This window comes from Rhodococcus sp. ARC_M5, from assembly GCF_022810405.1.
In the GTDB taxonomy this organism is placed as follows: Bacteria; Actinomycetota; Actinomycetes; order Mycobacteriales; family Mycobacteriaceae; genus Rhodococcoides; species Rhodococcoides navarretei.
In genome coordinates this window covers 172,316-229,986 of the sequence record NZ_JALGQE010000007.1, presented here as the reverse complement: position 1 = coordinate 229,986, position 57,671 = coordinate 172,316, and the positions used below count along the sequence as shown (strand labels likewise).

50 protein-coding genes and 2 tRNA genes (2 of these 52 running past the window's edge) are annotated in these 57,671 nt (G+C 64.3%); 21 read left to right on the top strand and 31 right to left on the bottom strand.

The genetic code is table 11. From position 1 onward, the window contains the following. The 7 genes from MTX34_RS13615 to MTX34_RS13585 all read left to right on the top strand — a co-directional run. Positions 1–433, top strand: the 3' portion of a protein-coding gene (locus MTX34_RS13615) for an FBP domain-containing protein (protein ID WP_243594142.1). The gene continues 56 nt to the left of window position 1, outside the view; only the last 433 of its 489 coding nucleotides appear in the window; the start codon falls outside the window, past its left edge; it ends in the stop codon at positions 431–433. Positions 434–894: 461 nt separating this feature from the next. Further along, positions 895–2,367: an MFS transporter gene (locus MTX34_RS13610; protein ID WP_243594141.1), complete on the top strand. Its 1,473-nt coding sequence runs from the start codon at positions 895–897 to the stop codon at positions 2,365–2,367. A gap of 170 nt (positions 2,368–2,537) precedes the next feature. Further along, positions 2,538–2,870, top strand: coding sequence for a putative quinol monooxygenase (locus MTX34_RS13605; protein ID WP_243594140.1), 333 nt, complete (start codon positions 2,538–2,540; stop codon positions 2,868–2,870). 82 nt (positions 2,871–2,952) lie between these two features. Beyond that, the gene (locus tag MTX34_RS13600) at positions 2,953–4,134 is read left to right on the top strand and encodes a lipase family protein (RefSeq protein ID WP_243594139.1); all 1,182 of its coding nucleotides are present in this window, start codon (positions 2,953–2,955) and stop codon (positions 4,132–4,134) included. A gap of 343 nt (positions 4,135–4,477) precedes the next feature. Then, a complete protein-coding gene (locus tag MTX34_RS13595) occupies positions 4,478–4,648 on the top strand; it encodes a hypothetical protein (protein WP_243594138.1) in 171 nt (56 codons plus the stop codon). Between the two features lie 86 nt (positions 4,649–4,734). Continuing rightward, a complete protein-coding gene (locus MTX34_RS13590) occupies positions 4,735–5,763 on the top strand; it encodes an LLM class flavin-dependent oxidoreductase (RefSeq protein ID WP_279393220.1) in 1,029 nt (342 codons plus the stop codon). 113 nt (positions 5,764–5,876) lie between these two features. Then, the gene (locus MTX34_RS13585) at positions 5,877–6,770 is read left to right on the top strand and encodes a universal stress protein (RefSeq protein WP_243594136.1); all 894 of its coding nucleotides are present in this window, start codon (positions 5,877–5,879) and stop codon (positions 6,768–6,770) included. A gap of 9 nt (positions 6,771–6,779) precedes the next feature. On the opposite strand, the gene MTX34_RS13580 is transcribed toward MTX34_RS13585, so the two are convergent. Both MTX34_RS13580 and MTX34_RS13575 read right to left on the bottom strand, forming a co-directional pair. Next, positions 6,780–7,487 (bottom strand): enoyl-CoA hydratase/isomerase family protein, encoded by a 708-nt coding sequence (locus MTX34_RS13580; RefSeq protein ID WP_243594135.1) that lies wholly within the window; start codon positions 7,485–7,487, stop codon positions 6,780–6,782. A 60-nt stretch (positions 7,488–7,547) separates the two neighbouring features. Then, complete coding sequence (locus MTX34_RS13575; protein WP_243594134.1) at positions 7,548–8,666, bottom strand: hypothetical protein; 1,119 nt, start codon at positions 8,664–8,666, stop codon at positions 7,548–7,550. 122 nt (positions 8,667–8,788) lie between these two features. Between MTX34_RS13575 and MTX34_RS13570 the strand changes: the two genes are divergently transcribed. After that, on the top strand, positions 8,789–9,070 hold the full coding sequence (locus tag MTX34_RS13570) for a Rho termination factor N-terminal domain-containing protein (RefSeq protein WP_243594133.1): 282 nt from the start codon (positions 8,789–8,791) through the stop codon (positions 9,068–9,070). A gap of 1 nt (position 9,071) precedes the next feature. On the opposite strand, the gene MTX34_RS13565 is transcribed toward MTX34_RS13570, so the two are convergent. From MTX34_RS13565 to MTX34_RS13555, 3 genes are all read right to left on the bottom strand, one after another. Further along, positions 9,072–9,560: an SRPBCC domain-containing protein gene (locus MTX34_RS13565; protein WP_243594132.1), complete on the bottom strand. Its 489-nt coding sequence runs from the start codon at positions 9,558–9,560 to the stop codon at positions 9,072–9,074. 65 nt (positions 9,561–9,625) lie between these two features. Then, the gene (locus MTX34_RS13560) at positions 9,626–10,579 is read right to left on the bottom strand and encodes an ABC transporter substrate-binding protein (RefSeq protein ID WP_243609743.1); all 954 of its coding nucleotides are present in this window, start codon (positions 10,577–10,579) and stop codon (positions 9,626–9,628) included. A gap of 41 nt (positions 10,580–10,620) precedes the next feature. Then, positions 10,621–12,309, bottom strand: coding sequence for a nitroreductase family deazaflavin-dependent oxidoreductase (locus MTX34_RS13555; protein WP_243609742.1), 1,689 nt, complete (start codon positions 12,307–12,309; stop codon positions 10,621–10,623). A gap of 119 nt (positions 12,310–12,428) precedes the next feature. Here MTX34_RS13555 and MTX34_RS13550 point away from each other — a divergent pair, with 119 nt between their 5' ends. Further along, positions 12,429–13,016 (top strand): TetR/AcrR family transcriptional regulator, encoded by a 588-nt coding sequence (locus tag MTX34_RS13550; RefSeq protein WP_243594129.1) that lies wholly within the window; start codon positions 12,429–12,431, stop codon positions 13,014–13,016. Between the two features lie 99 nt (positions 13,017–13,115). Beyond that, positions 13,116–14,735 (top strand): MFS transporter, encoded by a 1,620-nt coding sequence (locus MTX34_RS13545; RefSeq protein ID WP_243594128.1) that lies wholly within the window; start codon positions 13,116–13,118, stop codon positions 14,733–14,735. Here the strand turns inward: MTX34_RS13545 and MTX34_RS13540 are convergent. The 13 genes from MTX34_RS13540 to MTX34_RS13480 form a co-directional block, all read right to left on the bottom strand. Beyond that, positions 14,728–15,624, bottom strand: a complete 897-nt coding sequence (locus tag MTX34_RS13540) for an SDR family oxidoreductase (protein ID WP_243594127.1) — start codon at positions 15,622–15,624, stop codon at positions 14,728–14,730. The genes MTX34_RS13545 and MTX34_RS13540 overlap by 8 nt on opposite strands. Positions 15,625–15,779: 155 nt before the next feature. After that, positions 15,780–16,142, bottom strand: a complete 363-nt coding sequence (locus MTX34_RS13535; protein ID WP_243594126.1) for an STAS domain-containing protein — start codon at positions 16,140–16,142, stop codon at positions 15,780–15,782. 193 nt (positions 16,143–16,335) lie between these two features. Then, a complete protein-coding gene (locus tag MTX34_RS13530) occupies positions 16,336–17,265 on the bottom strand; it encodes an aldo/keto reductase family oxidoreductase (RefSeq protein ID WP_243594125.1) in 930 nt (309 codons plus the stop codon). Between the two features lie 159 nt (positions 17,266–17,424). Then, positions 17,425–18,009 (bottom strand): giguanylate cyclase, encoded by a 585-nt coding sequence (locus tag MTX34_RS13525; RefSeq protein ID WP_243594124.1) that lies wholly within the window; start codon positions 18,007–18,009, stop codon positions 17,425–17,427. 94 nt (positions 18,010–18,103) lie between these two features. After that, positions 18,104–19,189 carry a glycosyltransferase family 4 protein gene (locus tag MTX34_RS13520; RefSeq protein WP_243594123.1) on the bottom strand — a complete coding sequence of 362 codons (1,086 nt, stop codon included), beginning with the start codon at positions 19,187–19,189 and terminating at the stop codon, positions 18,104–18,106. 39 nt (positions 19,190–19,228) lie between these two features. Beyond that, positions 19,229–20,491: a hypothetical protein gene (locus MTX34_RS13515; protein WP_243594122.1), complete on the bottom strand. Its 1,263-nt coding sequence runs from the start codon at positions 20,489–20,491 to the stop codon at positions 19,229–19,231. Then, a complete protein-coding gene (locus tag MTX34_RS13510) occupies positions 20,478–21,587 on the bottom strand; it encodes a glycosyltransferase (protein ID WP_243594121.1) in 1,110 nt (369 codons plus the stop codon). Before MTX34_RS13510 ends, MTX34_RS13515 begins: the two co-directional genes overlap by 14 nt. Then, the gene (locus tag MTX34_RS13505) at positions 21,577–22,842 is read right to left on the bottom strand and encodes a hypothetical protein (protein WP_243594120.1); all 1,266 of its coding nucleotides are present in this window, start codon (positions 22,840–22,842) and stop codon (positions 21,577–21,579) included. Before MTX34_RS13505 ends, MTX34_RS13510 begins: the two co-directional genes overlap by 11 nt. 243 nt (positions 22,843–23,085) lie before the next feature. After that, the gene (locus MTX34_RS13500; protein WP_243594119.1) at positions 23,086–24,612 is read right to left on the bottom strand and encodes a flippase; all 1,527 of its coding nucleotides are present in this window, start codon (positions 24,610–24,612) and stop codon (positions 23,086–23,088) included. Continuing rightward, positions 24,612–25,664: a glycosyltransferase family 1 protein gene (locus MTX34_RS13495; protein ID WP_243594118.1), complete on the bottom strand. Its 1,053-nt coding sequence runs from the start codon at positions 25,662–25,664 to the stop codon at positions 24,612–24,614. The genes MTX34_RS13500 and MTX34_RS13495 overlap by 1 nt, the downstream gene beginning before the upstream one ends. Continuing rightward, positions 25,574–26,947 (bottom strand): O-antigen ligase, encoded by a 1,374-nt coding sequence (locus MTX34_RS13490; RefSeq protein WP_243594117.1) that lies wholly within the window; start codon positions 26,945–26,947, stop codon positions 25,574–25,576. The genes MTX34_RS13495 and MTX34_RS13490 overlap by 91 nt, the downstream gene beginning before the upstream one ends. A 40-nt stretch (positions 26,948–26,987) precedes the next feature. Then, entirely contained in the window at positions 26,988–28,466 is a 1,479-nt protein-coding gene (locus MTX34_RS13485; RefSeq protein WP_243594116.1) for a sugar transferase, read from the bottom strand. A 152-nt stretch (positions 28,467–28,618) separates the two neighbouring features. Then, positions 28,619–29,326, bottom strand: coding sequence for a GAF domain-containing protein (locus MTX34_RS13480; RefSeq protein ID WP_243594115.1), 708 nt, complete (start codon positions 29,324–29,326; stop codon positions 28,619–28,621). Between the two features lie 167 nt (positions 29,327–29,493). On the opposite strand from MTX34_RS13480, the gene MTX34_RS13475 reads away from it, so the two are divergent. Both MTX34_RS13475 and MTX34_RS13470 read left to right on the top strand, forming a co-directional pair. Further along, positions 29,494–30,612: an endo-1,4-beta-xylanase gene (locus tag MTX34_RS13475; protein WP_243609741.1), complete on the top strand. Its 1,119-nt coding sequence runs from the start codon at positions 29,494–29,496 to the stop codon at positions 30,610–30,612. A 43-nt stretch (positions 30,613–30,655) separates the two neighbouring features. Further along, entirely contained in the window at positions 30,656–31,576 is a 921-nt protein-coding gene (locus tag MTX34_RS13470; protein ID WP_243594113.1) for an alpha/beta hydrolase, read from the top strand. Here MTX34_RS13470 and MTX34_RS13465 read toward each other — a convergent pair. After that, complete coding sequence (locus tag MTX34_RS13465; RefSeq protein WP_243609740.1) at positions 31,570–35,703, bottom strand: bifunctional nitrate reductase/sulfite reductase flavoprotein subunit alpha; 4,134 nt, start codon at positions 35,701–35,703, stop codon at positions 31,570–31,572. The genes MTX34_RS13470 and MTX34_RS13465 overlap by 7 nt on opposite strands. A 259-nt stretch (positions 35,704–35,962) precedes the next feature. On the opposite strand from MTX34_RS13465, the gene MTX34_RS13460 reads away from it, so the two are divergent. Then, positions 35,963–37,156, top strand: a complete 1,194-nt coding sequence (locus tag MTX34_RS13460) for an Ig-like domain-containing protein (protein WP_243594111.1) — start codon at positions 35,963–35,965, stop codon at positions 37,154–37,156. 19 nt (positions 37,157–37,175) lie between these two features. Here the strand turns inward: MTX34_RS13460 and MTX34_RS13455 are convergent, their stop codons facing one another. The 3 genes from MTX34_RS13455 to orn form a co-directional block, all read right to left on the bottom strand. Continuing rightward, on the bottom strand, positions 37,176–37,889 hold the full coding sequence (locus MTX34_RS13455; RefSeq protein ID WP_243609739.1) for a M23 family metallopeptidase: 714 nt from the start codon (positions 37,887–37,889) through the stop codon (positions 37,176–37,178). 354 nt (positions 37,890–38,243) lie between these two features. Beyond that, a tRNA-His gene (locus MTX34_RS13450) sits at positions 38,244–38,319 on the bottom strand. A gap of 78 nt (positions 38,320–38,397) precedes the next feature. Then, positions 38,398–39,009, bottom strand: a complete 612-nt coding sequence (gene orn / locus MTX34_RS13445) for an oligoribonuclease (RefSeq protein ID WP_080730668.1) — start codon at positions 39,007–39,009, stop codon at positions 38,398–38,400. A gap of 93 nt (positions 39,010–39,102) precedes the next feature. On the opposite strand from orn, the gene MTX34_RS13440 reads away from it, so the two are divergent. Then, a complete protein-coding gene (locus MTX34_RS13440; protein WP_243594109.1) occupies positions 39,103–40,827 on the top strand; it encodes a helicase HerA-like domain-containing protein in 1,725 nt (574 codons plus the stop codon). Here MTX34_RS13440 and cmrA read toward each other — a convergent pair. From cmrA to MTX34_RS13425, 3 genes are read right to left on the bottom strand one after another with little or no spacing between them, the layout of a single operon-like run. Next, a complete protein-coding gene (gene cmrA, locus MTX34_RS13435; RefSeq protein ID WP_243594108.1) occupies positions 40,824–41,627 on the bottom strand; it encodes a mycolate reductase in 804 nt (267 codons plus the stop codon). The two genes, MTX34_RS13440 and cmrA, sit on opposite strands and share 4 nt — an antisense overlap. A gap of 23 nt (positions 41,628–41,650) precedes the next feature. After that, the gene (locus MTX34_RS13430) at positions 41,651–43,696 is read right to left on the bottom strand and encodes a 2,4-dienoyl-CoA reductase FMN-binding domain-containing protein (protein WP_243594107.1); all 2,046 of its coding nucleotides are present in this window, start codon (positions 43,694–43,696) and stop codon (positions 41,651–41,653) included. Continuing rightward, positions 43,693–44,220, bottom strand: coding sequence for a PadR family transcriptional regulator (locus MTX34_RS13425; RefSeq protein ID WP_243594106.1), 528 nt, complete (start codon positions 44,218–44,220; stop codon positions 43,693–43,695). Before MTX34_RS13425 ends, MTX34_RS13430 begins: the two co-directional genes overlap by 4 nt. Positions 44,221–44,303: 83 nt before the next feature. On the opposite strand from MTX34_RS13425, the gene MTX34_RS13420 reads away from it, so the two are divergent. Further along, positions 44,304–45,626 (top strand): MFS transporter, encoded by a 1,323-nt coding sequence (locus MTX34_RS13420; protein ID WP_243594105.1) that lies wholly within the window; start codon positions 44,304–44,306, stop codon positions 45,624–45,626. Here the strand turns inward: MTX34_RS13420 and MTX34_RS13415 are convergent. Beyond that, positions 45,623–46,441 (bottom strand): alpha/beta fold hydrolase, encoded by an 819-nt coding sequence (locus MTX34_RS13415; RefSeq protein ID WP_243594104.1) that lies wholly within the window; start codon positions 46,439–46,441, stop codon positions 45,623–45,625. The two genes, MTX34_RS13420 and MTX34_RS13415, sit on opposite strands and share 4 nt — an antisense overlap. 35 nt (positions 46,442–46,476) lie before the next feature. Beyond that, positions 46,477–47,127 (bottom strand): TetR family transcriptional regulator, encoded by a 651-nt coding sequence (locus tag MTX34_RS13410; protein ID WP_243594103.1) that lies wholly within the window; start codon positions 47,125–47,127, stop codon positions 46,477–46,479. A 171-nt stretch (positions 47,128–47,298) separates the two neighbouring features. On the opposite strand from MTX34_RS13410, the gene MTX34_RS13405 reads away from it, so the two are divergent. From MTX34_RS13405 to MTX34_RS13395, 3 genes are all read left to right on the top strand, one after another. Continuing rightward, on the top strand, positions 47,299–48,411 hold the full coding sequence (locus MTX34_RS13405) for a ferredoxin reductase (protein ID WP_243594102.1): 1,113 nt from the start codon (positions 47,299–47,301) through the stop codon (positions 48,409–48,411). 63 nt (positions 48,412–48,474) lie between these two features. Continuing rightward, positions 48,475–49,659, top strand: a complete 1,185-nt coding sequence (locus MTX34_RS13400; RefSeq protein WP_243594101.1) for an acyl-CoA desaturase — start codon at positions 48,475–48,477, stop codon at positions 49,657–49,659. Between the two features lie 23 nt (positions 49,660–49,682). After that, positions 49,683–49,916, top strand: a complete 234-nt coding sequence (locus MTX34_RS13395) for a hypothetical protein (RefSeq protein WP_094612967.1) — start codon at positions 49,683–49,685, stop codon at positions 49,914–49,916. 88 nt (positions 49,917–50,004) lie between these two features. On the opposite strand, the gene MTX34_RS13390 is transcribed toward MTX34_RS13395, so the two are convergent. From MTX34_RS13390 to MTX34_RS13380, 3 genes are all read right to left on the bottom strand, one after another. After that, positions 50,005–51,132, bottom strand: coding sequence for a class I SAM-dependent methyltransferase (locus tag MTX34_RS13390; RefSeq protein ID WP_243594100.1), 1,128 nt, complete (start codon positions 51,130–51,132; stop codon positions 50,005–50,007). After that, positions 51,129–52,271 (bottom strand): N(5)-(carboxyethyl)ornithine synthase, encoded by a 1,143-nt coding sequence (locus tag MTX34_RS13385; RefSeq protein WP_243594099.1) that lies wholly within the window; start codon positions 52,269–52,271, stop codon positions 51,129–51,131. The genes MTX34_RS13390 and MTX34_RS13385 overlap by 4 nt, the downstream gene beginning before the upstream one ends. A 70-nt stretch (positions 52,272–52,341) precedes the next feature. After that, positions 52,342–52,414: transfer RNA gene (locus tag MTX34_RS13380), tRNA-Arg, on the bottom strand. A 144-nt stretch (positions 52,415–52,558) separates the two neighbouring features. On the opposite strand from MTX34_RS13380, the gene MTX34_RS13375 reads away from it, so the two are divergent. Continuing rightward, the gene (locus MTX34_RS13375) at positions 52,559–53,716 is read left to right on the top strand and encodes an XdhC family protein (protein ID WP_243594098.1); all 1,158 of its coding nucleotides are present in this window, start codon (positions 52,559–52,561) and stop codon (positions 53,714–53,716) included. Positions 53,717–53,760: 44 nt separating this feature from the next. After that, entirely contained in the window at positions 53,761–55,839 is a 2,079-nt protein-coding gene (locus tag MTX34_RS13370) for a cytochrome c oxidase assembly protein (RefSeq protein WP_243609738.1), read from the top strand. A gap of 12 nt (positions 55,840–55,851) precedes the next feature. On the opposite strand, the gene MTX34_RS13365 is transcribed toward MTX34_RS13370, so the two are convergent. Beyond that, positions 55,852–56,277, bottom strand: a complete 426-nt coding sequence (locus MTX34_RS13365; protein ID WP_243594096.1) for a MarR family winged helix-turn-helix transcriptional regulator — start codon at positions 56,275–56,277, stop codon at positions 55,852–55,854. Between the two features lie 83 nt (positions 56,278–56,360). Here MTX34_RS13365 and MTX34_RS13360 point away from each other — a divergent pair, with 83 nt between their 5' ends. Then, a protein-coding gene (locus tag MTX34_RS13360; protein WP_243594095.1) for an ABC transporter ATP-binding protein crosses the window boundary here: on the top strand, positions 56,361–57,671 show its 5' portion. 486 nt of this gene lie beyond the right edge of the window; 1,311 of the gene's 1,797 nt are visible here — the first part of the coding sequence; the start codon lies at positions 56,361–56,363; its stop codon lies beyond the right edge, outside the window.

Below are 57,671 nucleotides of genomic sequence, written 5' to 3'. Positions count from 1 at the left end.
CGACGCCACCCGGCTCACTCTCCCTGCCGCACTCGAGTCGGTTCCGTGGGACGATATGGATTTCCTCGGCTGGATCGACCCCAAGCTATTGGGCAAATCCTATCTTGTTGTACCGCAAAAAGATCGGCTGCTCGGTATAGCGATGCGCTTCAAGGCCGGTGGTCCACGTAAGGCGCAGATGTGCAGCATCTGCCTCACCACACACGCCAACGGCGGAGTATCCCTGATGGCCGCAGCGAAAGCCGGGGAATCAGGGCGGCGCGGCAACTCCGTCGGGACGTACATCTGCTCGGATCTCGCCTGCTCGCTCTATGCACGTAAAAAGAAGACCCCCGCGCTGGGGCGACAGTTCAAGGAAGACTTCGACGTCGAGAGCCGCACCGCGACGCTCCGAGACAACGTCGACGCATTCGTAGGCCGCGTTCTGAGCTGATGGCACGTGCCGTCGCCACGAGCGGCCCTCGCCGCACTCGCAGAGTCCATCGGTCCGCCAACAGGTTTCGATCCATGGTCCTTGCCGCCACAAAGGTCGATAGTCGATGCGCTCAACTTTCCCCCTTCGGTTGGTACACACGGCGAGTGTTGTGCGGAGTTGGCGGCACGGCCGCTCACCGACCGACAGATTCGCTGGTCGAGGTGGGTCCGCTGCCGGTCCACTTCGACAACGCTCCTGAACACCTCGGTGTGAAACCAATTCAGGTTCTCGATACCTGAATCAGTGAGGTCGCAGACCATCCCTCTGTTCGACGTCCACCGGACGTCGAACAGAGGCCGCGAAGCGATAGCGGCTCGAACCCGCACTGTCACGTCGAGCGCCGGATGGTCTCTTATCTGCGTGCACACGGCGCGCACCCTTCACCCATTTCCGCAACAAGCCCTATGGAGGACCACAGCATGTCGACACCAACATCCGAGGCCAGCCGTACACGGACAGTCGATACCAGCCTGGTGGTCGCCGTGCTTGCCCTCACCGGAATCGTCGTCTCGTTGATGCAGACGTTGATCATTCCGCTGATTCCGCAACTTCCTGCCCTGCTCGACGCGTCAGCTGCTGACACCGCATGGTCCGTCACCGCTACCCTCCTCGCCGGTGCCGTTGCGGTGCCCGTCGTCGGCCGACTCGGCGACATGTTCGGCAAACGTCTGATGCTTCTCATCAGCCTCGCACTCTTGATCGCTGGATCGATTACCGGTGCTCTCAGCGAATCACTGATCCCTCTGATCATCGGCCGCGCCCTACAAGGCCTAGCAGCAGGTGTCATTCCCCTGGGGCTCAGCATCATTCGCGACGTTCTCCCGCGTGAGAAAGTCGCGGGTGCAACCGCCACCATGGGTGCATCACTCGGGGTAGGTGGTGCACTCGGCTTGCCCGCTGCCGCTCTGATCGCCCAATACGCCGACTGGCACATCCTCTTCTGGATCTCGGCGGGGCTCGGGCTCGTAGTGGCCGGCTTGGTCGTTGTCACGGTTCCAGAATCCGAGGTGCGAACAGGGGGAGTGTTCGACGCGGTCGGAGCTGTCGGCCTCGCTGTCGCGCTCGTCGCGTTGCTACTCGCCATCTCCAAGGGATCTGTGTGGGGCTGGAGCAGTTCGACAACGCTGGGATTGATAGCCCTTGCAGGGGTTTCGCTTTTCTTCTGGGGTTGGTGGGAACTGCGCACCAGACAGCCACTCGTCGACCTGCGTGTGTCCTCCCGTCGTCAGGTCTTGTTGACCAACCTCGCCTCGGTCGTGTTCGGATTCTCGATGTTCGCAATGACTTTGGTGTTCCCGCAGGTCCTTCAGATGCCGACCGAGACAGGTTTCGGTCTCGGCCGGTCGATGCTGGTCACCGGGCTGGTGATGGCACCGTCGGGAATCGTCATGATGTTGATCGCACCGCTGTCGTCGCGAATTACGACCACCCGCGGTCCCAAGACGACGCTGATGATCGCCGCGGTTGTCGTCGCGGCCGGGTACATCTTCGGCGTCGTCACGATGAGCGCTGTCTGGCATCTCGTCGCGATCTCGTGCATCATCGGCGCCGGAATAGGAATGGCGTACGGCGCGATGCCCGCCCTGATCATGGGAGCCGTACCGCCGTCGGAGTCCGCTGCCGCGAACGGCCTCAATGCTTTGATGCGTTCGCTCGGCACCTCGATGGCCAGCGCTGTCGCAGGCGTGATACTCGCGCAGATGACCATCACGCTCGAATCGACCGAATTGCCTGCACAGGAGGGGTTCCGGGTCATCATGGCTCTGGCCGCGCTTGCAGCGATCATTGCACTGGCGCTCGCGGCGTTCCTTCCGCCTTCTGTAGCTACCGGATCGACTGTCGCCACTGGGCAGGGGATGAAGAAGAAGGATCCGGCACCGCAGCGCAATTGATTCGAGAAGCAAGGGAATCCGCCGACGTTGTCGAAGTATGCGTCGATCTCGCGTTGGCTACGTCTGCGAGGAGGCCGTCCAGTCACCGTCGTGGTAGTCGACCGTCGAATGTCCGAACCGTGGTGCATGATCGGCGGACATCGGATGCTTCGGTCGAAAGGACTTACGTCATGCCAGTTGGACCAGAGGCGGTACCCGGCGTCACCGTCGTCGTCTCGCACAAGACCCTGCCGAATCAACGCGACGCCGTTCGGGCTCTGTGGGAAAAGCGCATGGCACCGGCCGTACTCGACAATTCCGGGCATCTCGCCTACTACTACGGCCTCGATTCCGACGATCCGGATGGCATCACAGCGTTTCAGCACTACAGAACCGCCGAGGACGCGCTCGAGTTTCTCCGGCATCCCACTTATCTTGCGTACGAACGCGAAGTGGCTCCACTGCTGGCCGCCGCACCTGAGGTACGCAGGCTCATTCCGACGTGGATCAAGAAGGAGTCATAGGGGGCGATCGGCGTCGCACAGCCGCCGTATCGGCCGTGGCGTGATGCGGATCGTCACCCGGAGCCGCATACTTGCTCGCGAGATGAGATTCCCTTCCGTCACCTTGGCCATGTCCGTGCTTGTCGCGTCCTGCGCGCTGACGGTCGCACCCGCCTCGGCCGCTCCCGGCAGCGCAGATTTCTACACTGCTCCTGTCGCCGACCTCGAGGCCTTCGTGCCCGGGGACATCCTGCGTCGAGAGCCTGTGCGACAGCTCGACGTTCTGGGCTCACGCACCGAGCGCATCCTGTACCGATCGGCCGACCCCCGGGAGCGGGCTGTTGCCGTGTCGGGCCTTCTGATCACACCCGCCCTCGCGTGGCGGGGTCCTGGGACACGGCCCGTGATCGCTTATGCGCCGGGCAGCTACGGGACAGCCGATCGCTGCTCGGGTTCGTCCGAGCTGGGGCTGACAACCACGATGCCGGCATTACTGCCGCTACTGGCACAGGGCTATCAGGTGGTCACGACGGATTACCAGGGGCTAGGAACCCCCGGCGAATACGAGTTCCTGGGTAGAGTCGCCAGCGCGCGTGCACTGCTGGACTCGGCTCGGGCCGCGGCGAGCCGAACCGACGCGCCGATCGTGCTCTACGGATACTCGGCCGGCGGGGTCGCGTCGGCCGCCGCTGCGGAGCTCGCCTCCACGTACGCGCCCGACTTGTCGGTGGTCGGTGCCTTCGTCGGTGCCGCGCCGACCGATCCGGTGGTCCGCGTCGATGGCCAGGACGGTTCCGCGTGGGCCGCGACGATGCTGTACACGATCGACGGCATGATCGGAGCGCACCCCGAGCGGGCCGACCGGATCCGCGCCCTGTTCAACGAACGCGGTCGGGCAGCTCTGGATGCGGCGCAGGATTTCTGTACGACCGACGCGCTTGCGTACGGATCATTTCGATCCGAGGACTTGACTGCCGACGGCGAGTCGCTGGGCGCATCGATGACGGGTCCCGTGCTGGGGTCTCTGACGGCCGCGAACACCATCGGCTTCACGGCACCCGATCTGCCCGTGATGATCGTGCACGGCGTGAACGACAGCTCCGTCGACATCGAGCAGAGTCGACTCCTGGCGCAGCGTTGGCGCGCTGCAGGTGCCGTGGACATCACCGTCCGCGAGTTCGATTTCGGAACCGATCTGATACCTGCGTTCGACCACACGGCCTCGAACGTCGCTGCCTATCCAGAGTCGCTCGAGTGGATCGACCGACTGGTCGCGCGGGCGTAACTCGATGCCCGGCACATTGCCAGTGATGTAGATCACGCGTGACCGATGTGTGTTTGCTCCTGCTCGATTCGACTCATAAGGCGCAGCTAGCAGGTACACGTTCGTACCGAAATGCCCTGCTGCCTACGAGAAAGGATCAAGCCAATATGAACAGCGCTGAGAACGAGGTCACCGCATGAGCGGCCGCAGGAGTCTTTCCAGCCGACTCTTCGAGGGTCTGGGCCGCATCACATGGGGTTACGGCAAGCGAAAGCTGGAGGAACGGCGCGCAAACAAGCGCGGACGGCGATAAGCCGAACGGTGGGCGTCCGATTTCGGCACCCTCGATCGGTACGGTGCAGGGATGGACGGATTCGAGGTAGGCGACGGAGTCACACCGCTGAGCGGGCCCATGGCAGGTATGTACGGAACCGTGGTCTGGTTCTACGAGGAGAAGCAGCAGTTGCTCGTTCGTTTCGGCGCGTCGCAGCAGATGTACTACGCGGCCGGCGAGTTGAAGCGCTGGGGGGAGTAGCCCGCGCCCTGTGTCCCGTGCATCGGAATAATCGAATCTTCATCGATGCTGATGGAGGCGACCATCCCGAATCGAAAGGCCCCACCATGCATCTGGGCGTAGACAGCTTCGTCTCTTCCGTGACCGATCCGACCGACAACCGGGTGATCGCTCCCGAGGAGCGAATGGGCCATCTGCTGGAGGAGATCGCCCTCGCGGATCAGGTCGGGCTGTACTCGTTCGGCATCGGCGAGCATCATCGCAGCGAGTACTACGACTCGGCCCCGTCGATAATTTTGGCCGCCGCAGCCGCGCGCACCGAGAACATCCGACTCGGCAGCGCGGTCAAGGTACTCAGCGCAGACGATCCGGTCCGGGTGTTCCAAGAGTTCGCCACCCTCGATCTGATCTCCAAGGGCCGGATCGACCTGGTCGTGGGCCGCGGATCGTTCACCGAGTCGTTCCCACTGTTCGGCCTGGATCTGGCCGATTACGACTCGCTCTTCGCCGAGAAACTCGACCTTCTGCTCCAGATCCGCGACAACGTCGAGGTCACCTGGTCGGGTCGACACCGCCCGGCACTGAACCGTCAGGGTATCTACCCGCGTCCGCTGCAGGATCCGTTGCCGATCTGGGTCGGCGTCGGTGGGACGCCCGAATCCTTCGCTCGCGCAGGGCTTCTGGGGCTGCCCCTGATGATTGCCATCATCGGCGGAGAGCCGCGCCAGTTCGCCCCGCTCGTCGATCTGTACCGTCGCGCCGGAGCGCAGGCGGGACATCCGCCGGAGCAGCTGAAGGTGGGCCTGCACGTGTTCGGCTTCGTCGCCGAGACCACCACGGCCGCAGCAGACACTATCTACCCCGGCTGGAACGAGATGTTCACCAAGATCTCTCGGGAGCGTGGCTTCGCTCGGCCCAGCCGCCAGCAGTTCGACGCCACCTCCGGTCCCAACGGTGCGTTCTTCATGGGAGATCCGAAGACGGTGGCCGACAAGATTATGCGAGTGAGCGAACAACTGGGCGGCGTGGACCGATTGTCGCTGCAGATGACCAATCCGCGGCTCGCCCACAGCGACCTGCTGCGCGGGATCGAACTCCTCGGCACCGAAGTTGCACCTCTGGTGGCTCGGGCGTAGTTCACAAGCCCGAACTACCCGTCACACCGGTGGCCAAATGCCCTAGTGGTGTGCCGAGGAAGCGGCGATCGTAGAAGACGACGCAGAAACCGTCTTCGGCCAACGGAGGAACGATGGACCACACGATCGCGGCAACCACATTCGACGGACCGCTAGCGGTCGTGGTCGACGGTTCACCCACGGACAAGGGGGTGGCCGAGTGGGCGGCGCACTTCGCTCGAGCGGCATCGACATCGGTGCACCTCGTTCACGGTGCACCGAAAGACGAGTGGAGTACAGCGGTCGCCGCCGAGCTCGACACCACCGACTTCCCGACGCGGCTGCGGCAGGAGAGCGAAGGCGTACTCGCCCGCGCCGTAGACGTCGTGCACGGGGTCGATCCCCAGGTGACAGTGGAATCGGAGGTGTCCGAGCTGTCGGCTGCGCGGATGGCGAAGGCGCTGTCTGCGGACTCGGCGATGCTCGTCGTGGGCGCGTGCGAGTCGGGTCCGTTGCGCGACATCGTCTTCGGGTACTCGACGACGGCAATTGTCAATGCCGCGACCTGCCCCGTGCTCGTGTGGCACGAACGTGGCGATTCCGGGGGCGTGCCGGCCCCCGTCGCGGTGGGGGTGGATGGATCCGAACCGTCGAAGCGCGCACTGTCGGCAGCATTCGAACTGGCGAAAATTCTCGGTGCAGAGCTACTCGCCGTCCACGTGGGTGCCGTGCACGAAACCGACCAACTCGACTACGGCACGCCGGTCGACTGGCAGCACCTTCGTGAGGCAGAACGACAGTGGTTGCAGGCCAACGTTGATACCTACCGGGACAAGTATCCGTCGGTGCCGGTTCGGGCAGTGTCCGTCGGTGCTTCGGCGGCACACGAACTCCGGTCGATCTCCGCGACGTCCCGGGTGTTGGTAGTGGGCAGTCGCGGTCGAAACCGTTTCACCGCAGCGATTTTGGGATCGGTGAGCCAGAACCTGGTGCATCACGCCGAATGTCCGGTCCTGGTGGTGCACTGACAGCACCGCCTAGTTCGAGACCCATTCCATCTCGTCGACGCCTGCGACAGGCGTCAGCAGCGAGCGAATCTCACTCGCGTACATGGTGCGTTTGATGTCGCCCAGAACATCACCGCGCGTACCGACCAACGCGGCTGCGCGGGCGAGGGCGTCGTCGCGCAGACGCTCCGCAGTCGACACCGCGTCCACCAGTCCGAGCGCCATGGCGTCGCCACCGCCGTAGCGACGCCCGGTCGTCAGCGCCTCGTGGAAGGCATGCGGAGCCAATCTCGCCCGCACCATGTCGACGGTTCCCGGGCTGTAGGTCGCGCCGATGTTGACGCCGGGGAAGCACAGGAATCCGCGATCCGATCGCATGATGCGGTGGTCGTGTGCCATCACGAAGAATGCAGCACCGCCGTAGGTGTGCCCCTGCATGGCTGCGACGGTCTGCATCGGGAAGGTCAGAAAGCGCACCAACAGCTCCTGTACCGTGCCGATGAACCGGTTGATCTGATCGAGGTTCTCGGCCCCCCACGACAGGTCGACGCCCGTGGAGAAGTACTTGCCCGTTGCGGTGGTCACCAATGCGGCCGGTCCTGAGGACGCCTCGACCTCGTCCAGAAGCGCGTTCATTTCGGCAATCCAGTTCGGACCGATGCGGTTCTCGGTGTCGTCGACCCCTCGATTGCCGAGACTCAACACGAATACGTCGTCAACGCGATCCAGATATGGCATGTACCGAACGTACCCAGCTTTTCTTGTTCTCACTCACAACGGGAGAGGTCCGAAGGAGCGTCACGACGACGACGTGGCCGACTGCCGACGAATCAGTTCACGGTGACCGTAGGTGGCATCGAGTATGTCCTCACGATCGGCGACCGACGAACCCACCGCGCCGGCAACCGTACCGAGCGACGCGGCCAGCCAGGCGAGGGAGAAGTAGTCGCCCATCGACGCCGGACGACCGATCTGCTCGGTCAGGAACTCCGGTGAAATCACGACCGCCGCCGAGCCGAGTACCACCGCGAACAGCAGCGCGTACATGCACAGCGCGCCGGTGATGACCGTTCCCACGGTGGCTGCGTTGTACATCCAACGATCGACCGTGGAGCGGCGGAACGTCCGCTTCTCCCACAGGCCGTTGGGAAGAATCACCCACACCGTCATGGCGATCACAGCCGTGACTCCGATCATCGCCAGTCGACCCAGACTCATCGATGCCGCCATCTGCCAGATGCTCGCGTAGAACACGCCGAAGGCGGAGGCGGCACTGGCTGCAGCAAGCGCACTCGACAGAGTCGGCACCAATCGCCACGGTCGATTACATCGAATCATCCCCGACACCAACCTGGTTCGGCCGAAGATGCTCGACGTCAGCAGCACTTCGTCACCCTCGCCGGAGTCACTGGACGCCCAACGGGACTTGAAGTACCTCCTCGGAAGACGAGACGAGTCGTCGGCTTCGATCAACTCGTGCAGTACGGCCAACGCAGCCGCGACAGCGCGTCGCCGCACCGCCAGGGTGCCGAAGGAGGGTACGTACAGCGCTCCGGTCGTGCCGTCCCGGGTCTCGGCGATCACCGGGCGTGAACCCTGGCGGCGAGGTACCTCCGACACACACAACACGATGTCGTAATTGGCATCTGCTTTCACGGATGCAAGCCACTGTCCCAGCGGGGCCGCACCTGTCGCGGTAGGCGGAAGTGGAACCGATGCCCCTGATACGCGTATCTCGCGGCGCTCCCCGTCGATCATCGCGTGATCGGGCAACTTGGCGACGATGGCAGACGCGACCGTCGACGCAAATCCGTCATCGCTGACCACACCGACCGAGAGCGGCTCACCTTCCGCCTCGGTGTTGTCGCGGTCGTCGGGTGCATCCCGGTCCGCTGGTTGCGATCGATCGGATTTCATCCCGGTCGCATACCCGATGACGCTCGATGCACACCAACTCGCGTGCCTCGGGAGCGAGATTAGTCGTCGCGCAGACCGGGTAGCGCTCACAACATCGAAGTAGTCCAGCTATGGGAGTTCCGATGCCGTCGAAGAAGAACGAGACCGAGGACCAGCCGCAGTTGAAGGACCAGGGCTTGTACGAGAAGCTCCGCGAGGAAGGCAACTCCAAGGAGAAGGCTGCTCGCATCTCCAACGCGGCCGCGAACAAGGGGAGGGGGCAGGTCGGAAAGAAGGGCGGAGAGTCCGGATCCTACGAGGACTGGACGGTCGACGAATTGACAGACCGAGCCAAAGAATTGGGCCTCGAGGGCTACTCGAAGCTGAAGAAGGACGAGCTGATCGACGAGCTTCGCAACCACTGACTCAATTCGGGCGCAGTGATGCGTAGTACTGCTGTTGTGATGGGTAGTAGTCGTCGAAGCTCGGCAACGGAGTGCCGTCTCTGGACGCGACGAGCATGTCCAGGTAGTACTCCCACCCCGGGCCGATATCGCCCAGGCCTTGGGTGCTCTCGCAATTGTGTACCAGGATCAGGACCGTCGACCCATCCTTCTCGTCGAGGCGAACCTCGAGCTGCCACTGCATCTCGTCGATCGTTCGCACGGCCAGTCGGCTGGGCCGCTCGCATGCTTCGACGGCCATGTCCGAGGCCGGCTCGCCCTCCTCGAAGCGCATCGTGACGCGAACGGTGTTGTCCGAGATACGCTCCCACGGCCCGAACCACAGCGCCGTTCGAGGCGATTCGGTGAGGCTGGCCCACACGTCCTCGCGCGGAGCGGCGATGGTCCTGGTCAATTCCAGAGCGAAGCCGCTGTCGCTGCTGCGCAGCGTGCCCGTGGGTGTCGGTTCCATCGACTGATTATGCGACTCCGGCGTGGCTGCCGTCGAGTAGGACTTTGTTCGTCGAAGGTCGGTGATCAACTCGGGTCGTAGAGCTTCTCCACCAACTCGAGGGTCCACAGCGCGGTCAGTGGTCCGCCGTCGTTGGTGAACTTGTCCGTCCTGACGATGCGGTCGTTGCGCACAGCCGGTAATCCGGTCCAGAGCGGATTGGCGTTCATCGCCTGCAGATCCTCCACCGACGTGATTGCGGCAATAATCGCCACGGCGTCGGATGCGGCGGTGACGTTCTCCGGTCCGTAGTCGATTTCCGGAGTGGCGGCGGTCCAGGCGGATCCGAAGCGGGCTCCCACATCCTCGAGCGCGATGGACGTCACCCGGTCACGTCCGATCGAGATCCCGCCGTTCTCCGATGTGCTGACCGGCAGGACGGCGGTATCGGCAATCTCAGCGGCGTACTGCGTCGTGAGTTCATCCACGCGCGTGGTGTATTCGTCGACTATTGCTCGTGCTTCGTCCTGGCGATTCAGTGCTGCACCGATCGATGCGACATCCTGCTGCCAGCTGACCCCGGTGCCGGTGGAGCCGACCGGCAACACCGGCGCGATCGCACTCAGCTGGTCGTAGATTTCTTCGACCACCTCGTCGCGGCCGATGATCAGGTCAGGATCGACGCGTGCAATGGCTTCGAGGTCGACGGTGTTCCGCGGATACAGCTCGGGCACTCCGGCTGCGAGCAGGATCCCCGTGGGCTCGGTCAGCGGGCCGGGAATTTCGGGCGGGGCCTCGGTTTCCACCGGAATCCCGACGATGGGCAAATCGAACGCGAGGGCGATGTCGAGGTCGCGTCGGCCGTCGATCACGACGACCGACTCGATTCGATCGGGTACCGCGACGGTGCCGAACTGCGTGGTGACCGAATGCGTCGCCGAGTTCGTCGCCGCCGGTTCTGTGCCGGCACCGCAGGACGAGACCAGGGTTGCGACAAGGACCGCGCCGAGGGTGACCGACAAGTGGGGGAGCGTCTTCACAACTTAAGTAAAGCAAACCTAATTTTTGGGCAACATCCAGGTCAGACGTCGAACTCCACCCGAACCGAGATCGGGTCGGTCTGCAACGCGCGGAAGCCGGCTTCGATCAAACGTCCGAGAACCGGATTGTTCGAGAAGGTTCGCGCTCGGAGGGCGACGTCGTCGTCGGGCACGAAAGTCGCTGTGCCGGTTAGCCATCGGGTGCCCGCACGTAGTCGGATCCTGGGTTCGTCGGTGATGTTCGCTCCCCAGCCGGATCGGGTTCCGTGCTGGGAGATCAGCCAGGCTCCGGTGTCGTCGAACACTGCCGACACCGGTACCTGCCGACGTAGGCCGGACTTGCGGCCGACGGTCTCGATATCGGTGACCAGAGAGGTTCGGACACCGATCGATGTGAGTCCATTGACGATCGGATTCGCAATGTGCTTGCCGATCCAGCGCTCGCGGCGGAATTTTGCCACTGCAGCGGAGGTGTCGGTCCGAGCGGCGCTTCGGCGGTTGCGGAACGCGTCCCAGCCGTTGCGCTGCATCATCGTTGCCGCAGTCTTCCATGCCGGACGGCTCGAATTCGGTTGCTGCCCAGCTCCGATGAGCTGCAGTTGGTCGGTGTGCCATTGCAGATCGAGAGCGCCGTTGATCTGCTTGAACGCGCCGGCCATCGACGGGACGCGCAGGGCCACGCGAGGAGATTCGACCCGATCCAGCGTGCCGTCGACCAGCGAGCTCGCGACGGCCGGGGCGAGGGCAGTCGGACGGCCCAGGCCGACCATGTCGCACTCGCCCGATCGCACTGCCGAACTCATCACCGAGCGGGTGCGGAAGCCCCCGGTGACCGCAAGTGGCACCGCTCCAGCCGCGTCGCGCACCGTTCGCGCGTACTCCAGGAAGTACGCCTCACGATCGCGGGTGCTCGCGGTACCCATCATTGCGGGTGATTCGTAACTGCCACCGCTTATTTCGATCAGATCGATCGATTCTCGAACGAGATGCTCGACGGTGATGCGCGATTCTTCCTCGCTGAACCCGCCGCGCTGGAAGTCCGCCGAATTCAGTTTGATTCCCACCGCAAAACTCGGAGACACCGCTGCTCTGATTGCGCGGACCACTTCGAGGACGAATCGCATCCGTCCGTCTAGGTCGCCGCCCCAGGTGTCGTCGCGCCGATTGGACAGAGGCGACAGGAACTGCGACACCAGGTAGCCGTGCGCCCCGTGAATCTGGACGCCGTCGAAGCCGGCCGTCTCGGCCACGGCCGCTGCGGTGGCGAATCGTCCGATGATCTCGTGAATCTCGTTCTCGCTCAATGCCCGAGGTGCAGGAATTCCCGGGATATTGGGGGCGATGGCAGACGGTGCAACGGGCTTGGAGCGGGTGACGAGCGGGTTGGCCTGCCGACCGGGGTGATTGAGCTGCATCCAGATGGGGGCACCGCCGTCGGATGTTGCCTTCGCCCAACGGGCCAGCGCATCGCGGTCGCGGTCGTCCTCGATGACGACATTGCCCGGTTCGCCGAGATGGGACCGGTCGACCATCACGTTGCCGGTCACCACCAGGCCGTAGCCGCCCGCGCCCCACTGGCGGTACAGCGTTTCCAGGCGGGAGTCCGGGCCGTGCTCGGCGGTGGACAGTCCTTCGCTGAGAGCGGCCTTCATCACCCGATTCGGCAGGATCTGCCCGCAGGCGAGAGTGAGCGGGCTGTGCAGATCGATCACGTCGGTGTCGAGGGACATGGCGTTTCTCCGGTCTCGGGACTGCTGTTCCAGCTATGCTCAACAGCATAGCTACAGGGTGACTGTAGATGTAACGCGACGTCACGTCAACGATAGTGATGTTCTCACGGGAGGTTCGGATGGCGAGTCGAAGCAGCGCTCGGGACGACATGCTGCGCAGCGCTGCGTATCTGTTTCGCAGACGCGGCGTGGAAGCGACGTCGCTGGCCGACGTCATCGATCACGCGGGCGCGCCCCGTGGCTCGATCTACCACCACTTTCCGCGCGGCAAGCCCCAGCTCGTGGAAGAGGCGACGCGCACTGCGGGAGCCACCATGGGTGCGATGATCTCGGCCGGCCTCACCGCGGCAGGCCCCGCTGCCACCGTCCGGGCCATCATCGAAGGGTTTCGCGGAGAATTGCTGGCCACCGACTTCGTAGCGGGGTGTCCGGTCGCTCCCGCCGCGCTCGAGGGGCTCAATGCTCCCGGTGCCGTGACGGCGGCGGGTGAGTCGTTCTCCTCCTGGGAAGACACCATCGCAGCGTCGCTGTGGCAGCGTGGTGTCGCCCGCGAGCGATCTCACGCGTTGGCCACCTTTGCGATCGCGGCCATCGAAGGCGCGTTGATCGTGGCCAAGGCGCAGCGATCGATCACCGCACTCGATCGGACGGAGCAGGAGCTGCTGGCCCTGCTCGAGGCGGTCGTGGAGGTGTCGGCCGGCCGCTGACGCAGGCAGTGATGCGGCCATTGGTATTGCTATAACTACGAGTAACAGCTAACTTCCTCATCGGAACTATGCCGAACGTCATAGCCGAAGGGGAGTGTCATGTCGTCACTTACTACCTCGCGTCATCGAACAGGCAAGCCGCAGTTTCGTCGGCGATACCTCGCACTGCTCGTGATCTGTGTGGCCGAGTTGCTCGTCGTGCTGGACAACACCGTCGTCAACGTTGCACTGCCTTCCATGGGACTGCAGCTCCGTGCCGACATCAGCGGGCTTCAATGGGTGGTCGACGCCTACACGCTGACGTTCGCGGGGCTGCTGCTGGCATTCGGGCACCTCGGTGATCGCTACGGCCGCAAGAAGGTCATGGTCGTCGGGCTTGCCGGTATCGCGGTGATGTCGATCGGCGGTGCTGTCGCTGCCGATCTGGGGCAGGTGGTCGCGGCCCGAGCGGCAATGGGCGTGTGTGCGGCTGCGGTCTTCCCGGCGACCCTTGCCCTGATCATCAACATCTTCACCGACGCCAAGGAGCGGGCGCTGGCCATCGCGGCCTGGACGGCCATGGCCGGGTTCGCCATCGCCATCGGCCCCACCGCGGGCGGATTTCTGCTCGAGCACTTCTCGTGGCACTCGGTGTTCTGGATCAATGTTCCTGTGGCACTGCTCGTTCTGGTGGCCGCACTGGCCTGTGTTCCGGAATCGAAAGCGGAGCATGTCGGCAAGTACGACCCCGTCGGTATCGCATTGTCGCTGGCCGGCATCACCGTGCTGGTCTGGGCGATCATCGAAGCGCCGCACAACGGTTGGCTGTCTGCCATCAGCATCGGTGCGTACGCGGCCGGCTCGGCAGCCGTCGTTGCATTCGTCTGGTGGGAGCTGCGAACACCGTCTCCGGTGTTGGACCTGAATCTGTTCCGAAACCGGAGATTCTCACTGCCCGCATTGGCCATTGCTGTGGCGTACTTCAGTATGTTCGGCTTCCTCTTCATGATCACCCAGTACTTCCAGGGAGTGATGGAGCTGACTCCGCTGCAGTTCGGGGTGCACTCGCTGCCTTTCGCGATATCCATCGCAATCGGTGCACCGCTGGCCACGATCATCGCGCAACGCATCGGAACCACGGCCGTGATCGTCTTCGGGCTCGTGGTGATGAGTATCGGCATGTTCATCGCAGGTCAGGTGAAGGTCGAAACGCCTTATCTGGGGCCGGTTCTCGTGTCGATGATTCTGATGGGCCTCGGCCTGGCGATCGTGCAGGGCCCTGCCACCGAGTCGATCATGTCCTCGGTGACGCTCGACGAAGCAGGGGCGGGCTCGGCGGTGAACGACACCACCCGCGAGGTCGGCGGAACCCTCGGAGTTGCGGTGCTCGGATCGATCGTCGCGTCGATCTACACCGCGCAGGTCGGTCCGAAGATCGACGCGATACCCGACGCGATCATGGAGCCGTACCAAAAAGCGTTTGCTCGCGAAACTGTCGTCAGCGTCATCGAGATCGTGAAAGCGCCCACCAATCCGATCTTCGCGTCGCAGAAGGCCGACCTCGTCTACGCGATGAAGGCGGCCTCACTCGAAGGCTTTCAGCTCGCGTCGTTCGTCACCGTCGGGGCCGCTATGGCATGTGCGCTGACCGTCGCGCTGTTTCTGCCGTGGCGACGCCCCGAAGGAGACGGCGTGCTTCTCGCGTGGCGCGGATCGGAGAACGGCGACACGATCAGTTGAATGGCGTTCCGCCGGTGACGGCGATGGTCTCGCCGGTGATGTAGCTCGATTCGTTCGATGCCAGGAACACATAGGACGGAGCCAACTCCGCCGGCTGGCCGGCTCGTCCGAGCGGAACGGTCTCACCGAACTTCTCGTACTTCTCGGCTGGCATCGTCGCGGGAATGAGCGGCGTCCAGATCGGGCCGGGTGCAACAGCATTGACGCGAATGCCGCGCTCTGCAAGATCGCCGGCGAGGCCCTTGGTGAAGGCGACGATTCCCGCTTTGGTGGTCGCGTAGTCCATCAATTCCGGAGACGGATTCGACGCCTGAATCGAAGTCGTGTTGATGATCGTCGATCCTGCGTCCATGATTTCGGCGGCGCGTTTCGAGATCCAGAACAAGGCGTACAGGTTGGTCTTGAGCACCCGATCGAACTGCTCGGTGGTGATGTCGGCGATCCCGCCCATCTGAGCCATCTGGAATGCGGCGTTGTTGACGACGATGTCGAGACCGCCGAGTACCTCGGATGCGGTGTCGACCAGCTTCACGCACTGTGACTCGTCGGTGAGATCGCAGGCGATGGCTCTACCCGCGCGGCCTGCTCCCTCGATGAGGTCGACGGTGGCCTGCGCGTCGGGACCTTCGGATTCGAGGTGTGCGATGACGACGTCGGCACCCTCGCGGGCGAACGCAAGTGCAACAGCACGGCCGATGCCCGAATCGCCGCCGGTGATCAATGCCTTGCGGCCGTGCAGTCGATCCGATCCGCGGTATGAATTCTCGCCGTGATCGGGTGCAGTGACCATGTCGCGTGTCAGGCCCGGGTGGACGAGGCGACCCTGCTCGGCCCGATCTGGCAGTGGAAAAGCGGTGGTCGGGTCGGCTTTGCTGAACTGGTCGGACATTGTCGATCCTTGCCTCGGTGTGCGTGAGATGCTCCACGCGGCAAGTCGAACGAGCCGCTTCGGTCCAGTGGAGGCGGCTCGCGGCAGAACTTGCCGTCGGGAGTCGCTGTCCATCCGGGGTTTTCCGAATCGGGCGGCCCGTAAACCTCTAGCGGTCAGGCAGCGCGCGGATCCGCCACGATGGTGGCCGCGCCCAAGGCCTCTAGCACGCGACGAGCGGGCCGCGTCGGCGCGAAGACCTCGAGACGTCCTGCACTGTGCGCGGCTGCGTCGAGAACCACGTACCCAGCGCCCGAGTACATGAAGGTGACATCCGACAAGTCAAGCAGCACAACCGTTTTCGTGGCCAGGGCGTCGTCGAGCACCTGCGCGAGAACGGAGCGAGACCTCAGATCGAGATCACCCGTGACGCGGACGACGGTCAGGTGAGGTGAGTAGAGCTCGGTGGACATCGAGTAGTGAGCGTTGCCGCGCCCGACGGGTGCGAAGCGGGAATCGAGGTGGTCGGTGACAGTCACGATGCGAACCTCTCAGTTCGGATGGCCTAACGACCGACATGCACTGGGTAGAACCCGAGGGCTACAGGTTCCGTTGCATGCCGTGCGGTAATCCTGACAGCGCAACGTCACCGTATCGAGGCCTGTTCATCACGGAGTGATAGCTAGTCGATAACGATGAGGTAACGGCAGATGTGACGCGCCTGAGCATCGTTCACGGCAGTGTGTGGCCGGCAGTCCGGAACAGTCGGTACCACTCCTGCCTGGTCAGGCGGATCTCCGAACCGCGGGCGGCGTCGGCCACACGATCGGGATTCGTGGTGCCGAGCACTACCTGGATGTTCGCCGGGTGTCGGGTGATCCACGCCGTCGCCACCGCGGACGGGGTGGTGCCGTGTGCATCGGCGATCTCGTCCAACGCGACATTGAGGTCGGCGTAATTCTCGCGGTCACCGACGAAGACGCCGGAGGACGTACCGCTCTGGAACGGCGACCACGCCTGCAGGGTGATGCCGTGCGTTCTCGCGTAGTCCAGCAACCCGTTGTCGCGGTCGATCGATTGGTCCTCGGTGCTCATGTTGGCGGTCAGGCCGGCCGCGATCAAGGGCGAATGCACGATGCTCAGCTGTACTTGATCGAAGAGAACAGGTTGAGTGACAGCAGTTTTCAGCAATTCGATCTGGCCAGGAGTGTGATTGGAAACGCCGAAGCCCAGCACCTTGCCCGACGCGTGCAACCGGTCGAAGGCCGCCGCGACTTCCTCCGGTTCGACAAGGGTGTCCGGGCGGTGCAGAAGAAGTGTGTCCAGGTGATCGATACCGAGTGCGCGGAGTGACCCTTCGACCGTCGTGACGATGTGATCCTCGGAGAAGTCGAACCAGCCCTCGCGAATACCGACCTTGCTCTGAATGGCGATGCTCTCGCGCTGCGACGGGGTCAGTGTCACTGCGTCACCGAATCGCTTCTCGCACGTATGCGGGGCTCCGCCGTAGATGTCCGCATGGTCGAACACCGTGACGCCGACGTCGAGGGCGGTGTACACCAACCGCCGTATCCGGTCGTCGTCGAGATCGGTGATGCGCATGAACCCCAGCACGATGCTCGAGACGTCCGTCCCGATGTGGGGGAGGGGAAATGTGCGCACGGTGAATCTCCTGTTCGTCCGCCGACGGTTCGCTCGATGTTGCACCCGTCATCACAGCGGACTACCCAGTCGTGCAGGCGCTCGATGCGTTCGCACTCGTCGCCGATGCGTCCCGGTCGAGCAAAGTCCTGCTGACGTTCTGACGGAACCTGTTGGGTACTACTCGAATTCCGTTCGAATCGACTGTGTCGTCAGTTGCAACATCAACACGAAACCGGTCAGTGTCACGACGATCGGGGCCCACAGAACCACCGCGACGAAGGTGTCGACGTCCCGCTCCAGCACTATGTACACCGCGACGATGGACGTTCCCAGCAGGCACGCGGCGATGTGAGCAGCCAGTCGCCACTTGTCGAAGAAGAATCCGGCCAGCATTCCCATCGGGATGAGAAAAGTGCACTTGCCGAGGGTGACTTCCGGCGCGAAGTTCGCGGTGATGGTGGCACCGAAAATCGCCAGATCGGCGATGATGACGAAGGCGAACGCTTGCCCCAGCGTCGGCCACGGACCGAACCACCAGAACGCGCCCATGATGTAGGCGGCGATCATGCAGGTCCACTGGACGATCGAGGGGATGGGTGTGGTCGCGCCGTAACCGAACGCGAGCTCGAGGGTGACCACGACGGCCATGGCCAGAGCGGCGGCCGAGACGATTCGCTTGACGAGGGTGGTGACAGCGAGTGACGTCATCACGCCCATGCCCCATTGGTAATGCTCGTTCGACCTCGTCAGTGCGCGAGTCACAGTGCCCCCTCGTTCCAGTCGGGACACGATTGAAACACAGCCGTGCTCGTCGATGTTCGAATATCACCGAGTTGGAGCCGCCGGTGGGGTGCGCTCAGCTGGTCAATCGATGCAGCAGCTCCGGCAGCGTGTCGCCGATGTCGTGTCGGCTGGCCACCCGGTATCTGGCAGTCTCGCCGAGTAGGCGTCGTCGGTCGTCGTCGTCGATGACGGCCGACACAGCAGCGGCGAGCGCCGCGGAGTTACCCGGCTCGACCAGAACCCCGGCACCGTCGGCGAGAAACTCGTGTGTACCGCCGTGGTCGGTTCCTATCACCGGCAGCCCGTGCGACATCGCTTCCAGGACCGACAACGGGCCGGCTTCCGGAGACGTACTTGCCGAGACGACGATGTCCCATCTGCGTAGAGCGGACTCGGCGTCGATGTGCCCGAGAAACTCGACACGGCCGGCGAGATCCGGTTCGGCGGCGCGCGCATGGAGTTCGTCGACGTAGTCGCGATCGCCGGGGAAGCTACCCCCGGCCAGTTCGACCCGGACATCGGGAAGTGTGGCGACGGCGTCGAGCAGAACGCGATGTCCCTTCCACGGCGTCAACAACGCCAGCATCCCCACGACCGGCGGAGAGTGCAGCGCACCGCCGAACCGCGGAACCGGCCACGGCACTCCGTTGTGTGACACCACCACAGGGAGGCCGGCTCTACGAAGAGGTACTGCGGTGGCCTCGGACACCGAGACTGCGACGCGAACGGCCGGGCGGGCGAACCGGACCACCACGCGCTGCTTGAGAGACGTCATCGTGTCGTGTACGAGCCACGACGCCCCGCGGGCGGGTCGCGCAAACCGTGCCACAGGGAGCGCGAACAGTGAGTTGACGACAGTGGCGGTGCCCGGTGCGCGGGCAATCGTGCGCACCGCGCGTGCCGCACCGACCCAATGAGCGATCATCCGGATCGCCGCGACACCGCGAGCGGCACCACGTTGTCCACCCAATCCGAGCTCGTCGATGCGGACGTGCCGCGTCGTGTCGGGTAGACGATCTGCCAATGGGCCTGCAGGGCAGGCGATCACGGTGGCATGGCCGCGACGGGTGGCCTCGTCGATCAAATCCAGCAGCACCTTCTCGGCACCCGACACCTGGCCGGTGTGTGCAAGGAAGAGAACTGTCGACTCGTCGGTCATGTGTCGGCCCGTCTGTGCGGCAAAGGTGGTTCCGGCGGATCAGTGCGCATCGCGGAGGAGTGCCACTGGGTCTTCACACATTCTGCGTAGCGCTGCATCCATGACGGCGACCTCGACCATCTTGCTGCAGAACGAGGCCGTATAGGTACGCCCACCGGCGATTTCGGCGATGAGCATCGTGCAGCCGTCCGGACCGTCCGGTTCGAGCGACGCGGCCATTTGCGGGGGCCTGCCGTCGTCGACCCAGTCGAGGTGGTCGAACACCCGCACTCTCCCGAGGTCGCTCACGGCCAACCGCAAGGTCTCGGGTACCTCGACGACCGAATTCTTTTCCTGCGACTGTGCCGAAGACCGAATGCGTGACGCCACATCGCGAAGTTGCGACATGCCCAGTACTGCGATGGGCCAACCGGATTCGATCACCTCACGCATCGTTGTGGTGATTGCGACGGGTGTCGTGTCGGCTGGGAGGTGAAGTGGAATGCCCACGGCGAAATTTCCGTGCGCACTCTGCTGGGCCGGGTCGAGGTAGCGTCTGCTGTTGAACAACACCATGATGTGATCGTCGACGTCGACGGATTCTGCTCGTAGCGCGGCGCTCCAGAGGGCAATGGATACCGACGCGGCGGTCGCTCCGGGCAGGTTCTCGGCCGTCCAGTGCTTGAGCTCGTCGACTCGGGCTCTGCTCATGTACCCGGCTCGGCTGACTTTTCCGGCTTCCCAGTTCTCGATCCGGCGACGTGGACCGGAGGTGTCCCGTTCGGTCCGATGGCGCGAGCGCAGTGTCCAGAAGTCCGCCAATGTCTTCGGACTTCGAGAATAGTGACGCCACAGGGCTTTCCATGTCGTGCTCGGAGGTAAGCCTGCGGCGAGTCCGGGAACCAGAGACCCGTCGGCATCGTCGCAGAACGCCGCCAACATCATCACGCCGATCTGACCGTCACCGATTCCGTGCGAGTAGTCGATGGCGAGATGCTCGTCGAACACGACCACGTCGAGTGGACCGCGCGCGCCGTTCCTCGATCGAATGTCGGTGAGCATCTGTCCCAGATCGTCGGTGGGACCGGTATCGGAGGTGACATTATCGCCGGCGATGCCGGTGCGGTATCGCCATCGTCGAGCATCCGAGCGTGGTTCCAGCGCGATGTGCGGTGACGCATCGACGTGTTCGGCGGCGGTGAGGGTGTGTCGCGTGCGCTCGATGTCGAGGCCACGAACGGGACCGACCGCGGTCACTATCCGGGTGTCGGCGAAGACGCGGTCCAGCGCAGTCGAGCGGTACCTGCGCTCAGCGGACGGCATCGACGATCTCCTGCATTCGACTGCGGAAGTTGGCTCGTGAGAAGCCCTCCGCCCACGTGCGAATGGCGACGCGATCGTAGTCGGCGGGATCCAACGAGCGCATGGCCTCGGCGAACCCGGCGACGACTTCTTCGTCCGAGCCAGGGCTCACATGCAGGCCGGTCCTACCGGGAACCACGGAGTCCATGGCGCCACCGTCTCCCAAGGCGATGACCGGTGTCCCGGTCGCCATCGACTCGACGGGGACGATGCCGAAGTCCTCTACTCCCGGCATCAGCAATGCACGCGTCGTTCTGTGCAGTTCGAGGAGCTTCTCGTGTGAAACCCGTCCGAGGAAGGTCGTTTTCGGTCCGGCCAGTTCCCGGCAGGCGTTCATGGCACGACCGTCTCCTGCGACCACGAGGGGAACGTCGGCCTCGGCGGCAGCGCGTACCGCGATGTCCGGCCGCTTGTAGGGAACCAGACGCCCCGCGAGCAGGAAGAAGTTCTCCCGCTCGACGGACGGATCCGGAGTGAAGCCCTCGGTGTCGACGGGAGGATGGACCACCACGGCGTCGTCTCGACCCCACCAGTCGTCGATCCGACGTGCGACTGCAGACGAGTTGGCCACCACCGTGGTCAGTTTCGGTGCGGCAGCGATTTCGCACCGACGGGCAACGGCGGACAGCGCCGTCAGTATGGCCGCTCCGGCTCGGCCGCCGCCTTCGCCTGCGCGGAGTTCGGGGTCCCAGGCCCACCGTGCGGGGCTGTGCACGTAGGCGATCACCGGGGAGTCCGTGGCGAACACGGCCTGGGTCGCGAATGCGTGGTGGCTCACCACAACAGCATCGAAACCGCGGAGCGGCATGCGGCGAAAGGCCAACGGCATCATCGGAAGAACGGGCGCGTACGACCGTTGGCCCAACGCCTTGTACACCCGATCGAGGCCGGACGTGTGCGGCCCATGGCTGATTCCCGCCGGAACCCCGGACTGCCTGGCGATGGGCGCGAACACCTCGGCCGCGGGCCAGTGCAGTGCGAGTTGTTCGACGACATGCTCGGAACCGGCGATCTCGGTGAATCTTTCGTGTACGACGGCAATTCTGTCAGCTGGCATCGCGTTGGCCTTCCGGCGCGATCGTCTGCGCGGTCTGTTCCACTCGTCGGGTCGAGTTCTTGTTCTGCAGTACCAGGTGTACGGGAATGTCGAAGTCGTTCAGCCGCCGCAGCGCCGTGGTTGCGGCTTTCTTGTCCCGTCCACGTTTCGACACCAGCACCACGACGGTCTCGACGTCGCCGACGTCGGTGTAGTGCCACCACTGTTCCGACAGGCCGAATTCGGCGGTGGCTCTGTGATGTCCGGCTGTCGGGCCCGGCCCGCGAGTCGACTCGAAGTCCGCACCTTCCCCGACCAACAGCAGAACGACGCTCTCGCCTTTGGGAGCAGCGTGTCGTGCACCCCTGGACGCGGGTCGGTCGCCGCGTTCGAGGGCGGCGATTCGTGACGCAACAGCGGGTGGCATCGTGTCGCCGGTCGCGGGGTCGAAGTGTGCACCGTATTTGCGCGAGACTCGGCGGGCCCAGGAGCGAGAGGGCCTGCGGCCGAATCGGCCTCGGAGCAGCACGATTAGTTCGGCCGCGACGATCAGAGCGGCGAGTGCTGCGACCAGTGCCTCCGAGACCGGTTTCGGTGAGACCGGAGTGGTGCTCTGCTCGGGGTTCGACAGCACCACCAGTCGATCTCCGCTCGCAGTGGCCTCGAGTTCGCTCTGCCGGGTGCGTAGTTCGGCGAGCTCGGACAGAGCGGCAGGCCGACTCGGATCGTCGGCGGGGAGAGCGTCCACCCGCGACTGTTGCGCGTCGATGGCGGACTGTCCCTCGTCCGTTCGCTCCTGCGAGTCACGGATCGCATTGGCAGAGGAGGTAGTGGCCATGGTCGACACCAGCGTTTCGGCCAGATCTGCTGCCAATTCGGGAGATCGGGTCGTCACCGTCACGGTCAAGAGCGCCGGTGAGGTACCGGGTGAGAGCTCTACGCTCGAGGCGAGTTCCGCGGCGTCCATCCCGGCGTCGACCTGTGAGAGAACTTGATCGAGCACTACGCGATCGGTGGCCAATTCGATGAACGGTGCGCGCATCTGTTCGATGAACGCGTCACCGGGAACGAGGGTTTGGACAGGTTCGATCTCGGTGACGATCGACGCGGCGTACTGCTTCTCGGTGAGTTCGCTTCTGAGGTAGAACACGCCCGCACCGACCAGGGCGGCAATGATCACGGCAGGGAGAAGAGCTCGGCCCAGTTCACGCATGTGGCCCGCGAGGTCGATCGGTGGGGGCACGTCGCCCCGGTGGACGGCATCGTGGACGGACATCAACCGCGTACCTTTCCGTCGTCGATGCGAGCGGACGTACCGCTTCGGTGTTCAGTGGAGCCAACGGTCTCGATGATAGCGGGGTGAGCGCGCTGTTCGCGTAGCCGTGCCGTTCGTGAATGGAACTGTATGTCAACAACATTGGAATAACATGTGCATCGGTCCGTAATGATTGCGAAACCGAACTTCGACTCCGCCGGGTGGGGCTCGAATCGGGCGATATGTCCGTTCGTTCCGTAGTCCTCACTGGGTGCGTGCACGGTGTCGTCCTTTCTCGGCTGATCCCGGAAACGGTGACTCGACGAGTCCGATCGCGACGAACGCATACAGCAAGGCCGCGACCGTCAGGGCCGCCGCAACGGACACGAGCAGCCACACGCCGGGATAGTGCTGCACCAGGAACCAGCCGCCGACCGTCGTGCCCGCGGTGATGACGAAGATCACCGAAATGGATTGCAGCGGAAACAGTCTGGAGACGGGCATGCTCCTCGCGATCACGATCCACAACAGGACGAGGGTGGTTCCGATCGTCACGACGGTGGACACTGCAGCTCCGTCGTACGACATCCGCGGGATCAGAACGAGGTTCAACCCGATGTTCAGGACCAGACCGACCATCGCCACCAAGGGGTAGTGACGCTGCATTCCGGCCGAGGCGAGCAGGAAGATACCCAGCATCACCAACGACATGAGCGCTGCGCCGATCACCAGCAGACGGGCTGCATGAGCTCCGTCGACGAAGCTGTCGCCGTAGAGCAGGCCGATCAACGGCTCCGCCGAAGGTACGAACGCCGCGACAGCCATTGCACCGAAGAGCGCGAACAGCAGTGCGGCCGAACGTGAGCGTGCGCGAAATGCTGTGGTGTCATGGGGCCACGACGCGACGAGCAGGGTGCTGATCGGGGCCACCGCAGCCAACACGAAGGTGTCGATCATGTCCGAGAACTTGTAGCCGATGGAATACAGTCCCACGGCCTCGAAGGTGTCGAGCAGGCTGAGCATCAACATGTCGATCTTGAGCATGGCAATGGTGAGGGCGAAGCCGATCGCGAGTGGCACGGCCTCCTTCAGGTAGGGCCCCCAGCGGCGAATTTCGATGTGCTTCGACGGTCGCAGGCCGATGGAACGGTTGCCGATGCCGAAACCCTTGGTGATCAGCTTGAACACTTCGTTGGCCACGGCGGGGAGGACGAAGATCAACAGGGTGGGGGCCAGCACGGCAGCTAGCACGGTCAACGCCAATTGGATTGCCTGACCGGCGCTTTCGGCAACGGCCACGAGTACCAGACGGTGACGGCTCTGGAAGAGCACGCTCAAGGCGTGCCCCGGCGTCGCGAACACGACCACCAGTCCGCCCACCACCGTCGCCAGGACCACCTCGCTCGGATACTGCAGCAGGAGAACGTATGCCACGGCCAGCACGTACCCCACCAATCCGAGTACGGTACGCAGAGCCAGAAACGACGACGCAGTTCGACCGATCTCGTCGGGGTCGTCGTCCATCAACTTCGCCAGCACGACGCGTCCGACTCCGAGATCGGTCACGACGGACATCAAGCCGAGCAGTGCGAAGACGAAGCTGAACTGGCCCCAGTCATCGGGTCCGAGGGATCTCGCGACGATGACGCTGCCCACCCAGCCCAGCGCCGCGATGACGACTCTGCTGATCAGAACGGCAATCGTCGCTTTGGCCGCGGCCTTCGGATCCGCTGCGACAGCGCGGTAGTCCGGGGGCTGCTCGGTGCCGTCCAGCGCGAGCTCCTCGGCCATCAGGTCACGCCCGCAGCGCGATACGCCTCGGCGGTGAGCTCCGCTGTTCGACGCCAGCTGATCTCACGGGTGGCAACGGCCGCCGAGGCGACGAGAGCCGCGCGCGCGTCCGCGTCGAACACCATGGGTTTCATCGCCTGCACCCAGTCGTCCACGTTCTCCGATCCGACGAGTACGGCACCGTCGCCTACGACGTCCGGGAGTGCACCGACGGCACTGGCGACCACCGCACCGCCCGAGGCCATGGCCTCGACCGGTGGTAGCCCATAGCCCTCGTAGCGAGAGGCGTAAGCGGTGACGGTCGCGGCAGCATAGAGAGCGGGCAGATCCTCGACATCGACGTACCCGAGACCCCGGGAGTTGTGTGGCGCGTCGCGGCCGGTCGAGCCGGCTCCGGCCAGCAGGCAAGGGATGCCGAGACTCTCGGCCGCGTCGGCCACCAGCTGAACGTTCTTGCGCGGCTCCACCGTTCCGACCTGCATCACGAAACGTTCCGGTAAGTCGTACTTGGACCGAACACCGTCTATTCGGCCTGCGGTCGGCACGGTCGCCCACGCTGCCGGTGCCAGTCCGACCACGGTGGCGTCGCGCCCGCTGACAGCCTTGATTCGATCGGCGGTGAACTGCGAGACCGCGATGAGCAGATCGGCACGGCGGAGGGCACGCCGCACCAGTCTCTGTTCACCCAGTGCGCGAAATCTGCTGGAGGCCGACGGCATGTCGATCACCGAAAGGTCGTGCACTGTCGCAACGGTGAAGGCCTTGGTGAACAGTGGGAGGTCGACATCGAGGCCGTGCACCACGTCGCAGTCTCCGACGGGGAGGGCACCGAGCAGCGCGCGAACAGCACCGCCGGCGACCGGCCGCTTCACAGCGCGAACCGAGGGCGGGAGCTCGCCGACGGCGTCGCGCTGCACCACCGCGGCGAGATCGGCATCGGTCAGACAGTCCGGTAGTTCGTTCAGGAGCTCGCGAATGTAGGTCTGTACTCCGCTTCCGCCCGGCCGGAGGGCGAGCGCCCCGAAGACGATTCGTGTTGCGCTGCTGCGCATCCCACCACTCCTAACAAGAGCCAGAAATAGACATCGATCGGAAAGATCTCGAAATATGTGGAGACGAGACTGGCGAACATGGCTGCGACGATCGACGCGCCGACGCCGAGGGCAAGCGCGCCGTCGTCACCTCGCAGTGCACGTGCGAGGCGCGTGCACCACAGCAACGACGTCACCAGCAGTGCCACCACCGCCCAGAGCCCGATCGGCCCCAGTTCGAGCAGGGCCTTCACGTAATAGTTGTCGGGCTGGTAGTTGGTCGAGAGTCCCGATTCCGTGAACGCGGCACCCTCGGCGGTGGAGATACGGTCCGCCGCCGAACCACTCGATCCCAGGCCCGTCCCGAACGGATGGATCAGGATACTGGCAATGATGTTGGCCCAGCCGTCGCCGCGTTGGCCCAGGCTGCTCGACGAGAAGAAGACCGAGGTGACCTTGGGTACGAAGGGAATGGCAACCGCAACCGCGACCGCAGCAAGCGCGAGCGGCGCGGCGAGGTAGCGGAAGCGCACAGCGATCAAGTAGATGGCTCCGACCGCGAGCCCCAGAATTGCTCCTCGCACGATCGAGCTGGACATGGCGACCACCATCATCGGAGTCGCGCACAGGAACAACATGTTTCGACGACGGCGTGGGTCGGCCAGCGCGACCGCACCACCGACGAGCAACGCCAACATCACGTACAGCCCGAACGGGAACGGCAAGTTGAACGTGCTGAACGTACGGAGCAATCCACCCGAGGTCCGGACCTGCGTGTCGTATTCGTACCCCAGCGCCACCAGTGCTGCGGGTCCTGCCACGAGTTGCGCAATGCCCACCACCGAGGTGAACACACCCATACCCATGAGAACGGAGACGAGGTGGTCGCGGTCCTCGGCGTCGAAGGGCGCAAGCCACATGACGACCACCAGCAGGATGTAGAAGAAGGTCACCTTGATGCCGAACACACCGACGATCCCGAACGTGGCGAAGGCCGACACGGTGCCGAACACGACGTAGACGACGGCCGCGGGCCACCACGGCACGAACACCCGAGGTGTCGAGCCACGGACGTGCCGGGGTCGGCGTAGCCACGCACACAGAACCGTGAACACGACGAGGCCTTCCTTCCAGCCGGACACCACGCCGGGCAGAGGCACCAGAACCAGAAGGCCGTGCAGCGGAACGAGTGCAGCGAGCAACAGCACTCCGCGCTGCGGGCGGCGGTAGATCGCCGACGCCACCGCGCAGCCCAGCGCAAGCACCACCGCCGCACCGAAAGCGAGTGCTACGTACGTGATCACGGGGTGACCCGAACGTGGCCGCGTTCGGCGTAGATCACGATCAGTCCTCGGCGCGCTTCAGCACGGCCAGGACTGTGAGGAACAGGATCTTGACATCGAGCCACACGGACCAGTTCTCGATGTAGTAGTTGTCCCATTCGGCGCGGTCCGCGATGGACGTCTGGCCGCGAAGGCCGTGAACCTGAGCCCATCCCGTCACACCGGCCTTGACGCGGTGTCTCTCTCCGTACCGACGGATCTGCATCTCGAACAGGTCGACGTACTCGGGACGCTCGGGGCGCGGACCGACCAAACTCATGTCGCCGCGAAGTACGTTGAGCAACTGTGGAAGTTCGTCCATCGAGGTCTGGCGCATGATCTTTCCGATGCGCGTTCGTCGATCCACACCTTCGACACCGCCGGGTGCGTCACCGGCCTTGCGCTCGAATTCGGCGTCGGACGCCCGCGGCGGTCGCATGGAGCGGAACTTCAGGCAATCGAACGGCAGTCCGTCGCGGCCGATTCGCTCCTGCTTGAAGAAGATCGGGCCGGGGGAGCTCAGGCGTACGAGCAGCATCAGCGTCAGGAAGACGGGGGAGAGCAGGAGGAGTCCGAATGCGGTCAGGACTCGATCGAGAAGTCCCTTGAGGGCGAATTGCCACCCCTTGGGGTTCACGTGCGGAAGCACCATCAACGGCAGACCGCCGATGTGCTCGACGCGAGTGTTGACGCCCACGGCGTCGTACAGCCTGGGTACCACCCACACGCGCATTCCGAGTCGGTGGGCAGTCCTGATGGCACCGAGCAGCTCTCGGTCCTCGGTCGGTGCGAATGCGACTATCAGCTCCTCCGCTCCGGTTCTCCGTGCAACTGCCTCGAAACCGCTCGGGAGCCCCAGGTGCGGGAGATCGGGCACCTCGCCGGCCGGGGAGACGTCTGCGACCGGTGCCGCACCGATGTAGCCGACCGGTGCGAGACCGTACTCGGGGAACTGGCGTGTCCTCGAAACCAGTTGGTGCGCAATGGGATCGTTGCCCAGCACGATGGTCGGCGCGGCAGATCCGAACTTGGTGCGAAGCGTGCGCTGGACGACGACGCGGATCAAGCGGGCGAGCGCGACCGTGATGCAGGCCAGCAACCACAGGCGTAGTACGACTGTGCTGGGCCGATAGTCTGTGTCGGCCAGAAACATTGCGACCAACAGCGCGAGCGACGCGAAGGCGACAGCAGTTTCGGCCGGACCGATCTCGTCGAGGAAGTTACGCCGAAGGCCGCGTCGGTACATCGACTTGCCGGCAAGGATTACGATCAGCAGCGGCAGGAACAGCCATGGGAGCCAGCCGGTATCGGTGAGACTGCCCGAATACCAGAGCAAGGCTCCGATCAACGCGACGGCTGCAGCAAGCACATCCACCGCGACGGTGATCACGGTGTTGAGGGGATCGACTCGAAGACGATCGACAAGGGGGCGACGGGCGGCAACGGTGTCGGCCTCGGCAGCCTGCGGGCGAGTGCGCGGTGAATCCAGTGTCTTCGGCACAGCTACTTCCGGTGACTAGTTCGGATCGGTTGGTCCTATAAATCCCATTCAATGTATACCGGCACGAAAGGGACTACCCGGTCGACATATCGAAAAAGACCTGAAGTCGGTTGTGGGTTGAAAATGCTTATTTTCGTCGGGTAAAAGCCCTCTTATTCGAAAACACGCTCGCGAATTATCCACGCCAGATCTTGCAGTATCTGTACGTGGCCGGTCGTCCACTGGCGCGGCTGCTGATCCCATACACACAGGGTGCCCACGGAGTGCCCGGCGTCGTCGGTGAGCGGAACTCCGAGGTATGAGACGAGAAGGTTGCCCTGTACGGAGGGGTGATCCTTGAGGATGTCGTTGAGTCGAGCGTCCTCGACCACCAAGGGTTGACCGAGATCGATCGCATAGCGGCAGATGGACCCGTCGAGGGGCACCTCCTGCGCGCCGCCGAGTTCCGCGGGAAGCCCGAGGGCGCTCTTGAAGTACTGACGCTTGTCGTCGAGAAGAGAGAACGCAGCCGACGGGGCGTTCAGTGCATCGGCCACCATGGTGACGATCCGGTCGTATCCCGCGTCGGATCCGGTGTCCATCAGTCCAGTTCGAGCGACGGCGGCCAGCCTGTCGGGATCGTCGATCGGGGTGCCGAACGCTCGCGTGACCTCGGCGGGGCCGACGCCTTTCTCCGAACCCTCCTGCAGAGCGCGAAGCAATGCGCCCACTTCGGATTCCTGATCCTCGGACAGTTCCCGTACGAGCCGGTCGACCACCGCACCGCGAACGAATTCGTCGGTGGAAAGACCGGATTTCTCCGCCTGCCTGGCGAGCAGCTCGTTCAGGCGGTCGTCGAAACCGGGAAATCCTGTCGTCATTGTGCAGATGGTAGTACAGGCCGAGTTCTCGTACCGACGCTCGGGCGGTGCATTTTGCATTCTCGCGCCTGTCGTGAGTTATTCGGGTTCGGTGAGACAAAGCAGGAAACAACGGGGTAATGGCGATACACCGATATCGCGTTCCCGGTCGTTGCTAGCATCTGCCGATGAGAATGAATCCGACGCGACGAGCGAGTGCAGCACTGTTGGTCGTGCTGTTGTCGTTCGCGGCCGGGGCGGTACCCGCAACTGCATCTGCTCTGCGAACGCAGCAGGCACCCGCAGGAGATCCAGGATGTTCGCGGCAATCGGATGCCATGCGGATCGGAGTCTCACCCGGAGCGACGATCGGTGCGCTGTCTCCTGCGGATCTGGATCGGGAGCTCACTCTTGCCCGTGACGCCGGATCTTTCGCGGTGCGTCTCGACATCGATTGGTCTGCCATCGAGTCGACACGGGGCAGATTCGATTGGAGCCGCACCGACCAAGTGATCGATGCCGTTGTCGCACACGGGATGTGCGTGCACGGCATCATCGCGTACACCCCGAGATGGGCACGAGTGGCCGGTGCCGTCGACGATTCGCACTCACGACCTGCGAACCCATCCACCTTTGCGGCGTTCGCCAAGACCGTGGTTCAGCGGTATAAGAGCCGAATCAAGATCTGGGAGGTGTGGAACGAGCCGAACATCGTGACGTTCTTCAAGCCCGTTCCCGATGTGGCGGCGTACTCGGCGCTGCTCAGAGCGACCTATACGGTGATCAAGCAGGTGCAACCCGATTCCACCGTGCTCGCCGGCGGGATGGCCCCCGCCGAGGACGCGAACGGCAACATCGCGGGTACGACGTTCCTGTCGAAGATGTACGCGCAAGGATCGAACAGGTACTTCGACGCCTTCAACGTTCACCCGTATACGTGGCCGTACCTACCCAACGACCCGGACACGGCGTCGTGGAACACCGCCATGAAGATGTGGTCCATGCGAGACACCATGGTTGCCGGCGGTGACAGCGGCAAACAGATTTGGATCACCGAGTTCGGAGCCCCCACCGGCACGGCCCCCAACAGTGTCAGCGAACAGGTGCAGTCGGACAGCATAGGGATCGTGCTCGATGCTGTCCTCGGCAGCGACTGGCTGGGGCCGGCCTACGTCTACAGCCTCCGCGACGCCGGCTCGAACACCGCAGACACCGAACAGAACTTCGGGTTGGTACGCCGAGACTGGACGCCCAAGATCGCCTATGGACGCGTCGACGCCTATGCCGCGGAGCATTCCGGTCGGTAGTCGACCTGTTCCACCGTCGGCCGGGATGGGCTACTGTCTGCGCATGAATTCGCAGCCGGGGGGCTCGAGCCCAGATCGCATCGATGTCACGTTCGATTCTCACGGAGACGCCTGCGCGGCGTGGCTCTATCTCCCGACAGGTTCCGGTCCCGCTCCGGTGATCGTCATGGGACATGGCCTCGGCGGAACTCGGGAAATGCGGCTCGACGCCTATGCAGAGCGCTTCCGGGCTGCAGGGTATGCCTGCCTGGTGTTCGACTATCGCTACTTCGGGGCCAGTGGAGGCGAGCCCCGACAGCTGCTCGACATCACAGCACAGCTGCAGGACTGGGCATCGGCCATCGCCCACGCCCGCTCGCGTACGGATGTGGACAACTCCCGAATCGTGTTGTGGGGCTCGTCTTTCGGCGGTGGTCACGTCATCGTCGCTGCCGCCCGAGACCAGCAGGTCGCGGCCGTGATCTCGCAGTGCCCGTTCACCGACGGGATTGCGTCGGGACTCGCGTCGAACACCTGGACGTCGGTGAAGCTGTCCGGCCGGGCACTGGGTGACCTGGCGGGATCGGTGATCGGACGACCGCCGCTGATGGTGAACACGGCCGGGCGACCAGGGACGACCGCGCTGATGACCTCACCCGACAGCTACGACGGCTATCTGGCGCTCGCGCCGGACGCCGACGAGACGTTCCACAACCGAGTCGCCGCCAGAGTCGCGCTGCACATCGTGCGGCACCGGCCCGGGCGTCGGGCGAAGGACGTTCGCTGCCCCATCCTGTTCGTCGTCTGCGAGACCGACTCGGTCGCGCCTGCCAAGGCCACCCTGCGCTACGCACGGACGGCACCGCATGCAGAGATCAAGACCTACGACGCCGGTCATTTCGAGATCTACCTGGGCGACGCGTTCGAGCGGGTGGTGGCAGACCAGATCGAATTCCTGACCCGCACGGTCCCACCGACTCAGTAGACGTCGCGAACGTACCGCTTCTCGGCAGCAAGGGCTTTCACATAGGCCTCGGCACTACTGGGCGCGAGCTTGCCGTGTTGTGCCACCACGCCTTTCAGTGCGGCATCGACGTCCTTGGCCATTCTGGACGCATCGCCGCACACGTAGAAGTGGGCACCGCGGTGAATCCAGTTCCACAGCTCCGCCCCGTGCTCACGCATCCGGTCCTGGACGTAGACCTTGTCCTTCTGATCGCGTGAGAAGGCGACGTCCAGGCGGTTCAGCGAACCGTCGCTCAGCATCGCCGTCAGCTCGTCCCGATAGTAGAAGTCCGTGTCGGCGTGCTGTTCACCGAAGAACAGCCAATTGTGGCCGGTGTGCCCGAGTGCGCGCCGCTCGTGCAGGAAGGCGCGAAACGGGGCGACGCCGGTACCCGGGCCCACCATGATCATCGGGGTGTCGGGATCGTCGGGCGGCCTGAAGTGCGAGGTCTTCTGCACGAATATCCCCACCTCCTCATTCGACGCATGGTCGGCCAGGTACGTCGAGCACACGCCGCGCCGGGGAACTCCGTGCACGTTGTAGCGGACCGCGGAGACCGTCACCTGTACCTCGTTCGGGTTCTCCTTCGGGCTCGACGAAATCGAGTACAGCCGCGGCTGCAACGGCTTGAGAACTCCCAACCAGTCCTCCACCGAGGCTCGAACCGGATGTGCAGCAAGCACATCGGTGGACTGGCGACCCCACATCCAGTCGGCCAGCGCGTGCTTGTTGTCGGGGTGCAGCATCGCCTCCAGGTCGTCGTCCGCGGTACGTCGGTGGACGAACTTCAGCAGATCCGTGGTGGCACGGGCGATTTCGAGGTGACGGCTCAGCGCCGTGCGCAACGACATCGAGCCGTATCCGGAGAGGTCGACAGAGGCGTCATGGTCCAGGCCGGTGGCCTCGAGCCACTCGTCGACCAAGGCATCGCTGTTGCGCGGCCACACTCCGAGCGCGTCGCCGACCTCGTACTCGAGGGTCCCGTCGGGCAGATGGAATCCGAACTGGCGGACATCCTTGACGGACCCGCGTGCGGTCAGCAGGCGATTGCGTACGAGAGTGGTCACCAACGGCGACTTCTTGCTGTACCGCTCCGGCTGGGCTCGGGTCCGCGGAGCCGAGCGTTCGACGGACTCCACCCGTGCTTCGGCGGGGGTGGTGCCGTCACCGCGCGCGAGTCGATCGACCACGGCATCGAGCCACGCCGCCGCCTCGTTCTCGTAGTCGGGTTCGCAGTCGACCCGATCGAGAAGTCGCAGGGCACCCAACTCGGTGAGGCGCTCGTCGATCCTGCGACCGTGGCCACAGAAGTCTGCGTAGCTGGAGTCGCCGAAAGCCAGTACGGCATAGCGGATTCCCGGGAGCTTCGCCGTGGTCTCGGCGACGAGACTGTCCCAGAACGTCGCACCGTTGTCGGGTGCTTCGCCGTCACCCGTGGTACTGCTGACGATCAGCACATCGGCGTCGGCCGGCAATCGATCGACGGTGAACGTATCCATCGAGTGTTCGATGATCGTCAGGCCTGCTTCCCGGAGATGGGAGAGGCAGGACAGGGCGTACTCCTCGGCGGTCCCGGTTTGCGAGGCCCAGAGCAGCAGTACCGGGCGTCCCCCCGGAACGGCCTCTGCCGAGATGCCGGCAGTGGTGACGTCGATGTCGGGCCTACGCGAGAACAGGCCCGCGAGCACGCCGTCGAGCCAAGCGTGGGTCTCGGGCGACAGGGGAGTCTGCGACGGCAGGGTGGGTGTTCCGGCGGCGTTGCGACCCGCCGCACTGCCCAGACCCTCGAGAAGGCCTGCGACGTAACGTTGTTCGATGGTGGTCAGTGGTTCCGAAGGACGCGCAGGGCGGCCGACGATCGTGGCGAGTGCATCGACCGGATCGTTTGTGCTGTCGTCGCCCGCGCGGGACCGAGACTGGGCTGCAGCAACTTTCGTGAGCGTCACCGCACACGCCTTGAACTCGGGTTGCTGGGAGTACGGATCGATGGCGTCGTTGGTGACGGCATTGATGGCCAGGTACTCGCCGAATTTTTCGCTCCAGTGGAAGGGTGCGAAACAGCTGCCAGGAAGCACTCGATCGGTGACGACCGCGGGAAGGACGGCTCGGCCTCGGCGGGATGCGACTTCGACGCTGTCGCCGTCGAGGACGCCGAGTCGATCGGCGTCGAGTGGGTGCACCTCGACGAACGGGCCGGAATCGAGCTTGTTCAGCTTGGCGACCTTGCCGGTCTTGGTCATGGTGTGCCACTGGTGGGGCAGTCGACCGGTGTTGAGCAGGAACGGGTAGTCGTCGTCGGGCATCTCCGCAGGCAGCATGGCGGGCCTGGCGAAGAACTGGGCCCGGCCGCTCGGGGTGGGGAAGGACAGCGCGGGGATCGAACCGTCCGCCGATACCCGTTGCGTCTGGCTGACCCCGTCGTTGAGGTAGCGGATCGGGTGCCGGGTGGTTGTCGCATCGGGTGGGCACGGCCACTGGATCGGACTCTCACGCAACCGGTCGTAGGTGACCCCGCGAATGTCGTAGCCGGTGTTCGGATTCCAGAAAAGCTTGATCTCCTCGAACACCTCCTCGGCGCTCGCATAGGTGAAGGCTTCGGCATACCCCAGCGCGCAGGCCATGTCGGCGATGATCTTCCAGTCCGGTAGCGCGCCGCCCGGTGCCTCCAGCGCCGGTTGGAACAGCGTGAGGTTGCGCTCGGAATTGACCATCACTCCGTGCGATTCCGTCCACAGTGCGGCGGGCAGCATCACGTCGGCGTAGTCGTTGGTTTCGGTATCGGCGAACGCATCCTGGGTGATGACCAGCTCGGCGCGCTCGAGTCCGTCGATCACCGTCGTTCTGTTGGCCACCGAGGCAACGGGATTGGTGCAGATGATCCAGCAGGCCTTGATCTCACCGGCAGCGAGCTTGGAGAACATCTCGATGGTTCCGCCGCCGACGTCCGTGCGCAGCGTTCCGCGAGGAATGCGCCATCGATCCTCGACGAACTCTCGGTCGGCGTCGTTGACCACCGCTCGCTGTCCCGGCAGCCCGGGGCCCATGTATCCCATTTCCCGTCCGCCCATAGCGTTCGGTTGCCCGGTCAGCGAGAAGGGGCCGCTGCCGGTCTTGCAGATGGCGCCGGTCGCCAGATGGAGGTTGCACAGCGCGTTGGTGTTCCAGGTTCCGTGCGTCGACTGGTTCAGGCCCATGGTCCAGCAACTCATCCAGTTCTCTGCACCGCCGATCATCGCGGCCGCGGCTCGCAGGTCCTGCTCGTCGAGACCGGTTGCGGTGCACACCTTCTCCGGGGTGTAGTCGCCGAGGAACTCCGGCATCGCGTCCCACCCGTCGGTGAACTCGGCGATGAACTCGGGGTCGATGTCGCCGTTCTCGGCGATGAGCGCGAGCAGACCGTTGAGCAACGCCAGATCCGAACCCGGCTCGAGTTGCAGATGCAGGTGGGCTTTGTCCGCCGTGGCAGTGCGACGCGGATCGACGACGATCAGCTTCGCGCCTGCTTTGACGCGGTCCATCATCCGCAGAAACAGAATGGGGTGACAGTCGGCCATGTTGGAACCGATGACGAAGAACACGTCGGCGTGGTCGAAGTCCTGGTACGACCCGGGCGGACCGTCGGCCCCCAGCGATTGCTTGTATCCGGTTCCCGCGCTCGCCATGCACAGTCGGGAATTGGACTCGATCTGGTTGGTGCCGATGAATCCCTTGGCCAGTTTGTTCGACAGGTACTGGGCCTCGATCGACATCTGACCCGAGACGTACAGTGCGAGCGCATCGGGGCCGTGTTCGTCGATGATGGCGCGCAGCCGCCGAGCGGTGTCGTCGACCGCCACCGAGGTGTCCGTGCTCTCCGGTTCCCCACCGCGGCGCTGCCGAATCCGGGCCTTCTCGAGCCGTCCGGGCCCGGCGAGCATGTCCGCGGTGGTGGTCCCCTTGGTGCACAGCCGGCCGAAGTTTGCCGGGTGAGACTTGTCGCCGACGGATTTGGTGACGACAGGCCTGGTCGAAGTCGTAACGGCGGACGTGGACGGTCCGCCGACCTCGAGCACCATTCCGCATCCCACGCCGCAGTACGCGCAGAGTGTCTTCACCGTGGTGACCATGGATTCCACAGTGCCCGGCCGAGGGTGCGCCGTCATTACACGTCAGTTAGCCGGATATGACGTTGTCCTCACCGTGCCCTGCGAAGTGCGGTGAGTCCGCCTGGGAGCTGATGAAAAACGGACGTGAGGTAACACGAACTTCCTGGTATGCGATTGGTACTCGAACGTTACTCATCGAACGGGCTGTCGAGTGGGGTGTGCAGATTCTCCGCTGGCACAATTGTCCGGGTCGGGTTCGAAGTGGGAAGTGGTGTGTGTCATGAGGGTGTATCGCGGATTCGTACTGGCCGCGGTGGGAGTGGTTGCTTCGGTAGCAGTCCTGTCGGGATGTAGTTCTGCGTCGGACATCTCCGAACCGTCGGTGCCGATCGATTCCAATCCGATGACCGAGCTGATGAAGCCGAAGCTGACCTCGAGCGTCCTCGACGGTGCCGTCGGATTCTCGCCGGCCGACCCGGTGACCGTCTCGGTCGCCGACGGCAAGCTGTCTTCGGTGACGATGCTCAACCCCGAGGGAGAACCCGTCTCGGGCGCGATTTCGCCCGACGGATTGTCGTGGACCAACACCGAACCGCTCGGCTACGACCGCGAGTATCGCGTCCAGGCCGACGCGTACGGACTCGGGGGAGTGTCGAGCACGGTGTCGAGCTTCACCACCAGTCAACCCGGCAACTTCACCAAGCCGTACGTGCTGCCGAACCCCGGTGCCATCGTCGGAATCGGTCAGCCGGTCGCGGTTCAGTTCGACGAACCGATCACCGACAAGGTCGCCGCGCAGAACGCCATCACCGTCACCACGACGCCTGCCGTCGAGGGCGCGTTCTACTGGGTCAACAACTCCGAAGTTCGCTGGCGGCCGCAGAACTACTGGGCGCCGGGCACCACGGTCGACGTTGCGGTGAACGTGTACGGGCGCGATCTCGGTGACGACATCTTCGGTCAGGAGAACGCCACGACGTCGTTCACGATCGGTGACGCCGTCATCGCCACCGCCGACGACAACACCAAGCAGGTGACGTTCAACGTCAACGGCCAGGACGTCATCACCATGCCGACATCGATGGGCAAGGACAGCACACCCACCGACAACGGCGTCTACATCATCGGCGACCGCTTCGAGCACCTGGTGATGGATTCCTCGACCTACGGTGTTCCGGTGAACTCGTCGAGCGGATACCGCACTCCGGTCGACTGGGCGACGCGAATGTCCTACAGCGGCATCTTCTTCCACTCCGCACCGTGGTCGGTGGGGCAGCAGGGCTATTCCAACGCTTCACACGGTTGCCTGAACCTGAGTCCCACCAACGCGAAGTGGGTCTACGACAACACCAAGCGCGGCGATATCGTCGTCGTGAAGAACACCGTCGGCGGAACGCTGTCGGGTACCGACGGCCTCGGCGACTGGAATGTCCCCTGGGACGAGTGGAAGGCGGGGAACGCCACCACGGTCTGATCGGTCTCGATTCTTCCGGTCAGCTTCGGTCGCGAGTCTGGTACAGCGAGGGATCGATACCGAGTGTCTTCAGGTACGCCACCGGTTCGATGCTCGAACCGTTGTTGCGTACTTCGAAGTGCAGGTGCGGTCCGGTCGAATTTCCGGTGTTGCCGACTGCGCCCAGGACGTCGCCCGGTGCCACTTCGTCGCCGACCGCGACCGCAGTACTGGACTGATGGCCGTAGTAAGTCTCGGTGTTGCCGCTCTTGACTCGAACGAGCTTGCCGTATCCATCGCCTCCATCCCCGGCCTGAACCACAGTTCCGCCGGTCACCGCGTAGATGGGAGTACCGCTGTCTGCCGCGAAGTCGACGCCCTGGTGGTACTGGGATCCGTTGCCGGTGGGGTTGTTGCGTCCGCCGTAGCCCGAGCTGATGCGGTACTTGCCTGCATCGATCGGGAGCACTGCTCCGCCGAGGCCGACGGTCGGCGGGGCGATCGGTAGTTCGATCTCGGGCAGGTCCGCTGTGGACGGTGCTTCGGGTGCCGCGAGCACATCGCTGTCGAGGACTATTGCTGCGACCTGGTTGATGAGGACGCCGGTGGCGTCGAGCACGGCGGCGAGAATCGCAGCCCGTTGCTGCGCGTCGGGCTGCGGTAACGGGATCTGGGGGAGTTCGATCGTGGGTTGAGCGGTGGCCACCGCTGGGCTGAACAAGCCGGTTGTGCCGATGCACAGTGCTGCCGACAAGATCGAACCCGCTATGACTCTGTGCATTCTGCGACCCACGAAAAGCCTCCTCGTCTGCGCCCGACGCGCACCGTCGGATGGGTGCGAGCAGGACGTAAGAACATGTTTCGGTGACGCTTCGGGGCACGCTGAACTCACGTAGCAAAAAACACATGAATCACATTGGTACTTTTCTTCCCCAAAAGTGCCATTGGTAACCGTACGTCACATTAACCCCACAGGAAACCTGAAAGTTGAATTACAACAACGTAATTCGAGGTCGGAGGGGGTGTCTGGGGAATCGAGGCACTCTGAGGCCGCGCAACGCGCGCACGAAAAAGGCCGGTCTCGCGAGGAGACCGGCCTTGTTCGTATTGGGGTGAGCGACGGGACTCGAACCCGCGACATCCAGGATCACAACCTGGTGCTCTACCAGCTGAACTACGCCCACCATTGCACGCGTCCGCAGAACCATTTCGGGCTCTCCATCAGCAGCGTCGACAATACTAGCGGGTTGAATCCGCGGTTGCTAATCCGCCCCCGGTTGCGTGTCGAGATCCTGAACAACGGCCGCGATGTCGCTGGTAGACGGCCCCGGCGGAGCCACGAAGGCCGTCCGGCGGTAGTACTGCAGTTCTTTGATCGACTCCTTGATATCCGCCAGGGCGCGGTGCGCAAGGCCCTTGGCCGGCTGTCCGTAGTAGATCCGCGGGTACCACCGTCGGGAAAGTTCCTTGATCGAGCTGACGTCGATCATTCGGTAGTGGAGGTAGGTGTCGAGCGCGGTCATGTCGCGAGAGATGAATCCACGATCGGTCCCGATGGAGTTTCCCGCGAGCGGAACGGTCCCGGCCACCGGGACGTGCTCCTTGATGTACGCCAGTACGCGCTGCTCGGCTTCCTCCAGCGTCACCGTCGATGCGCGCACTTCGTCGGTCAAGCCCGATTTGGCGTGCATGTCGGTGACGACGGCAGGCATGTTCGCCAACGCATCGTCGTCGGCGTGGATGACGATGTCTACACCCTCTCCGAGGATGTTGAGCTCACTGTCGGTCACCAGCGCCGCAATTTCGATCAGCTTGTCCTTGCTCAGGTCCAAGCCGGTCATTTCACAATCGATCCACACGAGTTTGTCCTGCACTCGCTCCACCTTAGTGCGAGCTGCGATGCAGCTAGGGTTTGCGGTGGCGATCGAGCCAGTTCAGCATCAGCACAGTTCATGGAGGACGCGGACATGACAGTCGACCCGACGCAGCCGGCACCCACGCTCAGTCCGGCAGAGAAGGCGAAGGCTGCCAAGGCCGCGGCCGTCGAAGCGGCACGGGTGGCCGCCGAGGCGCTGGCCGCGGCCGATGCCGCCGAAGCCGAGGCGCTTGCTGCGGAACAGGGGGTGACGCCGACGTCGACCGGCAAGGCTGCCGAGATCGCTGCCGGGTACACCTCGGAGGGTGCCGCGTTGGAATTGGGAACTGTTGTGCTGGACGGCGTCACCGATCCGTCTGCCCGTATCCGAATTCCGTTGGCCACATTGAACAGACACGGTCTCGTTGCCGGAGCCACCGGAACCGGAAAGACGAAGACACTGCAGGGCATTGCCGAACAGCTCTGCGCCGCAGGGGTTCCTGTAGTCATGGCTGACGTCAAAGGCGACCTGTCGGGCCTGTCGAAGCCAGGTGAAGACAACGAGAAGATACGCAGCCGAGCAGCGGACACCGGTATTCCGGACTGGGCTCCTGCCGGCCATCCGGTGGAGTTCCTCTCCCTCGGCACCGACGGAATCGGAGTACCGGTCCGTGCCACCATCACCGCGTTCGGACCGATTCTGCTCAGTAAGGTGTTGGGGCTGAACAACACTCAAGAATCCACCCTCGGCTTGATCTTTCACTGGGCCGATTCCCAGGGGCTCGCCCTGCTCGACCTGAAGGATCTGAGGTCGGTGATCATGCACCTGACCAGTGACGAGGGTAAGGCCGACCTGAAGGGCATCGGCGGAGTCTCTTCAGCGACAGCAGGCGTCATTCTGCGTGCGCTGGTCAACCTCGAAGCAGACGGCGGCGACACCTTCTTCGGCGAGCCCGAGCTCGAGACCGAGGACCTACTGCGCGTCGGGGCGGACGGCAGAGGTGTCATCACACTGTTCGAGCTCGGAGCGCAGGCGTCGCGGCCGGTGATGTTCTCCACGTTCCTGATGTGGGTGCTGGCCGACCTGTTCCAGACGCTGCCCGAGGTGGGCGATGTGGACAAGCCCAAGCTCGTCTTCATCTTCGACGAGGCGCATCTGCTGTTCGCCGACGCGTCGAAAGCGTTTCTGCAGCAGGTGGAGCAGACGGTCAAGCTCATCCGCTCGAAGGGGGTCGGCGTCTTCTTCTGCACGCAGCTGCCCACCGACGTCCCCAACGACGTTCTCTCCCAGTTGGGTGCAAGGATTCAGCACGCCCTGCGCGCGTTCACGCCCGACGATCAGAAGGCGTTGAACAAGACGGTGCGCACATATCCCAAGACCGACGCGTACGACCTCGAGAAGGCACTGACGTCGTTGGGCACCGGTGAGGCCATCGTGACGGTGCTTTCGGAGAAGGGTGCCCCGACGCCCGTGGCCTGGACCAAGATTCGCCCGCCCCGTTCCCTGATGGACACCATCGGCAACGACGCCATCGCAGCGGCCGCGTCGTCGAGCGCACTGTCTGCGAAGTACCGGGAGACGGTCGACAGGGAGTCGGCCTACGAGCGGATGAACGCTCGCGTCGCGAACGTGCCCGCTCCGGCCGAGAAGTTCGACATCCCGCCCCTGCCTGCGGATCTGCCGGATCTACCCCCGAGCGAGCCGGAAGGCCCGTCGGCCGCGGAGCGCATCATGGGCAACCCGGCCGTCAAGAGCTTCCTGCGATCGGCCGCCTCGGCTGCCGGGCGAGAAATCTCGCGCAGCATCTTCGGAACCGGTCGCCGTCGCAGGCGCTAGCTGCCGAGCTTCTTGTAGAAGCTGCCGATGATCGGTGCGGAGATGCTGCGTGGGCTGTACTGCCCGGCGATGGACATACCCTTGCTCAGCAGGCCCGGTACGACGCGCATCTTGTTCTTCGCGAGGCCGTCGAGGGACAGCTTCGCGGTGTAGGCGCTGTCGATCCACAGAAAGTCGGGAACCATCTTGTCGACGATCGAGGCCTCGGCCGGGTCGGGTGTCTCGGTGCGGACCGGGCCCGGAGCGAGCAGCGTGACGTTGACGCCGGTGCCCGCGAGCTCACCGCGCAACGACTCCGAGAACGTGTTGACGAAGGCCTTGGTTGCCGCGTACGTCGCATTGTTGGGGATGGCCATGTTGCCTGCAGCCGAACCGGTGATGAGGATGCCGCCGGCTCCGCGGCCGATCATGCCGGGCATGACGGCCAACGTGAGGTCGTGTACCGCAACGGCATTCAATTCGACCTGATCGCGCTCGTACGCCGGGTCCAGACCGGCCACCGGTCCGAACGTTGCGATGCCTGCGTTGTTGCACAGGATGGAGATCTCGCGCTCGGACAACTCGGTGACCAGTGCCTGTCGCTGCTCGCGATTCGACAGGTCCGACTGACGTACCTCGACGGCAACGCCGTGCTCGGCCGTGAGTTTCGCAGCCAACGCCTCGAGCAGCTCGCCGCGTCGAGCCATCACGATCAGTGAATGTCCGCGGGCGGCGAGTTCGGTGGCCAGGGCTTCACCGATTCCGGAAGAGGCTCCGGTGACGACGGCGCGGGCATCTGGGCTGGGCTTCGGCAGGCTCACGGTGAGACAGGCTAGCGGACAGATCAGATCGTGGCCGCGAGCCGGGTGCCTTGCTCGATCGCCCGTTTGGCGTCCAACTCGGCCGCGACGTCTGCACCGCCGATGATGTGCGTGGTGGTACCCGCGGCCTTCAGATCGTCGACCAGGTCGCGGACCGATTCCTGGCCCGCACAGATCACGATGGTGTCGACCTCGAGCAGACGCGGACGTTCGCGCTTCTCCCCGAAGGAGATGTGCAACCCTGCGTCATCGATCTTCTCGTAGTTCACGCCCGAAAGCTGATGCACACCTTTCGCTTTGAGGGCGGCACGATGCACCCACCCGGTTGTCTTCGCCAACCCTGCGCCGATGCGTCCGGCCTTTCGCTGCAGCAGATACACCTCCCGCGGGGACGGTGCCGGCACGGGAGTGGTCAACGCCCCGGGTGCGGCCTCGGGCTCGGTGACGCCCCACTCCTGCTTCCATTCCTTCAGATCCAACGTGGGGGAGGCGTCGGTGGTGAGGAACTCGGAGATATCGATACCGATACCGCCGGCACCGATGACCGCGACTCGATCGCCGACGGGCTTACCGTCGCGCACCAGCTCCGCGTACGACAGCACCGACGGGTGTTCGATGCCGGGAATGCTCGGAATCCGGGGAGTGACGCCGGTGGCCAGCACCACCTCGTCGAACTCGCCCGCAATCAGCTCTGCGGCGGTGACCCTGGTGTCGAGGTGCACCGCGACGTCCGCGCTACGAAGCGCGCTCGAGAAGTACCGGATCGTTTCGGCGAACTCCTCCTTGCCTGGGATCAACCGTGCGATACCGAACTGCCCGCCGATCTCGCTTCTCGCCTCGAACAGGCTCACGGCGTGTCCGCGCTCCGCGAGATTGAGTGCGGCGGCGAGGCCTGCGGGCCCGGCTCCGACGACCGCGACCTTCTTGGTCTTCTTCGTCGGCAGCAGCTGTAGATCGATCTCACGTCCGGCACGAGGATTGACCAGGCACGAGACCTTCTTGTGGACGAAGGCGTGGTCGAGGCAGGCCTGATTGCACGCGATGCAGGTGTTGATCCGGTCCGCCGAGTCGGTGGCCGCCTTCTCGACCCAGAACGGATCGGCCAGCATCGGCCTGGCCATCGCTATCAACTGCGCATCGCCGCGGGCGAGGATGTTCTCGGCGATCTCGGGCATGTTGATGCGATTGGACGCGGCGACGGGAATGGCCACGTGCTTCTCGAGCTTGCCGGTGATGTCCGCGAATGCTGCTCGCGGAACCGAGGTGACGATGGTCGGCACCCGCGACTCGTGCCAGCCGATGTCGGTGTTGATGATGTTCGCCCCCGCTGCCTCGACGTCCTGTGCCAGCGCGACGATGTCGTTCCAGCTCTGGCCTTCTTCTACGAGGTCGGCCATCGACAGCCGGAACACGACGATGAAGTCGGGGCCGACCGCTGCCCTCGTCTGTCGCACGATCTCCACGGCCATGCGCCGCCGGTTCTCCGCCGAACCGCCCCACTCGTCGCGTCGTTTGTTGGTGCGCTCGGAGAGGAACTGGTTGATGAAGTAGCCCTCGCCGCCCATGATTTCGACCCCGTCGTAGCCGGCGCTCTGCGCGAGCCGAGCACAACGTACGAAGTTGCGGATCTGCCAGCGGACGCCCCGCGATGTGAGTCGTCGAGGCCGAAAGGGGTTGATGGGGGCCTTGATCGAGGATGCCGACACACTGAACGGTTGATACGAGTAGCGGCCGGCGTGGAGGATCTGCAGCGCGATCTTGCCACCTTCCCGGTGCACGGCAGCCGTGATTCGTCGGTGCCGACGGGCTTCGATGCGATTGGTCAGCTTGGCTCCGAACGGCAACAGCCAACCGGTGCGATTGGGGGCATAGCCGCCGGTGATGATGAGGGCGACTCCGCCGCGGGCACGCTCGGCGAAGTAGGCCGCCAAGCGGCCGGTATCGCGGGCGCGGTCTTCGAGGCCGGTATGAATCGAGCCCATGATCACGCGGTTCTTCAGGTTTGTTGCGCCGACGTTCAACGGCGACAACAGAATCGGGTACGGGCCAACGGTCTGCTCGGTCTTCACAGCTTCTCCAATACCTCGGTGCACCACTCGGTGAATCCTTCTTCGACGCGAATTCCGCCACGCAGCACCAGGTATTGGTGCAACGCGGTGCCGGTGAGGGCAGCGGGGGCCGGAAAATCCTGCTTCTCGATCAATCGGTAGACGTCGAGGCGGGTGGCATGGACATCGCGGTGGCGGGCGACTTCGACCTTGAGAGCGTCGATGTCACCGTTGGCGGCACCGCGAATCTTGACGGCGAGTTCCTCGCGTAGCTGCGAGGGATCGGTCGGCGCGGCGATCCAGCGATCGAGCTCGGCGCGGCCCGCAGCGCTCACCGAATAGATCGTCTTGTCCGGCCGACCGTCCTGCACGACAGCCTCGCCGGTGATCCATCCGGCCCCGTCCATCCGCGTCAGCGTCCGATAGATCTGCTGGTGCGTCGCGCTCCAGAAGAATCCGATGGACTTGTCGAACCTGCGGGCGAGCTCGTATCCCGAGCCGCTGAGCTCGGTGAGGGAAACCAGAATCGCGTGTTCCAAAGCCACAATCGAGAGTATGTATGCAACGTGGTGACTATGCAACTAGGTGCACTGCACACGAGGGCAGCCGCGGTCTACTGTTGGCAACCATGGGAACCCAGCCGGAGGCCGCCGTCGTCGGAGTCGCCACAACGCGTAAGCAGGTCACCGCCTGGGGGTTCTGGGACTGGGGCTCGGCCGCGTTCAACGCCGTGATCCTCACGTTCGTGTTCTCGGTGTATCTCACCGACGCCGTCGGCGACGACCTGCCCGGTTCGATCTCGGCCACGACCTGGTTCAGCTGGACGATTGCCGTGTCCAGCGTCGTCATCGCGCTCCTCGCACCGGTCTGCGGGCAGTATTTCGATGCGCGCGGCAAACGCAAGTGGCTGCTCGGGGTGTTGACCGCGCTGACGGTCGTCGCCATGGCCGGCCTGTTCTTCGTCCGAGACGACTACCACTATCTGTGGTTGGGTCTGCTGCTGCTCGGTCTCGGATCCATCATGTTCGAGCTGGCCAGCATCCCGTACAACTCGATGCTGCGGCAGGTCTCCACTCCGGCGAACATCGGACGAGTATCCGGGTTCGGTTGGGCCATGGGCTATTTCGGCGGAATCGTACTGCTGCTGCTGTGCTATGTCGGATTCATAGTCGGCGACGGTGACACCCGAGGTGTTCTGGGCCTGAGCACCGACGGCGGCCTGAACATCAGGCTCGTGGCGCTGCTCGCGGCCGTGTGGTTCGCCGTCTCGGCCATTCCAGTGCTGCTTGCTGTTCCCGAAGTACCACGAGCCGTCGCCGATCCCAAGGCTGCCGAGGCAGGCTTCGCGGAGTCCTATCGCGTTCTCTTTCGCGATGTACGCGAGTTGTGGAGCGCGGACCGCCGCGCCGTCCACTACCTGATAGCCAGTGCATTGTTCCGCGACGGCCTGGCGGGTGTGTTCACCTTCGGAGCGGTACTCGCCGTCAGCGTCTACGGCATCGGTGCGGGCGACGTCCTGCTGTTCGGCGTCGCCGCCAACGTCATCGCCGGCCTCGGGGCCATCGTCGCCGGACGGTTCGACGACAGAATCGGGCCGAAGAAGGTCATCGTCTTCTCGCTCACGTCCATGATCGCCGCCGGGACCGTGCTGCTGTTCGTGTCGGGACCGACGATGTTCTGGATCTTCGGGCTGATCCTGTGCCTGTTCGTCGGACCTGCCCAGTCCTCCGCGCGTACGTTCCTCGCCCGGCTCGCTCCACCCGGACGAGAAGGTCAGTTCTTCGGATTGTTCGCGACGACGGGTCGGGCGGCATCGTTTCTCGCGCCGTCGCTGTTCGGTCTGTTCGTGTGGCTGTTCGACGCCGACCGCGCGGGTATCGCCGGGTTGATCATCGTCCTTGCGGCCGGGCTGCTGGCGCTGCTGAAGGTGCGGGCACCACAACAGGTCTAGACGGACTCGATTCGGGCCAGAATCTCGGCGGTCAGTTCCCCTGGTGCTTCCTCAGGGATCCAGTGCGAAATGCCGTCGAGTTCGACGAATCGGTACGGCGCGTCGACGAACTCGACGCAGCGCTCCGCTCCCGCTCGACCGATAGCGGTGTCGCCATTGCTCCAGACGTAGGTGGTGGGAACCGTCACCGACGGCAGGTTCGCGAACTCCTTGGTCATCGCTGCGTACCAACTCGATGCGGCCGTCAGCGCCCCGGGCACGACGAGATGCCGAACGTATTCGTCGTCGAGGCTTTCGGCACCGAACATGGCGCGCAACCGCTGTGCGCCGTTCTCGGTCAGTACTCGCTCGGCCTTCTCGGGTTCGCGAAGCAAGCCGAAGTACTGCGACCGCTGTTGCTGATCCGGGTCTTCGCGAATGGCCCAGTTGAACGCCGCAGAGTGCGGAACCGATGCGGCAGTGAGGCTTCGCACGCGGTCGGGATGCTCGGCGGCGACATGCCAAGCGACCACAGCGCCCCAGTCGTGACCCACCAGGTGCGCCGAGGTCAGGTCGAAGGCGTCGAGCAGACCGAGGACGTCCTCGGTGAGACGCTCGATGCGGTAGTGCTCGACGCCGACCGGGCGGGCACCGGGGGAGTAGCCCCGCTGGTTGGGGGCCAGGACGCGGCAGCCCGCGGCCGTCAATCCGGGGGTCACCCGCGACCACGACGCGTTGGTCTGTGGAAAGCCGTGCAGCGCAACGACGGGAATACCGTCCGGCGGTCCCGACATCGCAACCTCGAACACGTACTCGCCGACACTTACCTCGGTCATGAATATCCCTTCGCGGCCGTCTCGTTCTCGAACGGTCAAGCCCGTCGTGGTTCCCAACGGCTCATCCCGAGCATGATCATGCGGATCTGCTTCTCGGTTCGGTCGATCAGATCCTTCTCGTTCTGACTACCCGGTCTGTCTATTTCCAACAGACCGACCACGGCGGTGAGCATCGTCGAGACGAGCAGATCGGCGGTCATCTCGAGGTCGGCGACGTCCCACTGCTCGAGGCCGGGCATACGGGAGAGGTCGATGGTCAGTTCGCTGACGAACAGTCGTAGCTCGGTGGCGAAGGCGCGGCGCACTTCGGTGACGCCGCCGTACCGTTCGCGGCTGAGAAATCGAAACTGTTCTTCGTGGGAACGAACCTGGCGAACCAGGATGCCGAAGGACTCCGTGGCCGTCCTGGCGCTCGGGGTGCGTCGGGCGTCGCGCAGCATCTGTCGCAGCATGCGCATGCTGTCCTCGACGAGAGCGACGCCGAGGTCCTCCATGGACGCGAAGTGGCGGTAGAACGCCGTGGGGACGATGCCGGCGGATCGGGCGACCTCGCGCAGGCTGACGCTGGCGAACGAACGCTCACGCAGCAGATCGAGGGTGCCCTCGATCAAGGCCTGACGCGTGCGCTCCTTGCGCTCGGCGCGGGTCCCCGGTTCTGTCACGACGTCCAGTTTATGGGCGCGCATTCTGTGATCCCCCTTCCGGTTCCTTCCCCGTCACCGGTGAACTGTCGTTCGGGTCTGTAATGGCCGTCACATAAACGTTGACAGGTACCGGTGTCGCTCTGTCACACTCATGTTAGTGCACAATCGTTCACTGAATGGGTCGTAGGTTTCGATCCGGTTAGGGAGGATGGAATGACGCTTCAAGAACGGTCGTCGCGGACCTCGGGTTCGCGCAAGTTCTCGCTTCTTTCCCTGTTCGAGGCCATGGCCACACCCCATGCGCTGGATCGCTACCTCGAACTCGTCGACCCCATGACGACCGTTCGAGACCTGCGCGGCGAAGTGACCGAGATACACCGGTCCACCGAAGACTCGTTGACCCTCACCATCCGTCCCACGCGCCAGTGGAAGGGCTTCGAGGCCGGGCAATTCGTTCAGGTCGGAGTCGTCATCGACGGCGTTCGCCACACCCGCTGCTACTCGCCGGCCTGTTCGCAGTACCGCAACGACGGCCGGATCGAACTGACGATCAAGGCGCATCCCGAGGGATTGGTGTCGCAGTACCTGCACAAGAACGCACACGTCGGACTGGTGGTGAGCCTTTCGCAGGCCGACGGTACGTTCGAGCTTCCCCGACCACGCCCGGCAAAGACGTTGCTGATCAGCGGTGGCAGCGGCATCACGCCGGTGCTGTCCATGCTCAGGTCGCTGCTGGACGAGGGGTACAGCAGCGACCTGACCTTCCTGCACTACGCGTTCACCGAGAACGACGTGGCGTACAAGAAGGATCTCGAGAAGATCGCCGCCGAGCACGAGAACGTGAACATCGTCTTCGCCTACACGGAGCAGAAGACCGGCGGCGACCTGTACGGGTTCTTCGGCCAGGAACATCTCGATGCGGTTGCCCCGTGGTTCGCCGAGGCCGACACCTTCCTGTGCGGACCTCCCGGACTGATGAAGGGCGTGACGTCCTTCTTCGACGACGCAGGCCTGGGCGAGCGGCTGCACCTCGAGGAATTCACGCCCTCGTTCGCCACCGTCAGCGACGACGTCACCGGAACCACCACGTTCTCGGGCAGCGATGTGTCCTCGGAGAACGACGGCGAGACGCTGCTAGAGCAGGCCGAGGCAGCGGGACTCTCCCCGGCCAACGGCTGCCGAATGGGTATCTGCTTCACCTGCACCTCGGTGAAGAAGTCCGGCTGCACCAAGAACATCAAGACCGGTGAGACCGACACCGAATCCGACAAGAAGATCCAGCTCTGCGTGTCCGTCGCAGTCGGCGACGTCGACATCGACATCTAGATCCTTCCGCGAACACCGATAGCCCCAGACCCATCTCGACCCGATCGAATTGGAGATGATCAGATGCTCGGAACGATTCTCTCGATCCTGCCCACCACCGTCCTGCCCTTCCGTCGCAACGAGACCGTGCCGGACGAGCCGACAGTGCTGACCTTCGAGCAGGTCGAAGAACTCGGCCGCGAACTCGACGACCTGCGTGCCCGCACCGTCGCCAAGCTCGGCGACGAGGACCGCGAGTACATCTACAAGATCATCAAGGCCCAGCGCGGCCTCGAGATCACCGGACGCGCGTTGATGTACCTGCCGTTCCTCCCGCCGGCGTGGCTGGCCGGTGTCGGTGCTCTCGGCGTGGCGAAGATCCTCGACAACATGGAGATCGGCCACAACGTCATGCACGGCCAGTACGACTGGATGCGTGAGCCAGGCCTCAACTCCGAGGTGTTCGAGTGGGACACCGTCTGCCCGGCAGATCAGTGGAAGCACTCGCACAACTACATGCACCACACCTTCACCAACATCGTCGGCATGGACCGCGACATCGGCTACGGCATTCTGCGCATGGACCAGGACCAGAAGTGGAACCCGTACTACCTCGGCAACCCGGTCTACGCCTTCCTGCTGATGACGTTCTTCGAGTGGGGCGTCATGCTGCACGACCTCGAGACCGAGAACATAGTTCAAGGTAAGCGCAAGTGGCACGACGTCAAGCCGCTGCTGCAGGGTATGTGGCGCAAGGCGGGCAAGCAGGCGCTCAAGGACTACGTGATCTTCCCGGCGCTGACCGGCCCGTTCTTCGTCTCCACCGTGGTCGGCAACGTTGCGGCGAACCTCATCCGCAACGTGTGGACCTACTCGATCATCTTCTGTGGCCACTTCCCGACCGGAGTCCAGACCTTCAGCCAAGAAGAGACCGCCGAGGAGACCCGCGGCGAGTGGTACGTGCGTCAGATGCTGGGATCGGCCAACATCGAGGGCACCCCGCTTTTCCACATCATGTCGGGCAACCTCTCGCACCAGATCGAGCACCACCTGTTCCCCGATCTGCCTGCGCATCGTTACCCGCAGATCGCGCCCGAGGTCAAGGCCCTGTGCGAGAAGTACGACCTGCCCTACAACACGGGCGGCTTCTTCCACCAGATCGGCACCGTGTGGGGCAAGATCTTCAAGCTCGCGCTGCCCAACTCGCTCACGGGATCGGCGGCTCCGGCCGGTGTTATCGTCGAGCGTAAGAAGACCAGCGCAGCGTGACGACTTCGAAGGGGGCGGTCCTGTTGGTAGGAAAGTTCGAGCGCAACAAGGACACGGTGCAGGAATTCACCGAATCTGCCGCGGAGCACGTCGGCCGGATAGTGGTGATCATCGCCGGAGCCGTTCGCGATGTCACTCGTGAGATCGGTGACCTGATCACCGACGGCATCGAGATGCGTGAGGCGGCGAAGAAGGCGGAGCGTGACGCACCGCTGGGAACCGTGATCAACGGAGAGTTCGAGACCCGCGAACGGTAGAGCAGTACCCGATCGACCTGCAGCATCGGATCCACACAGCGCCGCCCGAGCATCGCTCGGGCGGCGCTGTCGTGTGTGTTACCCGCGGTCAGCGCGCGCGTAGCCGCCACAACGACGTGGTTTCGCGTGAGCGTGCCTCGTGCAGCACATCGGTGCTGTCGGTGACGCGCGAATGCGTCGGTGTGGTGTCGGTGCGGCCGACGACGGCCAGGCCCGCAGCGTCGATGGCAGTGAGAAGATCTGCGCGAGTGACCAATTCGAGCAGCTCGGCGAGGTCGGAGACCACCAGCCATGCCTCACCGTTCGGTGCCAGATGCCCGCGGAGTCGGCTGAGGAAGGACTTGAGCATTCGTGAGCCGGGGTCGTAGACCGCGTGCTCGATGCCCGACGTCGGTTTCGTGGGGATCCACGGCGGATTGCACACGATCAGTCCCGCGCGTCCGGGCGGGAAGATGTCGGCCTGCACCACCTCGACCCGATCGGCATACCCGAGGGCCTCGATGTTGGCACGTGCGCACGCGACCGACCGTGGATCCTTGTCGGTGGCGACCACCGAGGCCACACCGCGGCGGGCGAGTACTGCAGCCAGCACGCCCGAGCCGGTGCCGATGTCGAACGCTCGGTCCGTGACCGGTAGTGGTGCGTCGGCGACGAGTCGAACATATTCGCCCCGGACGGGGGAGAAGACTCCGTAGTGCGGGTGGATCGAGGCGTCGAGCGCCGGCACGATGACGCCCGTGCGTCGCCATTCGTGTGCACCGACCATGCCGAGCAGCTCGCGAAGCGAAAGCACGCACGGCGCGGCGTCCGGTCCGAGCGCCTCGGTGACGGCCGCCTTGACGTCCGGTGCCCGGCCCAGGCCGAGGCGGACGTCCGAATCGAGTTCCACCAGAAGCATTCCCAGCACTCGCGCGCGTCGCGCTTGGTGCTGGCGGTGCAGATGGAACCGCTCGGCCGGCGTCGCGTCCGGGATGTGTTTGGCGGCCGGTACCCGTCGGGTCATCGCCGACAACAGTTGGCGCGCATTGTTGTAATCACCACGCCAGAGCAGGGCCTCACCGATCGTGGCCATCTTGTACGCCACATCCGCCGTCGTCGAATCGTTCACGATCCGCACCACACGGGGCGGGGGAGCGCCGTTCTCCGACTGCCAGCGCGATGTTCGGTCGCTACCGTCCTCGGTCCATGCGATGCTCGATGCTGCGTTCTCGGTCATGCTGCTGTGTGCGGGTACTCCGCACTGCGGTGTTGGAACGCAAGGATATTGGGGTTCACGATGACGCCGTTCCTGATCTCGATCGATCGCTCGATGGTGGCGTCACTGCTCCAGGCCGTCGGTCCGTCGAGGACCGTTCGCAGATACGGCAGCAACGATTCGCTGATCTCCCAGGTGGCCGAGTTCCACAGATAGGACGGGCTGTGGTCGACGGCGTAGTACTTGATGTTGTCACCGACGGTGAACATGGGATCGGTGAACGAGGTGGGCCTGGCCCATTCGAAGCCCATTCCCTCGTCGCAGGAGACGTCGACCACGAGTGTGCCCGGTGCGAGAGTGGGCAGATCCTGATTCGTCAGGAATGTCAGCGGCGCATTGGTGTCCTGCAGAACACAATTGACGATCACGTCGTGATCAGCGAGGAACTGTGACAGAGGTACGCGTCCCTCGGGCGTCAGAGCTCGGCTCTGCCTGGGATCGGCGTCGTCGAGATCGAAATTCACGATGTTGGCCGAGTGAATGGGCGAACTCACGGCCGTCACGCCACGTTGCGTCAAGACATCGACGTCGTGGATTCCGTGCGCGTTCAGTGCCGTGACCGCGCCGCGGGCCGTGGCCCCGAAGCCGATGACCGCCGCACGCAATCTGCGACCGTAGTCGCCGGTGGATCCGATCAATTGCAGGGCGTGCAGCACCGAGCAGTAGCCGGCCAGTTCGTTGTTCTTGTGGAACACATGGAGATTGAACCAGCCGTCGGGCGTCCAGTGATTCATGGCCTCGAAGGCGATCAGTGTCAGCTTGCGTTCGACGGCGATCTGGGTGAGAGCCCGGTCCTGGACGCAGTGCGGCCAACCCCACAGTGTCTGCCCGGGACGCAGTGCGGCGAGATCCTCGGCCTGCGGTTTCGGCAGCAGAATCACATCGCATCGGGCGATGAGTTCGGAACGGGTGCGAATTCCTGCCACCTGCGCGGCCAAATGCTCGTCGGAGATGCCGAACGGCTCTCCGTAGCCGGATTCGAGAAACATGCGGGCTCGGATGTCGGCGTCGATGCGATCGAGATGAAGTGGATGAATCGGAAGTCGACGCTCATTCGGCTTGCGTGAACGTGAGAGGACTCCGAGAGTGAGCTGTTGCACGTATGACCCTTCGTTACCCGAAGTCAACCACAGTGGGCCGAAGCGTCTTGCGTTTGTGCTGGTCAAAGGGTGCCCCCGGCAGGATTCGAACCTGCGACCAAGGGATTAGAAGGCCCTTGCTCTATCCCCTGAGCTACGGAGGCTGGCGCGTGCGGGCGGACCCGCTCGAGCACGGTTGACGAGTGTACCTTTACGCCGGTGCCGTCGATGCAGGCATGGGTTGAGCTGGCATTCTGAGAAGAGCCCGCGTTCTCGGAATCGCTGCGACCTGGGCCGAAGGAGGTTCGATGCACGACATCCTGGACGACGTACTGCACGTCTGGCAGTCCGGCGACGTGGCTGCGGTTGCCACGGTGATCCGCACGTTCGACTCCGCGCCGCGTCCCGTCGGCGCGTCGATGGTCGTCGGTTCGGACGGTGCCGTGTCCGGCTCGGTCTCGGGCGGCTGTGTGGAGGGTGCGGTCTACGAACTCGCGCAGGACGTGCTGGTGTCCGGTGCGCCGGTACTCACTCGATACGGGATATCCGACGACGATGCCTTTGCCGTCGGGCTCACCTGCGGCGGAACCCTGGACGTATTCGTGCAGGGGATCTCTCGGCGCACGTTTCCCGAATTGGGTGCTCTCGTCGCGGACGTTCGCGGCAACGTGCCCGTGGCGGTGGCGACGGTGGTCGCGCACGCCGATCCGGAACGGCTCGGCCGAAGAATTCTCGTCGGAGAAACGGGTGTCCGGGGCTCGCTCGGCAGCGCGCGTGCCGACGATGCCGTCGCCGACGACGCGAAAGGGCTTCTTGCATCAGGTCGTTCGGCCGTGCTGACCTACGGACCGGACGGGCAGCGTCGGGGCGAGGGGATGGACGTGTTCGTCTCGAGCCACGCTCCGCCGCCGCGGATGCTCGTGTTCGGAGCCATCGATTTCGCTGCCGCGGTCGCGCAGCAGGGTGCCTTTCTCGGCTACCGCGTCACCGTCTGCGATGCGCGTGCCGTCTTCGCCACCCCGCAGCGTTTTCCCGCCGCCGAGGAGGTCGTGGTCGCGTGGCCGCACGACTATCTGTCCGAGCAGTTCGAGGCGGGGGAGGTGGACGAACGCACCGTCGTGTGTGTACTGACGCACGACCCGAAATTCGACGTGCCACTGCTCGAGGTGGCGTTGCGCATTCCGAACCTGGCGTTCGTCGGGGCGATGGGATCACGCCGCACCCACGACGACCGCACAGCTCGATTGCGAGCGGCGGGGCTGACGGAGAGCGAACTCACTCGGCTGGCGAGTCCGATCGGGCTCGACCTCGGTGCTCGGACGCCTCAGGAGACGGCGGTATCGATCGCAGCGGAGATCATCGCCCACCGCTGGGGCGGTACCGGCGAACCGCTGCGTGCTCGCCACGGTCGTATCCACCACGACGCCGCCGAGGCCGAACGTGCGGGCAAGTACGACGCTGTGTAGGACTCGCGTTTCGAGTACCGCCGAGAACCTCTTACTCTGGTGGTATGGCAACACCGGATCTCGAGAAGACCCAACCCTCGACCGCCGAACTCCGGGCGGACGATGTCCGGACGGACGATGGTTCGACAGACGGGGATCCGCGTTCGGCCACGACGACGGTATTCGTCACCGCAGGCGTTATCGCCGGCGTGGTCGCCGCCCTCATCGTGATGCTCTCGGCCTCCGACGCGCTGGTGTTGTTGGGGATTCCGGATCCGGGCCCGGCCACCACCTACGGTCTGCCTGCTCTGCGGGCGATCGGCGAGATCGCTGCCGTCATCGCCATCGGATCGTTTCTGCTCGCTGCGTTCCTCGTGCCGCCGCAGAAGAACGGCGTGCTCGACGTCGACGGCTACCGCGCCGTGCGAACCGGCTCGGTCGCCTCGATCGTCTGGGCCGTCTGCGCGCTGCTCCTCGTACCGCTGACGCTGTCCGACACCTCGGGGCAGCCGTTCGCGGAAGCCATCAAGCCCGCGAATCTCTGGATCGCGCTCGACCAGGTGGAGATCGCCAGCGCATGGCGGTGGACGGCCATCATGGCCGTTGTGCTCGCCATCGCGTCGCGCACGGTGTTGCGGTGGGCGTGGACGCCCGCACTGCTCGGCCTCTCCCTGGCGACGCTGCTGCCGATCGCACTGAGCGGACACTCCTCGGCGGGCGGATCGCACGACGTCGCCACCAACAGCTTGATCCTGCACCTCGGGGCCGCGTCACTGTGGGCGGGCGGACTGTTCGCACTGCTGGCACACGTTCGTAGGCACGGCGCGCACGCGGATGTCGCGGCTCGCCGATTCTCCACCATCGCCGGCATCTGTTTCGTGGTGATGGGCATCAGCGGCGTCATCAACGCCCTGGTCCGGGTTTCGCTCGCCGACCTGTTCTCCACCACCTACGGCCTGCTCGTAGTCGCGAAGATCGTTGCGTTGATCGTGCTTGGCGGTTTCGGCTGGATGCAGCGTCGCCGCGCACTCCCTGCCCTGATCGCCGATCCTTCGGCCGGCGGGCCGCTGCTCCGGTTCGCCGGTGCCGAAGTACTGGTCCTGGCGGCGACCATCGGCCTGGCCGTCGGGCTCGGCCGCACACCTCCGCCGGCCGAGATCGACCCCAACCTCACGACCACGGAGGCGGCACTCGGGTACAACCTGAGCGGCCCGCCGACGTTTGCGCGGATGGCATTGGACTGGCGCTTCGATCTGATCTTCGGTACCGCCGCGATCGTCTTGGCCGTGGTGTATCTGATCGGCGTCCGCCGCCTGCGGCTCCGTGGCGACGCGTGGCCGGTGGGCCGCACCGTCGCCTGGGTCCTCGGCTGCCTCACCCTGCTGATCAGCACATCCTCGGGAATCGGGCGTTACTCCACCGCCGTGTTCAGCGTGCACATGACCGGGCACATGATGCTGTCGATGCTGGCACCCGTCCTTCTCGCTCTCGGTGGGGCGCTGACGCTGGCACTGCGGGTACTGCCCGCCGCGGGTAAGGACGGCGTGCCCGGAATGCGCGAATGGCTGTTGATCGGACTGCACAGCCGAATCTCGCAGTTCCTGACACATCCCCTCGTGGCCTCGCTGATCTTCGTCGGCGGATTCTATGTGCTGTACCTCGGCGGGATCTTCGGAGCGGTTCTGGACAGTCACGGCGCGCACCTGCTGATGAACCTGCACTTCGTGCTCAGCGGCTACCTGTTCTACTGGACCGTCATCGGCGTCGATCCGTCCCCGCGCAAGATCGCTCCCGTCACCAAGCTCGCCGTCGTATTCGGTTCGCTGCCGTTCCATGCCTTCTTCGGCGTGGCCCTGATGAGCATGAACACCGTCATGGGTGCCTGGTTCTACCGGACGCTCGGGCTGGACTGGAACTCCGATCTGCTCGGAGACCAGAAACTCGGCGGCGGTATCGCCTGGGCCACCGGCGAGATTCCGTTGGTGCTCGTCATGCTGGCGCTGCTGATCCAGTGGTCTCGCAGCGACGATCGGGATGCCAGGCGTGGTGACCGCGCCGCCGAGCGTGATCACGACGCCGACTTGGCCGCGCACAATGCGATGTTCGCCGAGCTGGCTCGACGCGATCGGACCGGCGAGCAGTAATCGGCTTTCGGTTCAGTCGGTCTCGACGATCTTGCTCAGCAGTCGGTTGAGCTCGACGCGTTCCGCCGGCTCGAGGCCGTCGAACATCTCCGAGGACACCTGACGGCGCGCGTCGTCGATTCTGTCCAACAGTGCACGGCCGGTGTCGGTCAGCTCCACCAGGACGGCGCGCCGATCGCTCGGGTCCTGCTGCCGCGTCACCAGGTGTGCCGCCTCGAGGGAGTCGACGATGTCGGTGGCAGATCGCGCGACGATGCGCAGATGCTCGGCGAGATCGCGTAGTCGTACGGACTCGGGCTCGCGCGCCAACACGTGCAGGGCTCGGCTCTGCGACGGATTGAGGCCGAACGGTTCCAACGCAGTCATGTGGCTGCGCCGGATCTGCCGGGCGACGGCCATGAACTGCTCGCTCAGGTTCGGCGAGTGTCCGGTTTCCATGCAAGGGATCATAGCCACGCTTGCTCGTTACCTCATAGTGAGGTAGCCTCTGCATATAACGTCAGCAATCACCGGAGGTCTACTTGGAAAGCCGACCCGAACGTTCTCTCCTCGCGGCCGATCCGGCACCCGTGCCCCGAGTCCTGGCTCTGTTCACGCCGTATCGGCGCAGGATCGCCATTGTCAGCGCGATCATTGTGGCCAGCGCGATCATCGCGCTCGCGTCCCCCTTGCTTCTCCGCGAACTCCTCGATCATGCGATACCCGACCGCGACGTCACACTCGTCAGCCTCATCGCACTCGGCATGATCGCAGTCGCAGTCGCCACCAACACTCTCGGCGTCGTACAGACCTGGATGTCCAATGGCGTCGGTCAACGACTCATGCACGGTCTACGCGTCCAGGTCTACTCGCACCTGCAACGCCAATCCCTCGGATTCTTCGCACGCACCCGCACCGGTGAGGTTCAATCACGCATCGCCAACGACATCGGCGGCATGCAATCGGTGGTCACCAACACCGCGACGTCCATCGCGCAGAACGCGACGACCGTCGCCGCAACGGTGGTCGCTCTCTTCCTGCTCGACTGGAAGCTCGCCACGTTCTCGTTGATCATCCTGCCGGTCTTCGTACGTGTCGCCCGCCGCATCGGCGACGAGCGCCGCAAGATCTCCATCAAGCGACAGAAGTTGCTCAGCGACCTGTCGGTGCAGATCGAGGAATCGCTCTCGGTCAGTGGCATTCTGCTGGGCAAGACCACCGGTTCCGCCCAGGCACTGACCGACAAGTTCGCCGACCGATCCCACGAGGTCGCCGGCGTCGAACTCGCGGCGATGATGGCCGGAAAGTGGCGCATGGCCACGATCCAGATCAGCTTCGCCGTCATGCCTGCCCTGGTGTACTGGTTCGCCGGTATCACCATCGGGCAGGGGAGCGCGCTGACGATCGGAACTCTCGTCGCGTTCACCGCTCTGCAGACCCAATTGTTCCGGCCCACGATGCAATTGCTCAACACCGGCGTCGAGGTGCAGGCCTCGCTCGCCCTGTTCGGCCGAGTGTTCGAGTACCTCGATCTGCCGATCGACGTGGCCGAGCCCACTCACCCGGTGGCGCTGCCCCGCGAGTCCGTCCGTGGAGACGTCGCCTTCCGTGCCGTGGATTTCACCTACACCGCAGCAACGGTCCCGACGCTGTGCGGCATCGACCTCGAAGTCCCGGCGGGGAGCACGCTGGCTCTCGTCGGCGCAACCGGCTCAGGTAAGACGACGCTGGGCTATCTCGTTGCGCGGCTGCATGATCCGACGGCCGGATCGGTCACCATCGACGGAATCGACCTGCGAGAGATGGCGTCGGATACCGTCGCCGACCTGGTCGGCGTCGTCTCCCAGGAGACG

Excerpts from the sequence above, each read along its gene's own strand:
- MTX34_RS13400 (WP_243594101.1), top strand. The coding sequence starts at position 48,475 with ATGCTCGGAACGATTCTCTCGATCCTGCCCACCACCGTCCTGCCCTTC.
- MTX34_RS13545 (WP_243594128.1), top strand. The coding sequence starts at position 13,116 with ATGTCGTCACTTACTACCTCGCGTCATCGAACAGGCAAGCCGCAGTTT.
- MTX34_RS13475 (WP_243609741.1), top strand. The coding sequence starts at position 29,494 with ATGAGAATGAATCCGACGCGACGAGCGAGTGCAGCACTGTTGGTCGTG.
- MTX34_RS13600 (WP_243594139.1), top strand. The coding sequence starts at position 2,953 with ATGAGATTCCCTTCCGTCACCTTGGCCATGTCCGTGCTTGTCGCGTCC.
- MTX34_RS13405 (WP_243594102.1), top strand. The coding sequence starts at position 47,299 with ATGACGCTTCAAGAACGGTCGTCGCGGACCTCGGGTTCGCGCAAGTTC.
- MTX34_RS13500 (WP_243594119.1), bottom strand. The coding sequence starts at position 24,612 with ATGGCCGAGGAGCTCGCGCTGGACGGCACCGAGCAGCCCCCGGACTAC.
- MTX34_RS13540 (WP_243594127.1), bottom strand. The coding sequence starts at position 15,624 with ATGTCCGACCAGTTCAGCAAAGCCGACCCGACCACCGCTTTTCCACTG.
- MTX34_RS13515 (WP_243594122.1), bottom strand. The coding sequence starts at position 20,491 with ATGCCGTCCGCTGAGCGCAGGTACCGCTCGACTGCGCTGGACCGCGTC.
- MTX34_RS13465 (WP_243609740.1), bottom strand. The coding sequence starts at position 35,703 with ATGGTCACCACGGTGAAGACACTCTGCGCGTACTGCGGCGTGGGATGC.
- MTX34_RS13440 (WP_243594109.1), top strand. The coding sequence starts at position 39,103 with ATGACAGTCGACCCGACGCAGCCGGCACCCACGCTCAGTCCGGCAGAG.
- MTX34_RS13390 (WP_243594100.1), bottom strand. The coding sequence starts at position 51,132 with ATGACCGAGAACGCAGCATCGAGCATCGCATGGACCGAGGACGGTAGC.
- MTX34_RS13460 (WP_243594111.1), top strand. The coding sequence starts at position 35,963 with ATGAGGGTGTATCGCGGATTCGTACTGGCCGCGGTGGGAGTGGTTGCT.
- MTX34_RS13415 (WP_243594104.1), bottom strand. The coding sequence starts at position 46,441 with ATGACCGAGGTAAGTGTCGGCGAGTACGTGTTCGAGGTTGCGATGTCG.
- MTX34_RS13610 (WP_243594141.1), top strand. The coding sequence starts at position 895 with ATGTCGACACCAACATCCGAGGCCAGCCGTACACGGACAGTCGATACC.
- MTX34_RS13480 (WP_243594115.1), bottom strand. The coding sequence starts at position 29,326 with ATGACGACAGGATTTCCCGGTTTCGACGACCGCCTGAACGAGCTGCTC.
- MTX34_RS13520 (WP_243594123.1), bottom strand. The coding sequence starts at position 19,189 with ATGACCGACGAGTCGACAGTTCTCTTCCTTGCACACACCGGCCAGGTG.
- MTX34_RS13510 (WP_243594121.1), bottom strand. The coding sequence starts at position 21,587 with ATGCCAGCTGACAGAATTGCCGTCGTACACGAAAGATTCACCGAGATC.
- MTX34_RS13580 (WP_243594135.1), bottom strand. The coding sequence starts at position 7,487 with ATGCCATATCTGGATCGCGTTGACGACGTATTCGTGTTGAGTCTCGGC.
- MTX34_RS13565 (WP_243594132.1), bottom strand. The coding sequence starts at position 9,560 with ATGGAACCGACACCCACGGGCACGCTGCGCAGCAGCGACAGCGGCTTC.
- MTX34_RS13595 (WP_243594138.1), top strand. The coding sequence starts at position 4,478 with ATGGACGGATTCGAGGTAGGCGACGGAGTCACACCGCTGAGCGGGCCC.
- MTX34_RS13585 (WP_243594136.1), top strand. The coding sequence starts at position 5,877 with ATGGACCACACGATCGCGGCAACCACATTCGACGGACCGCTAGCGGTC.
- MTX34_RS13375 (WP_243594098.1), top strand. The coding sequence starts at position 52,559 with ATGCACGACATCCTGGACGACGTACTGCACGTCTGGCAGTCCGGCGAC.
- MTX34_RS13470 (WP_243594113.1), top strand. The coding sequence starts at position 30,656 with ATGAATTCGCAGCCGGGGGGCTCGAGCCCAGATCGCATCGATGTCACG.
- MTX34_RS13495 (WP_243594118.1), bottom strand. The coding sequence starts at position 25,664 with ATGCGCAGCAGCGCAACACGAATCGTCTTCGGGGCGCTCGCCCTCCGG.
- MTX34_RS13550 (WP_243594129.1), top strand. The coding sequence starts at position 12,429 with ATGGCGAGTCGAAGCAGCGCTCGGGACGACATGCTGCGCAGCGCTGCG.
- MTX34_RS13410 (WP_243594103.1), bottom strand. The coding sequence starts at position 47,127 with ATGCGCGCCCATAAACTGGACGTCGTGACAGAACCGGGGACCCGCGCC.
- MTX34_RS13555 (WP_243609742.1), bottom strand. The coding sequence starts at position 12,309 with ATGTCCCTCGACACCGACGTGATCGATCTGCACAGCCCGCTCACTCTC.
- MTX34_RS13505 (WP_243594120.1), bottom strand. The coding sequence starts at position 22,842 with ATGTCCGTCCACGATGCCGTCCACCGGGGCGACGTGCCCCCACCGATC.
- MTX34_RS13605 (WP_243594140.1), top strand. The coding sequence starts at position 2,538 with ATGCCAGTTGGACCAGAGGCGGTACCCGGCGTCACCGTCGTCGTCTCG.
- MTX34_RS13570 (WP_243594133.1), top strand. The coding sequence starts at position 8,789 with ATGCCGTCGAAGAAGAACGAGACCGAGGACCAGCCGCAGTTGAAGGAC.
- MTX34_RS13590 (WP_279393220.1), top strand. The coding sequence starts at position 4,735 with ATGCATCTGGGCGTAGACAGCTTCGTCTCTTCCGTGACCGATCCGACC.
- MTX34_RS13365 (WP_243594096.1), bottom strand. The coding sequence starts at position 56,277 with ATGGAAACCGGACACTCGCCGAACCTGAGCGAGCAGTTCATGGCCGTC.
- MTX34_RS13420 (WP_243594105.1), top strand. The coding sequence starts at position 44,304 with ATGGGAACCCAGCCGGAGGCCGCCGTCGTCGGAGTCGCCACAACGCGT.
- MTX34_RS13370 (WP_243609738.1), top strand. The coding sequence starts at position 53,761 with ATGGCAACACCGGATCTCGAGAAGACCCAACCCTCGACCGCCGAACTC.
- MTX34_RS13575 (WP_243594134.1), bottom strand. The coding sequence starts at position 8,666 with ATGAAATCCGATCGATCGCAACCAGCGGACCGGGATGCACCCGACGAC.